We start from the raw sequence: 56,123 nt of genomic DNA, 5'->3' as shown, positions 1-56,123 counted from the left end.
GCACGGCATGACGCGCCGCCTTGCCGACGTCGCTTCCGCGCGCCTCGCGCCCGAACTCGTCATCACTGGCGCTCGGGTGCTTTCGACCTATTCGGAGCGCATCCACGTCAACCGCGAGGTCTGGGTCACCGGTGGCCGCATTGCAGCCGTGAAGCCGACCGGAGCAGCGAAGAAGACCTGGAGCAGCGTGCCGCTCTACGACGCCGCCGGCGGCATCGTCGCACCCGGCTTGGTCGATCCGCACATCCACATCGAATCCTCGATGGTGACCGCCTGCGCTTATGCGGAGGCAGCGCTGCTGAACGGCACCACCACGATCTTCTGCGACAGCCACGAGATCGGCAACGTCATGGATGTCGCCGGCGTCGAGGCGATGCTGGAGGACGCGCGCCAGGCGCCGCTCTCGATTTTCTTGACGGTGCCTTCGACAGTCCCTGCGACATCGGCTGAACTCGAGACGGCTGGCGGTGATCTCACGCCCGACAAGATCGCGGGTCTGTTCGATCGCTGGCCCGAAGCCGTGGCACTCGGCGAGAAGATGGACTTTGTGCCGGTGACGATGGGCGACGAGCGCAGCCATGCGATCCTCGCTGCCGCCCTGAAGCGGGGACGGCCGGTGTCCGGCCACGTCTACGGCCGCGAATTCGTCGCGGCCTATGCGGCGTCAGGCGTCACCGACACGCACGAAGCGATCGACCGCGACATCGCCGACGATCTGCTCGACGCCGGCGTCTGGGTGTTCCTGCGTGGCGGCCCGCCGACGACGCCCTGGCACTCGCTGCCGCAGGCAATCCGCACCATCACGGAGCTCGGGGCCTCGCACAAGCGCACGGCGGTGTGCACCGACGACCGCGATGCCGACGATTTGCTTCTGTTCGGTCTCGACTGGGTGGTGCGCGAAGCCGTCAAGGCGGGGATGTCGCCGGAGCAGGCCTGGTCGATGGGTTCTCTGCATGGCGCGGCGCGCTTCGGCATGGATGGCGACATCGGCGGGCTCGGCGGCGGCCGCCGCGCCGATCTGGTGCTGATGGACGATCAGCTCAAGCCGCAATGCACCTGGTATGGCGGCGAGCTCGTGGTCGAGCATGGCAAGATCACGCCACGTCTCGATCAGGCACTGTCGCAGCGCTATCAATATCCTGACGCGGCTTACGCGACCGTGAAGCTGCCGGGGAAGGTCAAGCTGACGCCGGAGCTTCCGGCAAAAGCGTGTACGGTCAACGCGATCAAGACCGCGCTGCCCGGCATCACGCTGATCCATGAGAAGGTGGCGATCGAACCCACAACGGACTGGCCGTCACTGTTTGAACGCTACGGCCTGTGCTTCGTCACCGTGGTCGAGCGGCATGGAAAATCCGCCGGCAATGTCGCCTACGGCCTCTTGAAGGATTTCGGCCTCAAGCGCGGCGCGGTCGCCTCCAGCGTCGGACACGACAGCCACAACATCATCGTCGCCGGTACCAACGAGCCCGACATGCAAGTTGCCATCGCCGCCATCAAGGCGCGGCAGGGCGGCGTTTGCGTCGTTGCCGACGGCGAGGTGAGGGCGCTGGTCCCGCTGCCGATTGCGGGCCTCCTGTCCGACAAGCGCGTTACGGAGGTGGCCGAAGAGGTCAAGGCGTTGAAGGAGGAATGGGCGGAGGCCGGCTGCACCATTCCCTACATGGGCTTCAATTTGATTCCCTTATCGGTCATTCCGGAAATTCGCATCACCGACAAGGGCCTCGTGCTGGTGCCGCAGATGGAGCTGGCGCCGCTGTTCGAGTGAGCCGCTTTCACGCGTTTCTGTATCTAACCGATTGAGGTTGCCGCAATTTCTCTGCGGCTGCCGCATCGTGGAAAATAAAACCGATCTCGTTGAGATCGGCTCCTGCACGCCTGATGATCTCGCTCGCTGACGCAACTCAAGCGAGGTCCGATATGGCGAAGATGCGAGCCGTCGATGCAGCCGTCCGAATTCTGGAGAAAGAGGGCATCTCGACCGCCTTCGGAGTTCCCGGGGCCGCGATCAATCCGCTTTACTCGGCGCTGAAGAAGCGCGGCTCGATCCGCCACATCCTGGCACGGCATGTCGAGGGCGCTTCGCACATGGCGGAGGGCTACACCCGCGCCAAGGCCGGCAACATCGGAGTCTGCATCGGAACCTCGGGGCCGGCGGGCACCGATATGATTACCGGGCTTTATTCGGCGATCGCCGATTCCGTTCCGATCCTCTGCATCACCGGGCAGGCGCCGCGCGCGCGGCTCTACAAGGAGGATTTCCAGGCGGTCGATATCGAGTCGATCGCAAAGCCCGTGACCAAATGGGCGGTCACCGTGCGCGAGCCGGCGCTGGTGCCGCGGGTGTTCAGCCAGGCTTTTCACGTCATGCGCTCGGGGCGGCCGGGGCCGGTGCTGATCGACATGCCGCTCGACGTGCAGCTCGCCGAGATCGAGTTCGACGACGAGACCTATGAGCCGCTGCCGGTCTACAAGCCCACCGCCACGCGCAAGCAGGTCGAGAAGGCGCTGGAGATGCTCAACGCCGCCGAGCGGCCGCTGATCGTCGCGGGCGGCGGCATCATCAACGCCGACGCTTCGGATCTGCTGGTGGAATTCGCCGAGATCGCCAACGTGCCGGTGGTGCCGACCCTGATGGGGTGGGGTGCGATCCCCGACGATCACGTGCTGATGGCCGGCATGGTCGGCCTTCAGACCAGCCATCGCTACGGCAACGCCACCATGCTCGAATCCGACTTCGTGCTCGGTATCGGCAACCGCTGGGCCAATCGTCACACCGGCTCGGTCGAGACCTACACCAAGGGCCGCACCTTCGTGCATGTCGACATCGAGCCGACGCAGATCGGGCGCGTGTTCAATCCCGATCTCGGCATCGTCTCGGACGCCAAGGCCGCGCTCGAGCTGTTCGTCACCGTCGCCAGGGAGTGGCGGCGGGCAGGCAGGCTCCGCGAGCGCCAGGCGTGGCCTGCGGCCTGCCGCGATCGCAAGAAGACGATGTTGCGCAAGAGTCATTTCGACAACGTTCCGATCAAGCCGCAGCGCGTCTATGAGGAGATGACCAAGGCCTTTGGTCGCGACACCTGCTACGTCACCGTGATCGGCCTGTCGCAGATCGCCGGCGCGCAGTTCCTCGGCGTCTATCGCCCGCGCAACTGGATCAATGCCGGGCAGGCGGGACCGCTCGGCTGGACCTTGCCCGCCGCCCTCGGCGTGCGCGCCGCGTGCCCGGATCGCGACATCGTCGCCCTGTCTGGCGATTACGACTTCCAGTTCCTGATCGAGGAGCTTGCGGTCGGGGCGCAGTTCAATCTGCCCTACATCCACGTCGTCGTGAACAATTCCTATCTCGGCCTGATCCGCCAGGCCCAGCGCGGCTTCGAGATGGACTATCACGTCCAGCTCTCCTTCGAGAACATCAACGCGCCCGAGATCGGCGTCTACGGCGTTGACCATGTCGCGGTCGCCGAAGGCCTCGGCTGCAAGGCGATCCGCGTCACCGATCCGAAGGACGCACAGGCTGCGTTCGCGAGCGCGCGCGAATTGATGGCCAAGCATCGCGTGCCCGTGGTGGTCGAGTTCATCCTCGAACGCGTGACCAACATCGCGATGGGCACGGAGATCGACAATATCGTCGAGTTCGAGGAGGTGCTGGACCTGCCGCTCGACGAGGTCGAGCGGGCGCGCCCGGGCGTGCTGCAGCCGGCGGAATAGGGGAGGACCGTATCATGCCGAAATTCGCCGCCAACCTCACCATGCTGTTCAACGAGATGCCGTTCCTCGACCGCTTCGCAGCGGCGAAGGCGGCGGGCTTTTCCGGGGTCGAGTATCTCTTTCCCTACGATTTCGATAAGGCGCAGCTGCGCGAGCAGCTCGAGGCCCACGGGCTGACCCAGGTGCTGCACAATCTGCCGGCCGGAAACTGGGCGGGGGGCGAGCGCGGCATCGCGATCCTGCCCGATCGCACCGCCGAATTCCGCGACGGTGTGTTCCGCGCCATCGACTATGCCAAGGCGCTCGATTGCGAGCAGCTGAACTGCCTCGTCGGTATTGCGGCTGTGGATGCCGATCCGCGCGAGCTTCAGGAGACGCTGGTTGGGAATCTGCGTTTTGCCGCCTCGACGCTGGCGCGCGAGAACATCAAGCTGCTGGTCGAGCCGATCAACACGCTCGATATTCCCGGCTTCTTCCTCAACGGCACCGAGCAGGCGGTGCAGCTGATCTCGGAGGTGCGGTCGAACAATCTGTTCGTGCAGTACGACATCTATCACATGCAGATCATGGAGGGCGATCTCGCCCGCACCATGCAGGAATATCTGCCTGAGATCGCCCACATCCAGCTCGCCGACAATCCCGGCCGGCACGAGCCGGGGACCGGCGAGATCAATTATCCCTTCCTGTTCCGCCACCTCGACGCGATCGGCTATCGCGGCTGGATCGGCTGCGAATACAAGCCGCGCACCACGACGCTGGAAGGACTTTCGTGGCACGCCGCGCAGACGTTCGAGACGTAGAAGATATCGAAGCCACAGTGACGGTGCGCTCCCTCTCCCGCGTGCGGGAGAGGGCTGAGGAGAGGGTGTGTCCGCAATGGGATTCGCGCGGTGCGGTGAAAATCCCCAAGCGGATAGAGCCCTCACCCGGCGCGCGGGACGATGCTTCGCATCGCCCGGACGCGCCGACCTCTCCCGCAAGCGGGAGAGGTGCACCGAGCCTGCGGATGAATCTTGCATATGCAACTGAGGAAAGCTTGACATGATCGACATCGGCTTCATCGGACTTGGCACCATGGGACGGCCGATGGCCGGCCACCTCCTTAGCGCGGGCCATCGCGTTCTCCTGCACGACGTCGCGCCCGTCGCGCCTGAGCTGATTGCGGCGGGCGGCGTTGCCTGCAAGTCGGCCAAGGAGGTCGCAGAGGAGGCCGATGCCGTGATCGTCATGGTGCCGGACACCCCGCATGTGGAGGCCGTGCTGTTCGGCAAGGACGGCGTTGCCAGCGGCATCTCCAAGGGCAAGATCGTCGTCGACATGAGCTCGATCTCGCCGCTCGCGACGAAGGAGTTCGCCAAGAAGATCGAGGCGCTGGGTGCCGACTATCTCGATGCGCCGGTCTCAGGCGGGGAGGTCGGCGCCAAGGCAGCGAGCCTCACCATCATGGTCGGCGGCCCGGAGCGGGCCTTCGGCACCATGAAGCCGGTCTTCGACAGGATGGGCAAGAACGTCACGCATGTCGGCGCCAATGGCGACGGCCAGACCACGAAGGTCGCCAACCAGATCATCGTCGCGCTGACGATCGAGGCCGTGAGCGAAGCGCTGCTGTTTGCGTCCAAGGCTGGTGCGAACCCTGCGCTGGTGCGCAAGGCGCTGATGGGCGGATTCGCCTCCTCGCGCATCCTCGAAGTGCACGGCGAGCGCATGGTGAAGCGCAATTTCGATCCCGGCTTCCGCATTGAGCTGCATCAGAAGGATCTCAATCTCGCGCTCGAAGGCGCGCGCTCGCTTGGCCTGTCGCTGCCGAGCACGGCGGTGGCGCAGCAATTGTTCTCGTCCTGCACCGCTCACGGCGGCAAGGGCTGGGATCATTCGGCCATGGTGCGAGCGCTGGAACTGATGGCGGGCCACGAGATAGCAGCCAGCTGAACTGTTACGCGGTAACACTCTCCAGCTTTGGAGCATCCTTGGGCATGCGGGAACCGGAACAATGATCCGGCCCCGCGGTTGAAGGCGCAGGACAACCACTGGAGATAAGCAACATGAAAACCCGTCTTGCGATTACGTTGGCTGCCGCGTCGCTGCTGGCGTCGAGCGCAGCCTTTGCCCAATCGACGACCGAACAAGGCGCCAGGGACGGCGCACGTGCCGGTGGCGACATCGGCGGACCGATCGGCGCAATGGTTGGCGGCACCGTCGGTGCAGCCGTCGGCGCCGGCCTCGAAATTCCGAATGCGGTGCTGGGCGGAATCCCGCGCGACGATTCGGTGGTGATCCACGAGCGCGTCGTGGTCGGCGAGCCGCTGCCGCCGACCGTGGTGCTCCGCCCCGTGCCGAATTACACCGAGTATCGCTATGCGGTCGTGAACAATCGCCGCGTGATCGTCGAACCGCGCACGCGCCGCGTCGTCAAGATCATCGACTGATCGGCGGTAATTGTTAAGCGTTGAGAAGAGAGGCCCTGCGGAGCGTCACTCCGCGGGGCTTTCGCTCGTCACGGCAGGGCTTGCGCGAAAGCGCGAGAGCAGCCAATCGGCCGAGGCCGCGAGCGCAAAGCCGATGCAGGCGGTGAGCGCGTCCACCAGAAAATCCTCCAGCCGGGCGTGGCGTCCGGGTGCCCAAAATTGCATCAGCTCAAGCACGCCAATCAGGATCACCGCGGCCGCGGTGCTCAGCAGGCGCCGGCGCGGATAGGCGAGGCCGAAGGCCAGCCCTACCAGGATGAATGCGAGTGCATGTTCGCCGTCCTGGCCGAAGTCGGAATGAGGCCGCAGGCCGGGGGGACCGAGGGTGGCGAAAGTCACGGCGGCCGCGAGCAGCCAGGCAATGGATCGAACCAAAATGGACATCCGGTTCGCTTAGCACAGATTGCCAGCGGGCCGGTACAGCCCCCCTATCAGATCGGCGTGTAGTTAATGACGAAACGTTAAAGTGGCTCGCGCACGCCGAGCCCGTGCATGAAGCGCTCCCGGATCTGCACGGGATCACGCCGTGTAGTGCCGACGCCGGGCTTGTCGTCGATGCGGACGGCGATCAGGTGTGGCTCGGCGGCGGACATCGCCGCTTCGACCAGACGTTCGAAATCCTCCTCGTCCGCAGCCCAGGCGCTGTTGGCAAGGCCGGAGCCGATGGCAATGGCGACGATGTCCGCGACGCTTGCCGCAGGTGTCGGCTGGGCGCCGGTAATCTGGTAGATGCCGTTGTCCATCACGACCATGATGAGGTTCTTCGGCTTCAACGTCGCAATGGTCGAGAGTGCGCCGAGTTGCATCAACAGCGAGCCGTCGCCTTCCAGCGCGAAGACGCGCCGATCCGGCTGCGCCAGCGCCACGCCAAGCGCGATCGGGAAGGCGAGCCCCATGCTGCCCAGCATGTAGAAGTTCTGCGGGCGGTGGCCGGCGGCCCAGAGGTCGAAATTGGTGTTGCCGATGCCGCCGATCACGGCTTCCTCGTGCTTCAGCTTTGCGATCAGGCGCGAGGTCACGTCGAAGCGGTTCATCACCTTGGTGTTGCGCGTGGTCATGGCGGCGCTCACTTGTCGAAAGTCTTGCCGCCGGTGAGCAGCGGGTTGAGAATCAGTGCGACCGGCGCCTGCGTGGTGACGGCCTGCTTGATCGAGCGGTCGGCGATGAATTCGAGCTCGTCGAGCCGGGTGATGGTGTGATGCTCGAGCGCCAGCGAATCCAGCACCGGGCGCATGGTGCGGCAGACCAGCGACTGCCCATAATTGAATTCGCCGAGCGTGCCGCGCTCGGAGACGAACATGATCAGCGGGATCTGGTAAGGCACCGCCAGCGAAGCCAGCACGTTGGCGAGCGTCGCAAAGCCGGAGGTCTGCATCAGCACCGCGCCGCGCCGACCGCCCATCCAGGCGCCAGAAACGATGCCGACCGCCTCCTCCTCGCGAGCGGTGGCGAAGGTGGTGAAGAACGGATCGGCGTGCAGATTCTTGATCAGCGGCGTCAGCACGCGGTCGGGCACGTAGGGGACGAGGCTGATCTCGTTTCGTTTCAGGGTTTGCAGGACGATGCCGTGCCAGCTCCCATCGCTGGACCCCTGTGCCGCCTGGGGCGAAGTCTGCTGTTCCGCAATCGCCATTGCGTTCTCCCTCGCGTCGCGATGCTTTTTGGTCTTTGCCATCGCCGTTGCGTTGGCCGTCGCGGCTATCGGCAGAACTTGACGGAGCGGGCGGGATTGTCAACATGTCCGGGCCGGCACCGTGATCTGCGCCAGACGGCCTGCCGTGGCCGGCACCGCCGTGTCATAAGCGGCGACAACGAGAAAACGGGAGGGAGGCACGGACGGGGGGCGCATCGCGCTGACCTTGCGGCGCCCTTCAAGAGAGCCGGAAGGGTCCTGATGTCCGTCAACAATAAGCGCGTCTTCTACGTCAAATACCTGGCCAATCCGATCTATGTCGACATCCTGAAGGCGCGGCCCGACGTTCGGCTCGATCGCATCGAGAACGAGAGTCCCGAAGATTACTACGCGCCGATTCTGAGCGCGGCGCATGCCTACCAGATCGGCGCGGCCCGCGACGAGCTCGCCCCGCATTTCCATGTCGATGCCGCGTTCCTGAAGCGCACCCCGAACCTGCTGCTTGTCTCCAGCAACGGCGCGGGCTTCGATCCCGTCGACGTTGAAGCCTGCACCGTCGCGGGCGTCCTGGTCGTCAACCAGTCCGGCGGCAATGCCCATTCGGTTGCCGAGCATGCGCTGGCGATGATGCTGACGCTGTCCAAGCGCATCATTCAGTCCGATCGCCGCCTGCGCCGGGAAGCCAACGTCAACCGCAACGAGCTGGTCGGCAACGAGGTCGAGCACAAGACCGTCGGCATCATTGGCCTCGGCAATGTCGGCCGCCGCATCGCCGCGCTGTGCAAGGGCCTGCTTGGCATGAAGGTGCTGGCCTATGATCCGTATCTCAGCGCCGAGGTGATGGCGGAGCGGGGCGGGGAGAAGGTGGAGCTGGATGAGCTGCTGCGGCGCGCCGATTTCGTCTCGATCTCCTGTCCGCTCGACAAGGGCAGCCGCAACATGATCAGCGTACGGGAATTCGCGCTGATGCAGCCGCATGCCTACTTCATCACCACGGCGCGCGGCTTCATCCACGACGAGGATGCGCTGCTCCAGGCCCTGCGCGACAAGCGCATCGCCGGTGCCGGCCTCGACGTCTGGTCCAAGGAGCCCCCGCCGCCGGAGCATCCGCTGCTCCAGTTCGACAACGTGCTGGCAAGCCCCCATACCGCGGGGGTGACCATCGAGGCGCGCCAGAACATGGGCCGGATCGCGGCCGAGCAGGTGCTGGATACGCTCGACGGCAAGCGCCCGCCGCGCATCATCAATCCCGAGGTCTGGCCGGTCTATGCCGAACGTTTCAAGCAGGCGTTCGGCGTGATGCCGGGGTAGGGGCGCGAAGGAGCAGCGCGCTCCGATTCATTGGTTACCATGACGGAAAGGCAAAGCGCCGCATCTTATCGATCGGGTAAGTGAACGCGTATCACTTGTCCTGTAATTGAAAGTCCATGAGCATATTCTCGATTGCGACATCCGGGCTTTCTGCGGCGAGTTTGCGTCTGAACGTTGCCGCGAGCAACATCGCCAACGTTCAAACGACCGGCCCGCTGCCAGCGTCGGGCGGATCGAGCCCGTCGGCCGGCGCTGCCAGTTCGAGCATTGCTCCGACGTTTCCCGCGGCTTACGTGCCATTGCGCGTCGATCAGGTCGATCAATCGAGCGGCTCGACGCCGGGCGGCACGGTCGCGACGGTGTCGACGGTATCGCCGAGCTATACCGCACAATCCGACCCAAGCGCTCCCTTCGCAAACCAGGATGGCCTGGTCGCAGCGCCGAATGTCGATATCGCCGGCGAATTCGTTCAACTGGCGGCCGCAAAGTACAGCTTCATTGCCAATGCAAAGGTCATTCAGGCCTACGCGGAAACGACAGAGTCGCTTCTCGACATCAAGGCGTGACGGCTGACGTCGGTTTTGCCTTCGCCTGCTCCGGGATAGGCCGTCTACCCCAGCTTTGCCCCGAGTTGCTGGAACACGGCCTCGCAAGTCATGAGGTCGAGATGGCCGCCGCCGGCATTCTTGAAGAAGGTGATGTCGGACGGTGAGGCGCGTCCTTGCACACGGCCGCCGGCGAGATCGTAGAGATCGCCGAGCACGTCCGCCTCGACCGCAAATTGCGGCCCTTGATGAGCAGCTGATGCGATCGCGTGCAGGTGGTGATGATGTCAGCCTCGCGCGTCGCGGCGTCGAGATCGGTGGTCGTTTCCGCTTTCACGCCGTCTTCAGCCAACCGCCTGGCAAGGTCGATGGCTCGCTCCGGGCTTCGATTCCAGATCAGGACGCGCTTGAGCGACGGCCTCACCGTCCGGTGCCCCCGGATCAGCCATTCGGACATCTCACCGGCACCGACGCAAAGCAGCGTCTCTGGGTTGGACGGGGCGAGCAATTTCGTGCCGAGTGCGGAATCGGCGGCCGTGCGCCAGTGCGTGATCTCGGTCCCGTCCATCGCGGCCAGCGGTCGTCCGTTGGTGCCGTCGAACAGCACGCACACGGCCTGCACCGCCGGCATCTTGCCGTCCGCCAGATTGGCGGGGAAGCTGGTGAACATCTTGCTCGCCATGTAGCGGCCGGGATCGACGGCGCTGCGGATGACGTATTGCCCTTTCTCGTCGCCGAGGGAGGCGTCCAGCACCTCCATCTTCGGCCGGCGATGCGCCGCTTCCAGGGCCGCAACGAGGATCGGAAACGTCAGAACTGTTGTGACTTCGGTGTCTGAGACAAAGTGCAAGGCAAAATCCTCATGGGCGACCGGCACTTGGCCCTAAACCCGCCCCGCGAGTTCCGCAACGAATCTTGCGCCGGGGCGCGACAAGCCTTGATGCGCGTCAAAATCTCCTTTCCCGGTCCGGCCTAAATGGGACTAGAGTGCCGCGGGGCAGCAGGGAGGTCCCATGTCAACCTATGTCGTCAAGTTCATGAAAAACGTGCTCGGCGAGTACGGCCGACAGAGCGAGATTTGCCAGGGTACGCTGGAAATCGACGCCTCCGACGAGGACGAAGCCAGGGAGCGGGCGAAGGCCAGGTTCTGCAAGGACCAGGCGCTGCACCACTGGTCGCTTCATGCCGACCGCATCCATGTGAAGCCGGCCGACTATCCGTCGTGAGGCCACTTGTTTGAGCATGATCTCCGCGCAAACGCGCTCCGCGTTTGTCGCGAGGGAAAACCGCTACGCATTTTGTTGCGCTAACGCGACCCTTCGGGTCCGGATCATGCTCTATCGGCCCGACGCCGTGACGGGCGGAGGCGCCGTCGTTCCGGCGCCGAGCGAGCGCTGCACCATGACGGTGTCGGACCAGCGGCCGTGGTGATAGGCGACGCCGCAGAGCAGTCCGGCGCGCGCGAAGCCGAACTTCTCGTGCAGCGCCAGCGAGGGCGCGTTGTCGGCATCGATATAGCCGATCATCTGGCGGAAGCCGGCCGCCGCACAAGCATCGATCAATTCCTGCAGCAGCCGCCGCCCGACCCCGCGGCCGAGCTGCTCGTGGTGAACGTAGATCGAATGCTTGGCCGTGTAGCGATAGGCCGGCCGCTTGCGAAACAGCACGGCGTAGGCATAGCCGACCACCTCGCCGCGAAAGGTTGCGACCAGATGCGGCAGGCGGGTCTGCTTCAGGTTCTTGCGCCGGTCGCGCAAATCGTCCGGCTCGGGTGCGCCGGTTCCCTCGACATCGCGCGGCACGCCATTGCGGACGTGATGGCGGTAGATCGCCAACATCGCCTCGACGTCGCTCTCACGTGACGTGCGGACCAGGACCGGCTCGTCGTCCGTGCGCGCAACTGCTGTTTCGTTCATTCGCAACTACTCGGCAACGACGTAAGTGTAGAGCCCGATCCTTCCCTGAGCATCGACCTCCTTGTAGACGCCCTGGATCTCGACGTCGAAACCCGGAAATGTGTTGAAGCAGGTCTCGAACATCTTGAGATAATCCACCATGGGCTTGGCCCGTTCGCTCAACCGCTCGCCGGGCACGATGGTGGCGATGCCGGGCGGATAGACCACGAAGGGCGTGGTGGCGATGCGGCCCGCGATCGCCTCGATCGGCAGATAATCGACATCATTGCGGAACAAGTACCGCGCGGCATCGCGGGGCGACATGGCGATCTCGGGCATATGCTCCGGCATGAACTGCCGCGCCTGGAGCGCGCTGACGTCGGCGGCGCGGAAGAAGCGGTGCATCTCACCGCAGAGGTCGCGTAAGCGGACGCCGGCGTAGCGCGCTTGCCGGCGTTGGTGAAACTCTGGAATGACGTCCGCGAGTAGCGCATTGTCGTCGTGGAGCTTCTTGAAGGCGACGAGGCCGGAGATCAGCGTGCCGGCCTTGCTCGCCTCGACGCCGGGGGTGAGCAGGAAGAGCAGGGAGTTGAGGTCGTTCTTTTCCGGGACGATGCGGTTCTCGCGCAGATATTGCGCGACGATCGGCGCGGGGATGCCGTGCTCGGCATAGGCGCCGGTGGTACGGTCGAAGCCGGGCGTCAGCAGCGTCAGCTTGTTCGGGTCGGTCATGGCAAAGCCCTCGGTGAGGCCGGGGAAGCCATGCCAGGTGCTGTCGGGCGAGAGTTGCCACAGCGCCGGATTGGTGGCGAGCTCGTCGGTGGAGAGGGTCTCCCAGGCGACGTTGTGCACGGCCCCGGGGCGGCTGACGTCGGGAATGGCGACACGGTCGGGAACGAAGGGTTCGAAGAACCAGCGTCGATCGGGGTTCTGCTCCTTCTCTTCGAACTCCCGGCGCATCGCGCGGATCTTCTTGCGCAGCTCGATGCCAAGCCGGATCGTGTCGTCCCACAGCACTTCGCCGGAGCGGCCCTTCATCATCTGCGCGCCGACGTCGAGCGAGGCGAACAGCGGATAGAACGGCGAGGTGGAGGCGTGCTGCATGAAGCTCTCGTTGAAGCGGCGATGCTCGACGCGTCGCTTCTGGCCGCGGATATGGCGGTCCTTGATGTGGATCTGCGAGGCTTGCGAGAAGCTGGCGAGCTGCTTGTGGGTCGACTGCGTCGCAATGATGCCGGGCGCCTCGGGGGGAAGATTGGACAGGCCCATGGCGAAGCGGCCGGTAAAGAGCGGGTGGAACTTCATGAAGCCGGCCCAGGCCTCGTCGAACAGGATATATTCGCAGAGATGGCCGATGCGCTTCAAGATCATCTCGGCGCTGTGGATCGAGCCGTCATAGGTGCATTGCTCGACGACGGCGACGCGGAACGGACGCTCCTTGCGCCAGGCGTCGCGATCCCCAACCAGCGGATGGTTGCGGATCGCCTCGCGCAAGTTTCTTTCGTCGAGCGCGTCCCAGCGCATCGGGCCGATCAGGCCCCAGGCGTTGCGGATGGTCGGGACGTAGACCGGGACGCCGCCGTTGATCATCAGAGCGCCGTGATGGGCGGCCTTGTGGTTGTTGCGATCGAACAGCACGAGATCGCCGTCGGTGACGAGCGCGCCGAGCGCGACCTTGTTCGAGGTGGAGGTGCCGTTGAGCACGAAATACGTCTTTTCCGCGCCGAAGATCTGGGCGGCCTCCTTCTGCGCCTTCAGCGCGGGACCTTCATGGGTGAGGAGATCGCCAAGATCGAGCACGGAATTGTCGAGGTCGTCGCGGAACACGGATTCGCCGAGATGCTCGACGAAGACGCGGCCGACCGGGCTGCGGTTGTAGAACACGCCGCCATTGTGACCCGGGCAGGTCCAGAGCTGGTTGCCTTCCTCGGCGTAGTCGACCAGCGCGCCGAAGAACGGCGTCTTCAATGTTTCGGCATATTGCTTCAGCCGGCTGATCAAATTCTTGGCGATAAAGGGCGGGGTCTCCTCGGACAGGAAGACATAGCCGTCGATGAAGTCGAGCACCTCGACCGGCAGGTCCTCGAAGCGCTTGCGCCGGATCAGCAGGATGATCGGGAAGTCGAGGCCGCGGCGCCGCATCAGATTGATCAGCGCCGAGGTCTTGCCCTCCAGGCCCTTCTTGCCCCAGTCCACCACCATGCAGCCGATCGCGGCATCGGTCTGCACAGCGATCTCGGCGTCTTCCAGCTTGCGGGCCCGGACCACCTCGAAACCGGAGCGCTGGATCTCCTCGATGATCTGGTTGAAACGAATGCCTTCGAGATCGTCGGCGTCGAACACAGGTGCGGCGAACAGGAAGTTGAAGCGCTTGAAATAGTCCATGGTCTGTCCCGAATGTGCAGGAGATACAGCTCTCGGCACATTCGATGACAGTCGGATGACAGCGAAGTCGGTCGATCCTTCCTGCCGTTTGCGGGGGCAGGGAGCCTCTAGCGCTTCGCCTCGCCGAACACCACGGTCGGCACCGCGCGGTTGACGATTTCGCGCAAAGCGAAGCTCGATTGCACGCGCGCGACGCGCGGCAGCCGGGACAGCTCGGTGCGGTGGATACGCTCGAAATCCTGGATGTCCCGGGCCAGCACGATGAGGATGTAGTCGTCGGTGCCCGACATCAGGAAGCAGCGCACGACGGAGGGGCACTTCACCACCTCCGCCTCGAAGGCCTTCAGCGCATCGTCGCTCTGGCTCTCCAGCGCGATGCGAACCAGCACAGTGGTGGTGAGGCCGAACTGGGCGAGGTCGAGCGCGGCCTGGTAGGCCTGGATGTAGCCGTCGTCTTCAAGCGTCTTCTGTCGCCGCGCCAGCGCCGTGCTCGACAGGCCGATCTTGTTGGCGAGCTCGGTATGGCTGGCGCGCGCATTGGTCGTGAGTTCCGCGAGGATGGCGAGGTCTTTCCGATCGAGGGCCAAGGTTTCGTTTCCAGCGTGAAAGGGCACTTCGGCGCCGGAAACCGGCGCGGGTCCATTGAAGCTAGCGGATATTTGCACGAAACCAAACCCGCCCGGTCGCTACGATGAGGAGCGGAATCAATGCGTTGGCGAAGGAGCTCAAGATGCGCGTCGGTGTTCCCAAGGAAATCAAGGTGCAGGAATATCGCGTCGGGCTCACCCCGGGCGCCGTCCGTGAATATGTCGCAGCCGGTCATCAGGTAGAGGTCGAGACCGGCGCCGGCGCCGGCATCGGCGCGTCCGACGAGGTGTATCGGCGGGCAGGGGCCACCATTGCCGGCAGCGCCCGCGACATCTTCGCCAAGTCCGACATGATCGTGAAGGTCAAGGAGCCGCAGAAAAGCGAGTGGGCCCAGCTTCGAGAAAACCAGATTCTATTTACTTATCTTCATCTTGCGCCGGATCCGGAGCAGGCCAAGGGCCTCGTTGCCTCCGGCTGCACCGCGATCGCCTATGAAACTGTCACGGACGCGAACGGTCACCTCCCGCTGCTCGCCCCGATGAGCGAAGTCGCCGGCCGCCTCGCCATCGAGGCCGCCGGCGCCGCGCTCAAGCGCTCGGCCGGCGGCCGCGGCCTGCTGCTGGGCGGCGTGCCCGGCGTGCAGCCGGCGCGCGTCGTCGTGCTCGGCGGCGGCGTGGTTGGAATGCAGGCGGCGCGCATGGCCGCAGGCCTCGGCGCCGAAGTCACCGTGATCGACCGCTCGATTCCGCGCTTGCGCGAATTGGACGATCTCTTTGCCGGACGCGTGCGCACTCGCTTCTCGACCATCGAGTCGGTCGAGGACGAGGTGTTCGCTGCCGACGTGGTGATCGGCGCGGTGCTGGTGCCGGGCGCCAGCGCACCCAAGCTGGTGACGCGCGCGATGCTGAAATCGATGCGGCCCGGTGCCGTGCTGGTCGACGTTGCGATCGACCAGGGCGGCTGCTTCGAGACCTCGCATCCGACCACGCATAGCGATCCGACCTACGAGGTCGACGGCGTCGTGCACTATTGCGTCGCCAACATGCCGGGCGCGGTGCCGGTGACGTCGAGCCAGGCCCTGAACAACGCGACGCTGCCGTTCGGCCTGATGCTGGCGAGCAAGGGCTTTGCCGCGGTGCTGGAGAACCCGCATCTGCGCAACGGGCTGAACGTGCATCGCGGGCGGATCACCAACAAGGCGGTGGCGGAGAGTCTCGGGTTGGAGTTTGCTCCTGTCGGAAGTGGGCTTGCCGCGTAGAGGCCGCAACCTCCGTCATTGCGAGCGTAGCGACGCAATCCAGAATCCCTCCGCGGAAAGACCCTGGATTGCTTCGCTACGCTCGCAATGACGACGTGGGACGAACGCAATTCAAGCGTCGGCCAAGTCAGCGCCGAGAGATTGCTCCTAAGCTTTCGTCAAGCTGTACTGCCGCAGATCCGGATCGTGCGTCATGCGCCAGTAATCGACGAACCGCCACGGCATTGCCGAAAACACGCGGCCGCTCGAATTGCGGTAGTAGGTGCTCATGCCTGGATGGGTCCAGATCATCGCCTCGTGCTCGGCATCGACCTTCCGGACATAATCGTCGAGCACGTCTTGGCGAACGTCGATCGCGGCGACGTCGTGCTCGATCATGCTGGCGAGACAGGCGGCAATGTAGCGGCTCTGACATTCCGACTGGAAGATGACGCTGCCGCCGTGGGCCGGGCCGGAGTTCGGCCCCAGCATGCAGAAGAAGTTCGGGAAACCGGGCACGGTGAGGCCGAGGAAGGCGGTTGGATCGTCGTTGGCCCAGGCCTGCCGCAAATCCTTGCCGCCGCGGCCGCTGATGTTGAGACGCGCCGCCATTTCCGTGACCTTGAAGCCGGTCGCGACCACGATGATGTCGGCGGGGCGCTGCTTGCCGTCCGCGGTGACGATGCCGCTCGCGTTGAAATGATCAATCGCGTCGGTGACGAGCTCGACGTTGTCGCGCCTCAGGGTCTTGAACCAGTTGTTGTCGAGCAGAATGCGCTTGCCGTAGGGTGGATAGGTCGGCACGCATTTTGCGATCAGGTCCGGCCGCCCCTGCAGCTCCGACAAGATGAAGTCCGTCAGCTCCTGGCGGTGCCGGTCGTTGCCCTTGTTGACGGCGCGCTCGGGATGCGGCCAGGCCGGGTCCTTGCGCAGGAAAGGCAATAGGCCGTCGCCATAGCGCCAGAACATGTTGAAGCGGTACCACTGCACGTAGAACGGCAGGTGTGCCAGCAGCCAGCGGGCGCCCTCGCTGATCGGATCGGCATAACCCTTCACCGGCCGCGCCCATTGCGCGCTGCGCTGATAGACCGCGATCGAGGCAACGCGGCCCGCGATCGACGGCACCAGCTGCATCGCGGTCGCACCGGTGCCGATCACCGCGACATGCTTGCCGTCGATGTTGATATCGTCGGACCATAGCGCCGAATGCAGGATCGTTCCCTTGAAGTGCTCCTCGCCCTTGAAGCGGGCACGGGAGGGGTCGTTGAGCTGGCCGATCGCGCTGACCAGCGCGGTGGCTTCAAACGTCTCTTCGCCGTTCTTGGTCTTCAGCGTCGAGATCCAGCGTTTCTTGCCCTCGTCCCAGCGCGACGAAGTCAGCTCGGTGTTGACGCGCAGATGCTTGCGAATGCCGTATTCGTCCGCGACCTTCTGGAGGTAGAAGAGCAACTCCTCGCGCTGGCAGAAATAGCGCGTCCATGCGTTCCCTGAGCCGAACGAATAGGAATAGGAATGGTTCGGCGTATCGACGCCGCAGCCGGGATAGCGGTTGATCCACCAGGTGCCGCCGAGCTCGGCATTCTTCTCGACGATGGTGTAGGGGATGCCGAGATGGCCGAGTGCCACACCGAGCGCAATGGCGCAGACGCCGGCGCCGACAATCAACACATGCTGCTCGGCGAGCTTGTCGTTCGACGGCTGCTTGATCCAGCGCGCCTCCCGTGAGACAAAGCCCATCTCTTCGCGCATCAAGGGCGCGTATTCCGGCGCGACGTTCTCGCCGAGGCAGGCGCGCATCATCCTCAATAGCAGCTCTTCGCCGGGATCGGTGATGACCGGCTTCGGCGTACCATTGGCGAACAGCTTGACCACCGCGGCGCGGATTTCGTCCTGGATCTCCCGGGGCACACCGGCCTCGGGATCCGGGATGAGGCGGATGTCGCGCTTGGGCAAGTACGGCGGCGCGAGCCATTTCTCGTCGCCGGTCATGTGCACCAGCACCATCAGCAGGCAGCGGATGTCGCCTTCGATGGTCGAGGCAAGGTCGAGCCTATGCGGAGATTCGACGTTCATGGCGTGTCCTGGTCTGCCGACGGATTGAAGAGGCCGCGCGTCATCAGCTTGCGATAGGCGGAGATGACATGATCGGGGACGGCGGTGACGACGCCTTGCGAATAGGAATAGCGGCGGCTGAGATAGCCGCGTGCGCCCATCAGCATGTGGACGATCGCTTCGAACTCCTCGTCGCTGTAATCCTCGATCGCGCCCGCAAGACGTGCCCGGCGCAAGATACGGACATAGGCGACCGAGATGTTGTCGAGATGCTTCTGGTAGCCGACGGGAGCGAAGAACTCCGCCTCGTTGAGGATGCGCAGGAATTCCGGGACCTCGCGGATGAAGTCGAAGAAGGCTGAAAAGCGCTCGATCTCCTGCCGCGCCGCATGGGCGGTGCCGGTGCGGGCTCGGATGAACTGAACCATGTCGAGGCCGATCTTCGGCAGCAGCTGGTCGAGCAACTCCTGGCGGTTCTCGAAATGATTGTAGAAGGTGCCTTGCGCCACGCCGGCCTGTTCCGTGATGCGGGCAACGGAGGCTTCGGCATAGCCATGCTTGCCGACGACCTTGGTGGCGGCCTCGAAGATCTTCTGCTTGGTCCAGGCGTTGCGCTCGACGCGGTTGAGTTTTGTGATCTTGGCGGTGGCTGGGCCTTGCGTCATGCCTCGGTCTCCAATTCAGCACGCAGCACGCGCTTGAGGATCTTGCCGCTGGGATTGCGCGGAAGGCCGTCGCGGATCACCAGCTGTCTCGGCACCTTGAAGCCTGCCAGCCGCGCGCGGCAGTGCTCGGTGAGAGCAGGGAGCTCCAGCGTGGCACCTTCCGCCAAAACGACCACGGCGACCGGACACTCGCCCCAGTGCGCATCGCGCAGGCCGATCACTGCGACTTCGCGCACCTCGGGCAATTCATAGATGACGCGCTCGACCTCGGAGGAGGCGATATTCTCTCCGCCGGAGATGATCATGTCCTTCTTGCGGTCGGTCAGGTACAGAAAGCCTTCTTCGTCGAGATAACCGACATCGCCGCTGCAGAACCAGTCGCCGAAGAAGGCGGATGCCGTCTTCTCCGGATCCTTCCAGTAGCCGCGCGTGATCTTGGGACCGCGGAGGCAGATTTCGCCGTTGACGTTGGGCGGAAGCGTCTTGCCGTGCTCGTCGCGGATCTCGATCTCGACATGGGCGATGGCGCGCCCGGTTGAGCCGATCTTCTCGATCTCGCGGCCGGCCTCCATGAAGGTGTCGCCGCCAACGGTTTCGGTGAGGCCGTAGGCGTCGATGTAGCGCGCGTTGCGGAAAAACTCGGAGAAGGCGCGGATCCGCCCTTCCGGCGTCTTCTCGCCGCCGCCGATGGCCCATTTCAGGCTGGAGACGTTATAGCGGTCGCGCGTCGGGCAGGTGAGCATCGCCGTGGTCATCACGGGGGCAAACCAGGCGGCGTTGAGCTTGTCCTCGGCAATGGCGGCAAGCGCCGTCTCAGGCTCGAAATTGCGTTCGATGCGAATGAAGCCGCCATGCCAGAGCACGGCGATGCCGGGTAAATCGAGCGCGCCGACGTGATAGAGCGGGCCGACGACGAGAAGGCGCGTACCGGCACTGAGGCCGAGCGCGATCGTCTGGTCCGCCGACTTCCAGTAGAAATTATCGTAAGAGAGCATCACGCCCTTGGGGCGGTCGGTGGTGCCCGATGTGTACATCAGCCGCATCAGGTCGGATGGCTGGCGAACGTGCATGGCGGCGGGCGGCGCATCGCTCGCCAGATGCGTGACGCTTTGCTGCGCGGCTTCGTCGAGTGCGGTGATCTTCGCGCCTGCTGCGTTGGCGGCGAGTTCTTCATCGACGATCAACAGCCGTGCGCCGGCATTGCCGGCGATGTAGCCGACCTCGTCGCGGGAGAGGCGGAAGTTGATCGGCAGGAAGATCGCGCCGAGATGGCTGGTCGCAAACACCAGCTCCAGGAAGGCCGCGCTGTTCTTCATCAGCACGGCGACGACATCGCCTGCGCCAATGCCCTGTGTCGCCAACCAGCCGGCGGCTTTGCGGACCCGGGCGTCGAAGACTGCATAGGAGATCTCCTCGCCGCGATATTTCAGCGCAGGCCGATCCGGCGTGCGGCGGGCATGAAAGGCGATGAAGCTCGACAGGTTGATCATTGCGCTTGTTTTGAGCCGGTTGGCGGCCTCATTCTCTCCCTTGATGAATTCTGACTCGTAATTCATCTTTGGCTTGACGTCACCCCCCACCCTCTGAAATCCTTGAGAACACGGAGACGCGACGATCTCCGACAGGGACAGGAAACGCCGACCCGCAAGAGGGAGGGGAAAATGAAGAGAACCCGCACGCCGGGCATCAGCCGCCGTTCAACACTGGCGCTGATGGGCGCCGGCGCGATGACTTTTGCCGCGCCATGGGTGGCGCGCGCCCAAGCCAAGACCATCAAGATCGGAATGCCGACCATCCTGTCGGGCCGCGTGGCGCAGCTCGGCACGTCCTCGCGCAATGCGGTGATGCTCGAGGTGGAGAAGGTCAACGCCGCCGGCGGCCTCGCCGGGCGTCAGATCGAGATGGTGATCCGCGACTCCAAGGGCCAGCCGCAGGAAGCGGCGCGCGTCGCGCGCGAGCTCGTCAACACCGACGGCTGCGAGCTGCTGCTCGACGGCGAGGCGTCGTCCGGATCGTTCGCGGTGCACGAGGTCGCGCGCGATCTCGGCGTGCTCTGCATCCACACCTGCTCGGAAGCATCGTCGCTCACGGCCGATCCGAAGCAGCACATCCCCAACGCGTTCCGCTGCGTGCGTCAGGGCATCCACGATTCCATCGTCGGCGGCAGCTACGCCGCCGGAATCGCCAAGGCCAAGGGCTTGAAGAAATGGGCGACCTGCTCGCCCGATTACGCCTATGGCCGCGACACCACGGGCGAGTTCACGCTGTACCTGAAGCGCTTTGCGCCCGACGTAGAAATCATCAGCGAGTCCTGGCCAAAGCTGTTCCAGCCCGACTACACCGAGGTGGTGACGAAGATCCTGCAGGCCAAGCCGCAGGCGCTCTACTCCTGCCTGTGGGGTGGCGATCTCACCTCCTACATCGACCAGGCCAACATCTACGCGATGTTCAATCAGATGGAGGTGTTCGCGGTCAACATGGCCGACTACACCGCGCTCACGGTGGTGAAGAACCTGCCGAAGGGTATCCACTCCGGCAATCGCTACATCAAGACGTTCCCGACCACACCGGAGAACGCCGCCTGGGGTGATGCCTACAAGGCCAAGTACAATGAATATCCGACCAATTGGTCGTGGCAGAACGCGACCGCGGTGATGTTCCTGGCCGAAGCCGCCAAGAAGGCGAACTCGGCCGACGGCAAGAAGATCGCGGAGGTGCTGAAGGGCCTCACCATCAAGTGCCCGTTCGGCGCCGACGGCACCGTGACGATGCGCGGCGACGACCACACCTTGGTCGGCTACGCCATCGGCTGGGGCACCACGATCCCGCAGGAGCCCTATGTGCCCGAGGTCAAGGCCGGCAACTGGAAGACCATCTTCGAGCTCGAGGCCGAGTGGAAGAAGAGCAAGGGCTACACCTGATGTGATGCGCGGCGGAGGCGGGCGACCGCCTCCGCCGTTTTCGTTTGGTCCTCCGCGCCGTCTCGGGCTCGCGACAATGAAAGTGCTTCCGTGGATCTCGATGCCCTTGCCGGCTGCCTTTCCAGCTCCCCCTGCCTGGTGACGCAGACCACCAGCGGCCTCATCATCGGCATGCTGCTGTTCCTGGTCGCGGTCGGACTGACCCTGATCTTCGGTGTACTGAAGGTGGTCAATTTCAGCCACGGCGCCTTCTACATGTTCGGCGCCTATTTTGCGATGACCGCCTATCAGCTCACCGGCAGTTTTGCACTTGCGATGCTGGTCGGGGCGGCAGGCACGGCAATACTCGGATTGATCTTCGAGCGCGTCTTCATGAGCCGCGTCTATGGCGCGGACGTCTTGATGCAGCTGCTCGTCTGCTATGCCTTCGTGCTGATCTTTGACGACGTCGTGCGCATCATCTGGGGACCTGAATTCAGGTCGATGGGCATGCCCTCCGCGTTCCAGGTGATGCCGCTTTTCATCGCCGGCGGCGTGGTGCCACCTTATTATCTGCTGCTGATTGGCGTGGCGCTCGTCGCGGCGATCGTGCTCGGCATCGGGCTCTCGCGCAGCCGCATCGGCAAGGTGATCCGCGCCGCCGCGCATAATCCCGGCATGGTCTCCGCGCTCGGCATCAACACCGGCCTGATCTATGGCGGCGTGTTCGCGCTCGGCGGCATGCTGGCGGGCCTTGCCGGCGCACTGGCCGCGCCGGTGCGCTCGCTGACGCCGGGGATGGGATTCTCGGTGCTGATCGAATCCTTCATCGTCACCGTGATCGGCGGCATGGGCTCGATCCTGGGCGCGCTGATCGGCGCGCTGCTGCTCGGCTTGATCCGCTCGTTCGGTTCGCTTGGCTTTCCCCTGTTCACGGAAGGCCTGATGTATCTGTTCATGGTGATCGTCTTGGTCTCAAAACCCACCGGCCTGTTTGGCAGGGAGGCGGCATGACCGATCTGGAGGCCGGGCGCACCGAGAGGCTGCTGCCGGTGCGCGGCGGCGTCGCGCTGCAACGCTATCGCGACGTTCTGATTGCGCTGGTCGCCTTCGTCGTGCTGGCGAGCCTTCCGTTGTTCACCGGCAGCAAGGCGCTGCTCGATTTCGTCATCCGATGCTCGGCTTACGGCCTGTTCGCGACTTCGCTCAATCTGCTGGTCGGCTATACCGGCCTGACCTCGTTCGGCCATGGCATGTTCTTCGGCCTTGGCGCCTACGGCTTCGGCCTGATCATGCAGAAGCTCGCCGTGCCCATTCCGGTCGCTTTCATCGCGACGCTCACAATCACGGCGGTGGTCGCCGCCGTGATTGGCGCGATCTGCGTGCGGCTGAAGGAAATCTATTTCGCCTTCGTCACGCTCGCCTTCCAGATGCTGATCCACTCGACCATCCTGTCCTGGGCCTCCTTCACGGGCGGCGACCAGGGCCTGCGCGGCGGTATTCCCAGGCCTGCGTTTCTCGGCATCGACCTTTCCAACCACGTCCATCTCTATGTCACGAGCTGCGCGCTTCTGGTCCTCGGTCTGCTGGCGATGCGTCAGATCGCGCAATCGCCGTTTGGATACACCTTGCGCATGATCCGCGACAATGCCGCGCGCGCGAGCTTCCTCGGCATCGACGTTTGGCGCGCAAAACTCACCGTCTTCGTGCTGGCGGCGCTGTTCGCGGCGATGGGCGGCATGGTGATGGCGCTGTTCGTTTCGGGCGCTTATCCGGAATTCGCCTACTGGACCATCTCGGGCGAGGGCATCTTCATCAACATGCTCGGGGGCGTCTCGACCTTTCTGGGGCCGATGGTCGGAACGGTGCTATTTCTGCTGCTCAACGACACCGTGACACGGTTCACCGAGTATCACGGCATCGTGCTCGGCGTGGTCATCCTGTTCTTCGCGCTGGGTCTGCGCAAAGGTCTGCTCGATTTCGTCGCCGAGTGGGCGGCGCGGCGGCGCGAGACAGGCGAGGGGCGCTAGCGATGCTCGAGATCCGCAACCTCGCAAAGTCCTTTGGCGGCGTGAAGGCGACCAATGACGTCACGCTCGACTTCCCTGATGGCTCACTCACCGCGGTGATCGGCCCGAACGGCGCGGGCAAGAGCACGTTCTTCAACCTGATCACTGGTGCGCTCAAACCGGACACCGGACAGGTCCTGCTCGACGGCGTCGATCTCGCCGGCCGCTCGCCGCCGGAGATTGTCCGCCACGGCATCGGCCGCGCCTTCCAGGTTGCCAGCATCTTCAAATCGTTGACGGTGCAGGAGACCATGCTGGCTGCCGTGAGCGCGGATCAGCACTCGTCCTCGGTGCTGCATAAGCGGTTTCCACTACCGGAGGCGCGCGACCGCGCCGAGCATGTGATGGAGCTGCTAGGCTTGGCAAGCAAGCGTCAGCGTACGGCGGCAACGCTGTCGCATGGCGACCAGAAGCTGCTGGACATCGCGCTGGCGCTAGTGCTCGAGCCAAAGGTGCTGTTGCTGGACGAGCCGACGGCCGGCATGGGTCCGGAAGAGCGCTGGCGCATGATCGACAAGGTGCGTGAGCTCTGGGAGACCCAGAGGATCACGGTCGTCTTCATCGAGCACGACATGGACATCGTGTTCAAGATCGCCCCAAAAATTGTCGTGCTCTGCTACGGCCGCATCCTCGCGACCGGAACGCCCGACGAGATCCGCAACAACAGCGCCGTGATCGACGCCTATCTCGGCACCGAGCATGCGGGAGCCGCCGCATGAGTTCTGTCGTCATCGAAGTCGCCGATCTCGACGTCTATTACGGCACCAGCCAGATCCTGTTCGGCGTCAGCCTGTCGGTGCGGCAGGGCGAGACTATGGCGCTGCTCGGCCGCAATGGCGCCGGCAAATCGACGACTATGAAGGCGATCATGGGCCTCGCGCCGCCGCGGCGGGGCAAAGTGAGCCTGCGCGGTACGGTGATCTCCGGCCAGAAGCCGCATCATATCGCCCGCGCAGGCCTCGGCTTCGTGCCGGAGGACCGCCAGATCTTTCCGGAGCACAGTGTCGAGGACAATCTCGTCATCGGTCGCAAGAAGGGACCGGAGGGCCAGGACGAATGGCCGATCAGGCGCATCTACGACGTCTTCCCGCTGCTGGAGCCGCTGCGCCATCGCATCGCCGGGCGCCTCTCCGGCGGTGAGCAGCAGATGCTGGCAATCGCGCGCACGTTGATGGGCAACCCGGCGCTGCTGCTGCTGGATGAGCCGAGCGAGGGGCTGGCGCCGATCATCGTGCAGCGGATTGGCGAGCTGTTGCGCCAGCTGCGAAGCATCGGATCGACCGTGCTGATCGCCGAGCAGAACATGCATTTCTGCCTCGGCCTTGCGAGCCACGCCACGATCATCGACAAGGGGCAGATCGTCTATGCCGCCGGAATCGACGAGCTGAAGGCCAACGATGCCATCCGGCGGCGTTATCTGGCCCTGTAGGCCGGGCCCCGGTGTCCAAGTAGGCTGGAAGAAGAAAACTATTGTCCCGAGCTCGGCTGACGGAAGGAGATTTCCCTCCATGGGGCAAAAACGCCAATCGCTTCCATTGCCGTTTGGGCGGGAAACGACGACATTCCCATCACGATTTGATGGATTGACGGTCATGGAACGCACCGGATTTGAGCCCTTCGGCGAGCAGCTGGTGTCCGCAACGGACGCGCAGCCGAAATCGCGCGCCTCGAAGCTCCTGCTGCGGGCCGGCACCGCTCTGTTCTGGTCGCTTGTCGCCGGCATTGTGCTGGCGCGTGCAGCCTTCTTCGAGCCGGGTATTTATGACGGCTTCAGCCGGGTCGCCTCGCTCGCCAAGAATCTGATCTTCTAAGGCCGCCTGATCTTCTGACCCCCGAATATTCCGGACTGAGGACAGAACTTCCCTCGGCCCTGATATGCCGAAAACTTATTCCCCATCGCGCTGGCGCTGCGTATAAATATTTCTCCTCTGGGAGAGATTTGTGTCGCAGAATCAAGCATCCAGCCCGGCCGATACCAAGCCAGCCTCCGCCACGAGCCGGATTGCGGCACTGATTCCGGGCATCCTCCTCTGCATTGCGGTCGCCGGTGTTTCGGCCCTGCTCGAACGCGCGGAACTGGGGGTTTTCGAGCATCCCTATGTCGAGGCGCTGGTGATGGCGATCCTGCTCGGCATGGCGCTGCGCAGCTTCTGGAAGCCCGCGCCGCGCTGGCAGGCCGGCATCGCCTTCAGCGCCAAACAGCTCCTTGAAGTGGCGGTGATGCTGCTCGGCGCCTCGATCAGCTTCGCGGCCATCGCCGCCTCCGGCATCGCGCTGCTGGCTTCGATCGCCGCGGTCGTCGTGGTCGCGCTCTGCGTCTCCTTCGGCCTCAGCCGGCTCCTCGGCCTGTCGACGCGACTGTCGATCCTGATCGCCTGCGGCAACTCGATCTGCGGCAATTCCGCGATCGCCGCGGTGGCGCCGATCATCGGCGCCACCAACGACGAGATCGCATCCTCGATCTCCTTCACGGCGATCCTCGGCGTGATGATGGTGCTGGGCCTGCCGCTGCTGATTCCGCTGCTGCAATTGTCGGCCACGCAATACGGCATCCTCGCAGGTCTCACGGTTTATGCGGTCCCGCAAGTGCTCGCGGCGACGGTGCCGGCGGGGCTCGTCTCGACGCAGATCGGCACGCTCGTGAAGCTGATGCGCGTCCTGATGCTCGGACCGGTGGTCGTTGGCCTGTCGCTGGTCGCCTCGCGCTGGCAGAGCGACGCCAAGAAGACCAATGTCGGCTTCTTCCGCCTAGTCCCCTGGTTCATCCTCGGCTTCCTCGCGCTCGCGACCCTGCGCTCCCTCGAGATCGTGCCGAGTACGGTGGTGGCGCCGATAACGAAGATCACCAGCTTTCTCACGGTGGTGTCGATGGCTGCACTGGGATTGGGCGTCGACGTCCGCGTACTTGCCAATGTCGGAGGCAGGGTGACCGCCGCCGTGACGCTGTCGCTGATGCTGCTGCTGGGGATCAGCATCGCGCTGGTGCATTGGTTCAAGTGAGGGACGCGAGACTGCCGTAGGGTGGGCAAAGGCGCGAACGCGCCGTGCCCACCAGTTCTACATGAGACGAAGAATGGTGGGCATGCTTTCGCTTTGCCCACCCTACGAGACCGTCATCGCCGCGAGCGGATCGGCTAAATCAGATCACGTCCGCCAGCGAGTGCCCGTGCAGCTCGATGCTCAGCCCTTGCATGCCCATGTCGGTGATCTCACCGCCCATTGCCTTCAGGCTTTCCTCGCGGATCAACGACATCAGCCCGCGACGTAGCGCCAAAAACTCCGACGACATCATCATCGATTGCTGGCGCGGCCGCTCCAGCGGGATCGGGATCTCCGCCTTGATCGAGCCGGGGCGCGCGGTCATGCAGTAAACGCGATCGGACAGGAAGATCGCCTCGTCGATATCGTGTGTGACGAATAGCACCGAAATCTTCAGCCGCTGCCACATGTTGGTGAGGATCTGCTGCATGATGACACGGGTCTGCGCGTCGAGCGCACCGAACGGCTCGTCAAGCAGCAGCACTTTCGGGCCGGTGGCGAGCGCCCGGACGATGCCGACACGCTGCTTCATGCCGCCGGAGAGTTTTTCCGGATAATGTTTCTCGAAGGCCTCCAGCCCTGCGAGCCCCAGGAGCGTGCGCGCGGCGCGCTCGCGTTGCGAGCGCGGCATGCCGCGCATCTTCAGGCCGAACTCGACGTTCTCCCGCACCGTCTTCCAGGGGAACAGTGAATATTGCTGGAAGACCATGCCTCGTTCGGCGCTGGGGCCGTTCACGCGTTCGCCGTCGACGGTGACAATGCCGGTGGTGGGTTTAAGGAAGCCGGCGACCGCGTTGAGCAGCGTCGACTTTCCGCAGCCGGAGGGGCCGACGATCGAGACGAACTCACCAGGTTTCACATGGATCTGCGTGTCGGTCACGGCCTGCACCGCTCCCTCGATGGTCTCGTAGGCGAGGGAGAAGTCCCTGACCTCGATATGGCCCTTCGGCGCGTTCACCGAGACCTCGCTCATTTTGCTCTCCACGGCATCACCAATCGTCCCGCGCCCCTGATCAGGACGCTCGATCCGAGTCCGAGCACGCCGATCGCGATCATGCCGAGCGCGATGTCCGCGTATTGGACCAGCGAATAAGCCTCCCAGGTGAAGTAGCCGATGCCGTACTGCCCGGAGATCATCTCAGCGGCGATCAGGGACACCCAGGCAACGCCCATGCCGACGGTGAGGCCGGTGAAGATGTGCGGCAGCGAGGCCGGAAAATACACCTCGCGGAAGATCGAGCGTTCCCGCGCGCCAAGACATTGCGCGGCGCGCACCAGCACGGGGTCGACCAGCGACATGCCGTGCAGCGTGTTGACCAGGATCGGGAAGAACGAGCCGAGGAAGGTGATGAAGACGATGCTCTGCTCGTTGGTCGGCCACAGCATGATCGCCATCGGCACCCAGGCGATCGCCGGAATCGGCCGCAGCACTTCGGCGACCGGGAAAATGATCTCGTGCACCAGCTTGAAGCGTCCCATGATCAGGCCGAGCGGCACGCCCACGATGGCGGCGAGCGAGAAGCCGATGAAGATGCGCCGGCAGCTCAAGAGGATATGCATCAGGAATTTGGGATCGTGGATCGCCTTGGTGAAGCTTGCATAGACTGCAAGCGGTGAGGGTACGTTGGTGAAGCGCACAAAGAACACGACGCGATAGGTCGTGAGCAGGTGCCAGACCAGCAGGAAGGCGAGCAGTGAAATCACGCCGATCGCGGCCGCGCGCAGGCCTGCGCGATTGAGCCGGTACCAGCGCAGTGCGAGTGTGCCGAAAGAGGGGGGCATCGCGGACGGAGTGACGACGGCGGGCGCGGAGTCCGCCTCTGCAAGCGCTGTTGCCGGCATGCTGTCCTCGGAATGTCTGACGAGGGCGGGACTGCTCACGTCTTGCCTCCACCGACGGCCGCCTTCACCGCGTCTTCGAAGCCGAGCACCTTACCGCTGATCTTGGCGGCATAGGCTTCGGCATCCTTCTTCAGCAGGAAGGGGGCGACGTCGCCATTGCCGACCGCGAAGAAGGCTTGGTCGGCGAACAGCTTGATGCCGCGTGTGGTATCGAAGACGTAGGCGACGTCGATCTTCTTGCCCTTGGCCTTGAAGTCGGCATAGGCGCCAAGGGTGCAGGCGGGCGACGAGAAGGGCAGGATGCCAAGGTCATCGACCCAGACCTCACCGGCCTTGCGCGGATCGGCGATCGGCTTCTTGCAGAAGGAATCTTCGCCGGAAATCTCGTAATTCTTGGTGCTCGCAAGCTGTGCGTCGTAGTCGAGCTTCATCTCGGCATAGGCCTTGCGGATGTAGCTGTCGTCGACCCATTTCTTCGGATCGAACTCCTTCATGCGGCCGAGGTTTTGGAGAACCTTGACGTCGGCGTTGGCTGCATCTATCAGCGCCGGCTTCACCGTCGGATCAGTGGTCATGTTGCCGCTCGGCCCCAGGAAGATGTAGACGACTTCCTTGTTGATGCCGGTCCATTCCTGGATTTTTTCGGCAGCCAGCTTTGGATCGTCGCGCAGCCACTGGTTGGCGGCGATCAGCGCCTTGAAATACGCGACGACGACCTCCGGATATTTCTCGGCGAAATCGGTGCGGACCACGATGCCGTGAAAGGTCGGCAGGTTCGTTTCGACGCCGTCAAAGATCTTTCGCGCGAAGCCGCGGAACGGCAGCAGCTCGGCGAAGGGGACGAAGTCGGCGTGTGCGTCGATCTTCTTCTCCTGGAGATTGGTCGAGCCGACCTCCGGGCTCTGGCTGACGAGCTGGAAGAAGTCGGGGGCATAGCCGCGATCCTGCATCGCTTTCAGCACCATGCCGTGCGCGGCGGAGCCGAAAGGCACGCTGACGAGCTTGCCCTTGAGATCGGCGAGGTCGTAATAGGGCGAGTCCTTGTGGACGACGAGGCCGTTGCCCGAGCCGGACAGGCTGTAGGCGGCGATGCCCATCAGGCGGCTCTTGCTCTCCGGGTTACTCTCGAAGGTGAAGCCGTTCACGATCAGCGGATAGTCGCCCATCATGCCGATCTGCAGCTTGTTCGCCATCATCGCATTGGTGACGGGCGGACCTGAGGTGAAGTTCTGCCACTCCAGCTCGAACTTGATGTTGGCGTACTTGCCGTCCTTCGGCAGGTATTTCTCGAGGAGATGCAGCTGCCGGATGACGACGCCCGCGGTCACGGTGTTGGTCGTGGTGTCCTGCGTTCCGATGCCGAGCGTGACGGTTTCCGCCGAGGCCGGCTGCGCGGTTAGAAGCGCCAGCGACGTCACCGACATCGCGATCGAGAGCGTGGGAAGATGGCGGACCATTCTCATCCTCATTCGGTTGGATGTGCTGTGGTTGCCATGATTGGGTGAGGACGGGGGCAGGGCAAATCCGGAATGGCGACTGCAGTCGATTAGTTGCCGGGAAAAGGTGATTGCATACTCCTTGAGCAGTCCTGCACTATAAAGCCGCTTGCCTGTGCACCGGCCTTGGCCGCAAATTCCCCTAGTCAGATGCGTGACCGCGCATCTCCTCCAGCACGTCGGTCCGGCAGACCACGATCTGCGACCGCTTGGTCTGCACGATTCCCTTCTCCTGCATGCGCTTCAGGCTGATCGTGACCCATTGCCTGGTGGCGCCGACCATGTGGGCTATGTCGGCGTGGGTGAAAGCTGCGGCGATCACGGTGCCGTCGGCGTCGCCGACGCCGTAGAGCTCGACGAGATGCAGCAAGAGATGCGCAAGGCGCTGGGTGATCGAGCGCGTTCCCAGCATCTGCGCCAGCGCCGAATAGCATTTGCCCTTGAAGGTGAGGCCTTCGATCAGGCCGATCGCAAGGTTCGGGATTTCGGCGGCAAGGGACCGCAACTCCTTGCCGGGCAGGTGCACCACGCTGCAATTGCTGGAGGCGACGCCGGACCATTGGTGCACCGTGCCTTCGAACACTTCAGGGCCGCCGACGAAATTGCCGACATGCCAATAAGCGAGCGTGATCTCGCGGCCGAGCGGCGAGGTGTAGAACACGCGGACGCGGCCGCTCTCGATCAGCCAGATACCGTCATGCTTGCCGCCCTGGCTGAAGAGCGTCTGGCCACGGTTCAGGACCTTTCGGCGGCCCTGCTTCAGCACCAACTCCCGCTCGCGCGGTGAGAGCTTGTCCATCAACGGTGGTGGACCGCCGATCCATTGCTGGTTCTCGGTGAGCAGCAGCGAGGAGCTGCCCGCAGGCCGGACTGTCGGGGGAGCGGACCCGCGAACCGCATTCGCCGCCTGCAACATCGTCTGCCTCCGGAACGTTCAAACCGTTCTAAAGAGGAGCAATGTCCGTGCCAGATTTACTCCGCTGTCATCGCCCGCGAAGGCGGGCGTTCCAGTATTCCAGAGGCCGGCGTTGGAGCGCTCGCTCTCACCACATCCGCCGCGGCGTACTGGATGCCCCGGTCAAGCCGGGGCATGACGGCGGAGGTCGTGGAACGGCTTGAGGGTCAGCGCCCCGCCAGGCTCAGCAGATACGTCTTCGGGTAAATCCCCCGGTTGTGCCCGTCCGAAAACGAGATGTTCAGGCCATAGCCGAGATCGCCGATCTCGGTGATTGCAATTCCCGGAAAGGTTTCCGGGAAGCGACCGTCGAAGCGGGCGCGGGTGCAGTGGGCGCATTTGCATGAGAGGCGGAGTGTTTCGGCGGGGACGCTCAGCGCCTCGTCCTGCGCGGTGCGGACGAGGAGCGATGCGAGATCGGGGCTGGTTTCGTAGTCAGACACGATCGGCGCCACCAAAGCAGTCATAGTCATGACGAACCTCCGACTTTCATCTATGTCGGCTCAGGCGTGCACGAATAGCAACTAATTGCCGGCGCGGGCGTGACCGCGTGCCTTCTGCTGGATCACCGCCCGCGAAATGTGAAACTAATCGACCGGGAAATTCACTTCCGAATTGCCGGACTCTCCTCTCTTCGTGACCTTGGCGTCATCGACAAGGAGAGACCATGAGTGCATTTCAGAAGGAAACGGTTCTGTCGGTCAGGCACTGGACCGATTCCCTGTTCAGCTTCACCGCGACGCGCGATCCCGGCTTTCGTTTCCAGAACGGCCAGTTCGCCATGATCGGGCTGGAGGTCGAGGGCAAGCCGTTGATGCGGGCCTACAGCATGGCCAGCGCCAACCACGAGGAGGCGCTCGAATTCTTCTCGATCAAGGTGCAAGACGGCCCGCTAACCTCGCGCCTGCAGAAGATCAGGGAGGGCGACATCATCCTGGTCGGCCGCAAGGCGACGGGCACGCTGATCACTGGCAACCTCATTCCGGGAAAGCGCCTGTTGCTGCTCTCGACAGGCACGGGCCTTGCGCCGTTCGCCAGCCTGATCAAGGACCCTGATGTTTACGAGAACTACGAGACCATCGTGCTCGCTCATGGCTGCCGACAGGTCTCCGAGCTCGCTTACGGCGAACACCTCGTCGAAGGCCTGCGCAATCACGAATTCTTCGGACCCCTGATCCGCGACAAGCTCGTCTACTACCCGACCGTGACCCGCGAGCCGTTCCGGAACCGAGGCCGCATCACCGACCTGATCGCGTCCAACCAAATGTTCGACGACATTGGGCTATCCGGCCTCGATATCGAGACCGATCGCATCATGCTGTGCGGCAGTCCCGCGATGCTCGAGGAACTGCACGCGATGTTCTCCGCCCGCGGTTTTGTCGAGGGCAACCACAGCAAGCCCGGCCATTTCGTCATCGAAAAGGCTTTCGTCGAGCGCTGAGGCGCAAATCGCGTCCCGGCGACAACTAATTGCTATCCCCGGGAGGCCCACTGGACAAATCTGATGCAAAGGCGCCGGGGATCGGCGAGCCAGGAGCAAGTGATGTCACTAGATCAGATCGTCGACGGACTTTCGGAAGTTTCCTGCGATGTGCTGGTGATCGGCGGCGGCACGGCCGGCCCGATGGCAGCGCTGAAGGCGAAGCTGAAGAACCCGAAGGCCAACGTCGTCCTGCTCGAAAAGGCCAACGTCAAGCGCTCCGGCGCAATCTCGATGGGCATGGACGGCCTGAACAACGCCGTCATCCCCGGCTACGCGACGCCGGAGCAGTACACCAAGGAAATCACCATCGCCAATGACGGCATCGTCGATCAGAAGGCGGTCTATAAATACGCCCAGAACTGCTACAAAATCATCGAGGAGCTCGACAGCTTCGGCATCCGTTTCCTGAAGAACGAGAACGGAGATTACGCCGTCAAGAAGGTGCATCACATCGGCACCTACGTGCTGCCGATGCCGAACGGCGAGACCGTGAAGAAGGCGCTGTACCGCCAGCTCCGCCGCGCCCGCATCCTGATCTCCAACCGCTACATGGCGACGCGGCTGCTGAAGTCCGCCGATGGTCGTATCGCCGGCGCCGTGAGCGTCAATACCCGCACCGCCGAGATGCTGGTGATCAAGGCCAAGGCCGTGGTCCTCTGTATGGGCGCCGCCGGCCGCCTCGGTCTTCCGACCTCCGGCTACATGTTCGGCACCTATGAGAACGCCGCCAATTCCGGCGACGGCTACGCCATGGCCTATCACGCCGGCGCCGCGCTCGCGAACCTCGAATGCTTCCAGATCAACCCGCTGATCAAGGACTATAACGGCCCGGCCTGCGCTTATGTCGCCGGCCCCTTCGGCGCCTACACGGCGAACAACGAAGGATCGCGCTTCATCGAATGCGACTACTGGTCCGGCCAGATGATGCTGGAGTTCTACAATGAGCTCCTGTCGGGCAAGGGCCCGGTGTTTCTCCAGCTCAAGCATCTGCATCCCGACACCATCTCCGAGATCGAATCCACGCTGCACAAGGTCGAGCGTCCGACGCGCGGCTTGTTCCAGCAGGGGCGCGGCGTCGACTACCGCAGCGAGTCGATCGAGATGCACATCTCCGAGATCGGTTTCTGCTCCGGCCACAGCGCTTCCGGCGTGTTCGTCGACGACAATGCGCGCACCACCGTGCCCGGTCTCTACGCCGCCGGCGACATGGCGAGCGTGCCGCACAATTACATGCTCGGCGCCTTCACCAACGGCTCGGTCGCGGGTATCGACGCCATGGAATTCGCCGCCAATTACGATTTTGCGGAGTTCGACGCTGCCGACGTCGCGATGGAGCGCGACCGCGTGATGGCGCCGACCAAGCGCGAGGACGGCATTCCGCCCAACCAGGTCGAATACAAGACCCGCCGCCTCGTCAACGACTATCTCCAGCCGCCAAAAGTCACGCGCAAATACGAGCTCGGCATGCGCCGCCTCGCCGAGGCGCGGGAGGACATGCAGGAGCGCATGATCGCGCGTAACGCGCACGAATTGCTCCGCGCGCTCGAAGTGCAGTCGATCATGGACTGCGCCGACATGGCCGCGCACGCCTCCCTCTACCGCGAGGAGAGCCGCTGGGGTCTCTATCACTGGCGCACGGATTTTCCGGAGAAGGACAACGAGAACTGGTTCTGCCACACGCTGCTGTCCAAGCAGGACGGCAAGATGAGCAGCGAGAAGCGCGCCGTCGAGCCCTATGTCGTTCCGATCGCGGACGACGAGAAAGACCTCTACGACAAGCAGCGCATCCGCGCCTCCGCCTGATCCACCGCGCAAAAGCAACAGGAGACATCAAATGCCTCTCGCGTCCTATCAGACATCGGTTCCGGTGGTCGTCGACGACGCCAAATGCATCGCGGACAAGGGCTGCACGGTGTGCGTCGACGTCTGCCCGCTCGACGTGCTTCGCATCAGCGACATGACCAACAAGGCCTACATGGCCTATGACGAGTGCTGGTACTGCATGCCTTGCGAGGCCGATTGCCCGACCGGCGCCGTCACCGTCAACATTCCGTATCTGTTGAGGTGAACATGTCGAGCCCGTTCGAGTCCTACGACGACTTGGAGGACGCCGACGAGCGGCTTCAGGCCGCCGATCCCGCCGAGCGCCGCGTTGCCATCATCGCGCTCGGCCATTCCGGCGATCCCGCAGCTGTCGCGCATCTCGCCAACATGGTGGCCGATCCTGACGCAGGCGTGCGCCAGCAGGTCGCGATGGCGCTGGGGGAGTTCGATGGGCCGGAGGCGGCAAGTGCGCTGGTGAAGCTGCTGGTCGATCCCGAGAGGATCGTCGCGGCCGCTGCGGCCGACAGCATGGCCGAGTTCAAGGATCCTGCCTGCGCCGATGTGATCCTGCCGCTGGTCAGGCATACCCATGCTTTCGTCCGCATGGGTGCACTGCGCGCGCTCAAGGAGCTGCGCTGCAAGGACACGCTGAAACCCGCGCTGGAAGCGCTCCAGGATGCAGATGCCGCCGTGCGTGTGCAGGCGATTGGCGTGATCGGCTTCCTCAAGCTGGAGGAATCGATCCCCGCGCTGACCGCGCTGATCAACGATCCCGATGCCCATGTGCGCCGCGCCGCTGTGAGCGCGCTTGCGTTCTCGCAGATGAAGCCCGCGGCCGAAACCATCACGCGGGCGCTGAAGGATTCGGATTGGATGGTGCGCGAGATGGCCGCGGAAACGCTGGGCTTGAACGCCAATGGCGGGATCGCGGCTGATCAACTCGTCGCTTGCCTTGCAGACGAGTTCTGGCAGGTGCGGCTGAAGGCGATCCGCAGCCTCGGGAAGATGAAGATCGAGCGCGCAGTGCGGCCGATTGGCCATTGCGTCAATCATGACCAGGCCAACCTGCGCAAAGAAGCGGCCGCCGCGCTCGGCGAGATCGCCCATCCCGACGGCGAGGCGTTCCTCGCCGTGATCGCCGACGATCCCGATCCCGATGTCCGCAAGAATGCACGTTGGGCGCTGCAGCAGATCGCGGCGCGAAAGGCGCGGGCAGGGGCATAGTCCGCACGGCGCGCAGCCGCTCTGGACTTCCCCCGCCAGACGTTTATTGGTCTTCGCCAATGGGATCGGCGGCTGCAAATGCAGCTGGTCCTTAGAAACAGCGAGGGCTCGGCCATGACGACATTGACAGTGAAAGACCTTCTCCCCGCGGATGGAACGAAGGGGACGCTGGTCGGCCGTGTCTGGCTGCCGCAGGTGAGCGGTCCGGCCGTGGTTGCCGTACGCAGTGATGGCGTGTTCGACGTCACCTCGAGGTTTCCGACTGTCAGCGCGCTCTGCGAGGAAGACAATCCGGCCAAGGCGCTTGGCGCGACCAAGGGCGAGCGCATCGGCGATCTCGACGCCATCGTGGCCAACACCGCCCCCGACGGCCGCGACCCCAACAAGCCCTGGCTGCTTGCGCCGGTCGATCTGCAGACCCTGAAGGCCGCCGGCGTCACCTTCGCCATCTCGATGCTGGAACGTGTGATCGAGGAGCGCGCCAAGGGCAATCCGGCCTCCGCCGAAGCGATCCGCAAAGAAGTGACGCGCCTGATCGGCGACGATCTGTCAAAACTCAAGCCGGGCTCGGATCAGGCCATGCACCTGAAGCAGGTGCTGATCGACCAAAACGCCTGGAGCCAGTATCTCGAAGTCGGCATCGGCCCCGATGCCGAGGTGTTCACCAAGGCCCCGACCATGTCGTCTGTCGGCACCGGCATGGATGCAGGCCTGCATCCGAAGTCGACCTGGAACAATCCCGAGCCGGAGCTGGTGCTGTTCGTGTCGAGCCGCGGCAAGATCGTCGGCGGCGCACTCGGCAACGACGTGAATCTGCGCGACTTCGAGGGCCGCTCGGCGCTGCTGCTGTCGAAGGCCAAGGACAACAATGCGTCCTGTTCGATCGGCCCGCTGCTGCGCCTGTTCGACGACACCTTCACGCTCGACGATGCGCGCAAGCTCGACATCAGCCTGAACGTGACCGGCACGGACGGGTTCGTTCTCGACGGCCATTCCTCGATCAGCAAGATCAGCCGCGATCCGACCGACCTCGTCGCGCAGACCATCGGCAAGATCCATCAATACCCCGACGGCTTCGTGCTGTTCCTCGGCACGATGTTCGCGCCCGTGAAGGATCGCGATGCGCCGGGGCAGGGCTTCACCCACAAGCGCGACGACATCGTCACCATCGCTGCGCCGGAGCTCGGCAAGCTCATCAACCGCATGCGCACCAGCGAAGAGTGCGAGCCCTGGACCTTCGGCATCGGCGCGCTGATGAAGAACCTGGCGCAGCGGAAGCTGATCTAGCTTCGCCTCTCCCCGCGCGTGGGGAGAGGCCGGCAGGCAAAGCGTGGCGGGCGAGGGGCCCCACCACGAGTTGGTCAGGTTGATAGACGCAGAGCTCTATCCACACCGTCATTGCGAGCGCAGCGAAGCAATCCAGGGTCTTTCCGCGGAGGAATTCTGGATTGCTTCGCTACGCTCGCAATGACGGGAGAGAGCTCGCGCGACTGGTTATCACCGTCGCTGCGGATCGAGCGCCTGCACCCCAACGCGTAAATTCCTTTCATCTCCCCGTTGCATCAATGGAACAAAATCGCGCTGAGCGTGTCATAGAACCGCGTGCCATCCTCCGTCGCGCTTTCCACCAAATAGTCAAATAATATGACTAGTCGGAACCCATCTTCCGTGAAATAGTGCCTCCCGCCGCCTCAAAGGGTCGGCCTGCGGGTGCCATGCTACCAATCAGCGCCCGAGATAACACAAGATGACTTCTTGGGAGACACGCCTGATGACCCTCAAAGCCCTTTTTGCGGCCAGCGCCATGGCCGCGTTGCTTCTGCCGCTGCCGGCCAAGGCCGGCCAGCTCACCATCGGCTTCTCGCAGATCGGATCGGAGTCCGGCTGGCGCGCGGCCGAGACTTCGGTGTCCAAGCAGGAGGCCGCCAAGCGGAAGGTCAATCTCAAGATCGCCGACGCGCAGCAGAAGCAGGAAAACCAGATCAAGGCGATCCGCTCCTTCATTGCCCAGAACGTCGATGCGATCTTCCTCGCGCCCGTCGTCTCGACCGGCTGGGACTCGGTGCTAAAGGAGGCCAAGGAAGCCAAGATCCCGGTCGTGTTGCTCGACCGCGACATCGATCCCTCCGGCAAGGAGCTCTATCTCACCGCCGTCACCTCCGACAGCGTGCATGAAGGCGAGGTGGCCGGCGATTGGCTCGCCAAGACCGTCGGCAGCAAGCCCTGCAACATCGTCGAATTGCAAGGCACGGTCGGCGCCAGCGTTGCCACCAACCGCAAGAAGGGGTTTGACACCGCCATCGCCAAGCACGCCAACCTGAAGGTGGTGCGCAGCCAGACCGGCGACTTCACCCGCGCCAAGGGCAAGGAGGTGATGGAGAGCTTCATCAAGGCCGAAGGCGGCGGCAAGAACATCTGTGCGGTCTATGCGCACAACGACGACATGATGGTCGGCGCGATCCAGGCGATGAAGGAGGCCGGCCTCAAGCCCGGCAAAGACATCCTCACCGTTTCGATCGACGCGGTGCCCGACATCTTCAAGGCAATGGTCGCCGGCGAAGCCAACGCCACGGTCGAGCTGACGCCGAACATGGCGGGCCCGGCGCTCGATGCCGTCGCGGCCTTCAAGGACAAGGGCACGGTTCCGCCGAAATGGATCCAGACCGAGTCCAAGCTCTATACCGCCACAGACGATCCGCAGAAGATCTACGACAGCAAGAAGGGCCTCGGTTACTGAGGCGGGCTTGGCCGGACCGCGGCTTGCGGTCCGGCCACCCTCTTCGAAACGGCCGCGCAAACGCATAGGCTGGATGTCCGCATCGCCGGCGGGCACCCCTGGGAGTGACTTTGCCATGCAGAACAGCCTTGATCCTGCTGCCTCCCTGTTGGAGGTGCGCGGGATCAGCAAGAGCTTCGGCGCCGTGCACGCGCTGCAGCAGGTCGATTTCACGCTTCGTGCCGGCGAGATCCATGCGCTGCTCGGCGAGAATGGCGCCGGCAAGTCGACGCTGATCAAGGTCGTCACCGGCGTGTTCCCGCGCGATGCCGGCATCGTCAGGATCAGTGGCGAAGAAATTGCGCCGCGTTCGGCCAAGGCGGCGCTTGGGGCCGGCATCGCCACCGTCTACCAGGAAGTCAATTTGCTGCCGAACCTCTCCGTGGCGCAGAACCTGTTCCTCGACCGCCAGCCGATGCGCTTCGGCATCGTGCGCGAGCGCGAGATGCGGCGTCGCGCCAAGGCGCTGCTTGCGGATTTCGGTCTCGACATCGACGTCGCCGCACCGCTCGGCAACTATTCGGTGGCCGTGCAGCACGTCACCGCGATCGCCCGCGCCGTCGATCTCTCCGCGCGTGTGCTGATCCTGGATGAGCCGACCGCGAGTCTCGATCGTCACGAGGTCGAGATCCTGTTTGGTATCATGCGGCAACTCGCCGGGCGCGGCATCGGCATCGTCTTCGTCAGCCATTTCCTTGATCAGGTCTACGAGATATCCGACCGCATCACCGTCTTGCGCAATGGCCGCCTGGTCGGCGAGCGCGAGACCGCCTCGCTGCCGCGGCTCGAATTGATCCGGATGATGCTCGGCCGCGAGTTGGCCGAGACCACCAGCGAGCGGGCATCAGTAGGCGAGCACACGGTGCGCGATGTCTGTGCGAGCTACGAGGGTTACGGCAAGGCCGGTTATGTCGCGCCGTTCAATCTCGAGCTGCGCCATGGCGAGGTCGTCGGCCTTGCCGGCCTGCTCGGCTCGGGCCGCACCGAGACGGCGCGGCTGGTGTTCGGCGCCGAGCGCGCCGATTGCGGGCAGGCGAGGGTAGAGGGCGCGCCCGTCCGGCTGCAGTCGCCGCGCGACGGCGTCCGCCATGGCTTCGGCTATTGCCCGGAGGAGCGCAAGACCGACGGCATCGTCGCCGAGCTCACCGTGCGCGAGAACATCGTGCTCGCGCTCCAGGCCAAGCGCGGCCTGCATCGTCCGCTGTCGCGCCGCGAGCAGGACGAGATCGCGCGGCGCTACGTCAAGATGCTCGACATCCGCCCGGCCGATCCCGAACGTCCCGTCGGCCTGTTGTCGGGGGGCAATCAGCAGAAAGTGCTGCTGGCGCGCTGGCTCGCGACCTCGCCGCGGCTCCTCGTGCTGGACGAGCCGACCCGCGGCATCGACGTCGGCGCACATGCCGAGATCATCCGCCTGATCCGCGAGCTCTGCGACGACGGCTTGTCGCTGCTCGTGATCTCCTCCGAGCTGGATGAGATCGTGACCTATTCCGACCGCGTCGTGGTGCTGCGCGACCGCGCCCATGTCGAGGAGCTCGCGGGCGAGGCGGTCGACGTCGGCAACATTCTCGCAGTCATTGCCGCCGACGGTGCTGTGACAGCGCACGAGGGGCGGGCATGACAGCGCTATTGCCGCGCCGCGGCCTCGCCCAGATTCTTGCGCTAATCGTGATCCTCGCGGTCGACCGCGTAGTGTCGCCGCAATTTTTCGACCTGCGCCTCCAGGACGGTCGTCTCTTCGGTAGCCTGATCGACGTGCTCAACCGCGGCACGCCGGTGGCGCTGCTGTCGCTTGGCATGGTGCTGGTGATCGCAACGCGCGGCATCGATCTGTCGGTCGGCGCCGTGATGGCGATCTGCGGCGCGATCGCGGCGAGCCTTGCTGACAGTCACGGCCTGCCAGTGGTGCTGGCTGCCGCACTCGGGGCCGGCCTTGTCTGCGGATTGTGGAACGGATTTCTCGTCGCGGTCCTCGGCATGCAGCCGATCGTGGCGACGCTGATCCTGATGGTGGCAGGGCGCGGCATCGCCCAACTCATCACCGAAGGACGCATCGTCACTTTCTCCTCGCCGGATCTGGTCTGGCTCGGCAATGGCTCGGTGCTCGGCCTGCCGGTGCCGGTCGTGATTGCCCTCGGCATGCTCATCCTCACCGGCGCCGTGGTGCGCGGCTCTGCGCTCGGGCTTTTGATCGAAGCGACCGGCGGCAACGCGCGCGCGAGCGAGCTTGCCGGTGTCGGCACCCGTGCGATGATCCTGTCGGTCTACGTCTGGTGCGGCGTCTGTGCCGCGCTCGCCGGCGTGATCGCGGCGGCCGACATCATGGGGGCGGACGCCAACAATGCCGGCCTTTGGCTCGAGCTCGATGCAATCCTCGCCGTAGTGATCGGCGGCACCTCGCTGTTCGGCGGCCGATTCAGCCTCGTGCTCGCCGTGTTCGGCGCGCTGATCATCCAGACCATGAACACCGGCATTTTGCTGTCCGGCTATCCGCCGGAGTTCAACCTGCTGGTCAAGGCGGTGGTGGTGCTTGCGGTGTTGCTGCTGCAGTCGCCGAAGCTGTCTGGCGTTGCCGGTGTGGTGACGCGGCTGCGGAGGACGAAAGCATGAAAGGTCTGTCGCCCGCCCTCATCACGGCGATCGTGCTGGTCGCGGGCTTTGCGGCCTGCGCGGTGCAGTTTCCCAACATCGCTTCCACCCGTGTGGTGGGCAATCTCCTCACCGACAATGCCTTCCTCGGCATCGTCGCGGTCGGCATGACCTTCGTCATCATCTCCGGTGGCATCGATCTCTCGGTCGGCTCGGTGATCGGCTTCACCACCGTCTTCGTTGCGCTCGCGATCGAGCGCTGGGGCGTGCCGCCGCTGGTCGCCTTCGTCGCCATCCTCGTACTCTCGGCAGCCTTTGGCGCGGCGATGGGTGCGGTGATCCATGTCTTCGATTTGCCACCGTTCATCGTGACCCTGGCCGGCATGTTCCTGGCGCGCGGCGCGAGCTTCCTGCTCTCCACCGAATCGGTCCCGATCACGGCACCGATCTATTCTACGGTGTCGGACTTCGCGCTGCGGATGCCAGGTGGCGGGCGGCTGACAGCAATTGCCATCATCATGCTCGTGATCGTGACCGGCGGTGTCCTGCTGCTGCATCTCACCCGGTTTGGCGCCAACGTCTACGCGCTCGGCGGCAGCCGGACGACCGCGAGCCTGATGGGCGTTGCGGTCGGCAAGATGACGGTGAAGATCTACATGCTGTCGAGCCTGCTCGCAGGAATCGCCGGCATCGTCTTCTCTTTCTACACCAGCGCCGGCTATTCGCTCTCTGCCGTCGGTGTCGAACTCGATACCATCGCCGCCGTCGTGATCGGCGGCACGCTGCTCACGGGCGGGCAGGGCTCGGTGATCGGGACCTTCCTCGGCGTCCTGATTCAGGGCCTGATTCAGACCTACATTAATTTCGACGGCACGCTGTCGAGCTGGTGGACAAAGATCGCGACCGGTGTCTTGCTGTTTGCATTCATCGCTTTGCAGCAGGGATTGGTCGCGCTTGCGCGCCGGCCCGCGACGAAGAGGCTGGGAGCCGCGACATGACCTCGCGCATCGTTGTCATCCCGACACGGCGGGCTCACTCCAACCATGCGGAGGTCGCCCGCTCGATCGGCGTCGACATCATCGCCGGACGTTACGCGGAGGGGACGCGCCTGCCGGGCGACGCCGAGATGATCGCGATGTTCGGCGTGTCGCGGCCGGTGCTGCGCGAGAGCGTGAAGACTCTGGTGGCCAAGGGGCTGCTCACCACCAAGGCGCGCGTCGGCACCGTCGTGCGCGAGCGCGGCGCCTGGAACATGTTCGATGCCGACGTGCTGGCCTGGCATCTGGACGCCGGCATCGACAAGCGTTTCCTGAACGACCTCGCCGAGATCCGTCTTGCGGTCGAGCCGCGCGCGGCGATGCTGGCCGCCACACGGCGATCGGACGAGGATCTCGCCGAGCTTCGGCGCAGCATGGAGCGCATGCGGCTCGAAGCGTCGGACTCGGTCGGCTTTGCCGATGCCGACCTCGCGCTTCACGTCGGCGTGGCCCGCGCCTCCGGCAATCTGTTCATGCGCTCGATCGGTCACGTCATCGAGGCGGCTCTGCGCGCCTCGTTCCTGCTAAGCGCCCCCGTGGAATCGGAGGACCGCGACACCGTGCTGCTCTGGCACCAGAAGATCGTCGATGCGATCGCGGCGGGCGATGCCGAGGCCGCTTCGGAGGCGATGGTCTTCGTCATTCACAACGGCATGCATCGCCATGAGGACACGGTCATCGAGACCGCACCGGCCGAGGCGCTGCCATCCCCGGAATCTGGAGAGAGATCGTGACCGAGCTTCGGATCGCCATCGTCGGCTTCGGCAAGATCGCGCGTGATCAGCATGTCGGTGCGATCGCCGCGGTGCCGGGTGCAACGCTGGCGGCGATCGCGAGCCGCAACGCTTCGCTGCCGGGTCTGCCGCACTTCGCCACCATTGAGGAATTGCTGGAGAGGGGGCCGCCGATCGATGCCGTCTCGCTCTGTACGCCGCCGCAGGTGAGGCGGGCGCAGGCCGCCGCGGCGCTCGCCGCCGGCAAGCACGTCATGCTGGAGAAGCCGCCGGGCACCGGCGTGGCCGAGCTCGATCCGCTGATCGCGATGGCGACGGAGGCAAAGCGAACGCTGTTCGCGACCTGGCATTCGCGCCATGCGCCGGCGGTCGAACCCGCGCGACAATGGCTCGCCGATCGACGCATTGCCTCTGTGCATATCAGCTGGAAAGAGGATGTCCGCGTCTGGCATCCCGGTCAGAGCTGGATCTGGGAACCAGGCGGTCTTGGCGTGTTCGACCCCGGCATCAACGCGCTGTCGATCCTGACCAGGATCCTGCCGAAGCCGGTGTTCGTCACCGCGGCCGAGCTGGCCTTTCCCGCAAACTGCCAGGCGCCGATCGCCGCGAACCTGACACTGACCGACATTGACGGCCTGCCTGTGACCGCCGAATTCGACTTTCGCCAGACCGGCCCGCAAAGCTGGGATATCGTCGTCGACACCGACCGCGGTCGGATGACCTTGTCCAGCGGTGGCGCGCGCATGGCAATTGACGGCAAGGTGCTTGCCGAAGCGCCCGATGAGGAATATCGCCGACTCTACCGGCGCTTCGTCGAGCTCGCGGTGACCGGCGCAAGCGACGTCGATCTGGCACCGCTTCGCCTCGTTGCCGACGCCTTCCTGCTCGGCAGGCGTACAATTGTCGAACCGTTCGTGGATTAGACATGGCAGGCTCAAAAATCGAAAAAGATGTCTTCGGAAGACTGCCTGATGGCCGCAATGTCGGGCGCATCGTGCTGCGCGGTGCAGGCGGGTTCGAAGCGCGCATCATCACCCATGGTGCGGTGCTTCAGGCGCTGATCGCGCCGGATGCAAAGGGTGGCCATGACGACGTCGTGCTCGGCCATGACGCGTTCACCGGCTATCTCGCGGAACGAAAGTTCTTCGGCGCCACCGTCGGCCGCTACGCCAACCGCATCGCCAAGGGACAGTTTTCGCTGGATGGTGAGATGGTGCAGCTTGCCGTCAACAACGGCCCGAATGCGCTGCATGGTGGCCTCGTTGGGTTCGACCGTAAGCTCTGGGCGGTCGCGGAGATCGACGAGGGCGCCGAGCCCGCGGTGACGCTGACCTATGTCAGCCCGCATGGTGAGGAGAATTATCCCGGCCGGCTCGACGTCCGCCTGACCTATCGCGTCACCGGGCCGACCGAGCTGTCGCTTTCCATGGAAGCGCGGACCGACCGACCGACCATCGTCAACCTGACCAACCACAGCTTCTTCAATCTCGAAGGCGCGACGTCGGGCACGTCCATTCTCGACCACCGCTTGACGGTCGCCGCCGAGCATTTCCTCGCCATCGATCCCACCGCCATTCCGTTGCCGGAGCCGCCGCGGCGCGTTGCCGGCACGCCGTTCGACTTCCGCGAACCTCGGCTGGTCGGCGAGCGCATCCGGCAGGGCGACCAGCAATTGCAGAACGGCAGGGGCTACGACCACACCTATTGCCTCGGGCGTGATGGCAAGCTCGCGCTCGCCGCGCGGCTGGAGGCGCCGCGCTCGGGGCGGATCATGGAGCTGTTTACCGACCAGCCTGGCCTTCAGGTCTATTCCGGCAATTATCTCGACGGCACAATCTCGGGGAAGGGCGGCAAGCTCATCCGGCAGTCGGACGCCATGTGCCTGGAGCCGCACATCTGGCCTGATGCGCCGAACCGGCCGGATTTTCCGAGCCCGCGCCTTGATCCGGGCGAGGTCTATCGGCATCACACGGTCTATCGCTTCGCAGTGAGGACGCCATGATCGAGCAAGTCCCCACCTCCGTTCTCTCGGACGATCCCTGCCATCTCGGCGAGGGCCCGACTTATGACATGACCACCGATACCGCCTGGTGGTTCGATATCCGCGAGGGACGGCTGTTCGAGGCGCAACTTGGCAGCGGTAGCATCCGCGTTCATGCGCTCGGCCGGATGGCGAGCGCGCTTGGGCGCATCGATGCCGAACGGCAGCTGATTGTCGCCGAGGACGGGCTTTACATCCGTAAGCTTGCTGACGGCGCGATGACGCTGTTCCTTCCGCTCGAGGCGGACAATCCCGCCACGCGCTCCAATGATTGCCGCGTGCACCAGTCCGGCACGTTCTGGATCGGCACCATGGGCAAGAAAGCCGAGCCGAAGGCAGGGGCGATCTACGCGCTCCATCGCGGCAAGATCTCGACGCTGTTTCCCGGCGTCAGCATCCCCAATTCGATCTGCTTCTCTCCGGATGGCGCCACCGGCTACTTCACCGACACCCCGCGCGCCGTGCTCTACGCCGTGCCGCTCAATCCCGCGACCGGCCTGCCGCGCGGTGAGCCGGAGGTGCTGCTGCGCCATACCGGCATTGGCGGTCTCGACGGCTCGGTGTGCGACGCCGACGGGCAGATCTGGAACGCCTGCTGGGGCGCGAGCCGGATTGATGTCTACTCTCCGCAAGGTGAACGCCTGCGCTCGCTCAGCGTGCCGGCGAGGCAGGCGAGTTGCCCGGCCTTCGTCGGCCCCGACCTGTCGCGTCTCCTCGTCACGTCCGCCTGGCAGGACATGGACGCGGCCGCACGCGCCGCCGATCCGCAAGCCGGTTGCACGTTTCTACTGGAGGCATCCGCGCGCGGTCGCGCGGAGCCCGACGTCAAGCTCGCATAGGAGGCCCGAAGCAGCCCACGACCACGTTCTCCACGACACGAAGAAACAATCTGACACCCAAGGGAGTAAAACATGCTGAAACTGAAGACCACATTCCTCGCGCTGGCGCTGGCGGGCGCTGCGACGATGGCGACGAGCCTCACCGCTTCCGCCCAGGACAAGGCGACCGTCGGCATCGCCATGCCGACGAAGTCGTCGGCGCGCTGGATCGACGACGGCAACAACATGGTCAAGGTGCTGAAGGAACGTGGCTACAACACCGACCTGCAATATGCCGAGGACGACATTCCGAATCAGCTCTCGCAGGTCGAGAACATGGTGACGAAGGGCGCGAAAGCGCTGGTGATCGCCGCAATCGACGGCACCACGCTGTCCGACGTGCTCAAGCAGGCGAAAGCAAAAGGCATCACCGTGATCGCCTATGACCGCCTGATCCGCGGCACGCCGAACGTGGATTACTACGCGACCTTCGACAACTTCCAGGTCGGTGTGCTTCAGGCGCAATCGATCGAGAAAGGTCTCGGTCTGAAGGAAGGCAAGGGTCCGTTCAACATCGAGCTGTTCGGCGGCTCGCCCGACGACAACAATGCCTACTTCTTCTACAACGGCGCGATGAGCGTGCTGAAGCCCTACATCGACAGCGGCAAGCTCGTCGTCGCCTCGGGCCAGATGGGCATGGACAAGGTCGCGACGTTGCGTTGGGATGGCGCCACCGCCCAGGCCCGCATGGACAATTTGCTCAGCGCTTACTACGGCAACAAGAAGATCAATGCCGTGCTGTCGCCCTATGACGGCATCTCGATCGGCATCATCTCCTCATTGAAGGGCGTCGGCTATGGCAGCGCCGACCAGCCGATGCCGATCATCTCGGGGCAGGACGCCGAGGTGCCTTCGATCAAGGCGATGCTGCGTGGCGATCAGTACTCGACCATCTTCAAGGACACCCGCGACCTCGCCAAGGTGACCGCCGACATGGTCGACGCCGCGCTCGCCGGCAAGCAGGTCACGGTCAACGACACCAAGACCTATGAGAACGGCGTCAAGACCGTACCGTCCTACCTGCTCAAGCCGGTCGTGGTCTACAAAGACAATTGGGAGAAGGTCCTGGTTGACAGCGGCTACTACAAGAAGTCGCAGTTCCAGTGAGGTTTCCTTTTCCCTCTCCCCGCGCGCGGGGAGAGGGGGACTCTCGATGAGGGACGAAAAGCACGTCCACAAACTCGTCATGCCCGGGCTTGTCCCGGGCATCCACGCCCTTCGTCGCAGGCGGCTGCACGTGGATGGCCGGGACAGGCCCGGCCATGACGACGCGGAGACGTTCAGGAGTATGATCACATGACCGCCATGCTGGAGATGCGCAACGTCAGCAAGAGCTTTGCCGGCGTCCAGGCGCTGCGCGACGTCAACTTCTCGGTTCAGGCCGGGCAGATCCACGCGCTCGTCGGCGAGAACGGCGCCGGCAAGTCGACGCTGATGAAGGTGCTGAGCGGGGTCTACCCGCATGGCAGCTACGAGGGCACTATCGTCTTCGAGGGTGAGGAGCGGCGCTTCCGCGACATCAACGATTCCGAGGCGCTCGGCATCATCATCATTCATCAGGAGCTGGCGCTGATTCCGCTGATGTCGATCGCGGAAAACATCTTCCTGTCGCATCCGCCCTCGAAGCTCGGCGTGATCGATCGCGATGAGGTGTACCGGCGCACGCGCGAGCTGCTGGCGCAAGTCGGTTTGAAGGAATCTCCGGACACGCTGATCACCGATCTCGGCGTCGGCAAGCAGCAGCTTGTCGAGATCGCCAAGGCGCTGTCAAAGCGGGTGCGGATGCTGATCCTGGACGAGCCGACCGCCAGCCTGAACGAGGCGGACAGCGCTGCGCTGCTCGAACGCCTGATGGCATTCCGCGAGCAGGGCATCGGCTCGATCCTGATCTCGCACAAGCTTAACGAGGTCGCCAAAGTCGCCGACCACATCACGGTGCTGCGCGACGGCCGCACCGTCGACAGCATCGACTGCCATGCCGAACCGATCCAGGAAGACCGCATCATTCGCAGCATGGTCAATCGCGATATGGCTCACCGTTTCCCGGAGCGTAGCGCCAAGATCGGCGAGCCGGTGCTCGACGTCGCGAACTGGTCGGTCTATCACCCGATCCATCCCGAGCGGCAGGTGATCAAGAACGTCAATTTCGGCGTCAGGCGCTGCGAGGTCGTCGGCATTGCCGGATTGATGGGCGCGGGCCGCACCGAATTCGCCATGAGCCTGTTCGGTCGCTCCTGGGGCACTGCGATCAGCGGCACCCTGCGGCTCGAAGGCCGGGACATGGTGTTGCCGAGCGTCGCGGCGGCAATCGACGCCGGGCTTGCGTATGTCACCGAGGACCGCAAGCAGCTCGGCCTGATCCTGGCCGACGACGTCCGCAAGAACATCACGCTCGCCAGCCTCGACCAGGTCGCACCCGGGAGGGTGATCGACGACATCGCCGAGCTGAAGATCGCCAGCGATTATCGCGCCCGCATGCGCATCCCCTGCTCCGACGTCTACCAGGAGACCGGCCAGCTCTCCGGCGGCAACCAGCAGAAGGTGGTGCTGTCGAAGTGGCTGATGACCGACCCAAAAGTCTTGATCCTGGACGAGCCGACGCGGGGCATCGACGTCGGTGCCAAATACGAGATTTACTGTATCATCAACGAGCTGGCGGAAGCCGGCCGCGGCGTCGTGGTGATCTCCTCGGAGATGCCCGAGCTGCTCGGGATCTGCGACCGCATTTGCGTCATGAATGACGGCGCCTTCGTCGGGGAGTTCACAGGGGCCGAGGCAACGCAGGAAAAGATCATGCGCGCCATCATGCGCAACGAACGAAACATTGGGAACGCCGCGCCAGCGGCCGCGGAGATGGGAGGATCGCAGCTATGACCGACAAGACGGTATCGCTGCCCGAGGAGCGCCGGCACGGCAGCTTCATCAAGAACAATTTGCGCAATTACGGCATGCTGATGTCGTTGATCGCGATCATGCTGTTCTTCCAGGTCATGACAGGCGGCACGCTGCTGCAGCCGCTCAACCTGACCAACCTGGTGCTCCAGAACAGCTACATCGTCATCATGGCGCTGGGCATGCTGCTGGTGATCGTCACCGGCCATATCGACCTTTCGGTCGGCTCGGTCGCGGGCTTCGTTGGCGCGGTCGCCGCCGTGCTGATGGTGACTTACAAGGTCGATTACACGCTCGCCTTCATCGCCTGCCTGCTGCTAGGGGCCGCCATCGGCGCGGCGCAGGGCTATTGGGTGGCATTCTTCGGGATTCCGTCCTTCATCGTGACGCTGGCGGGCATGCTGGTGTTCAAGGGCCTCGCGCTCGCGGTGCTGCAGGGCCAGTCACTCGGCCCGTTCCCCGCGACCTTCCAGAAGCTGTCCTCCGGCTTCATTCCGGAGCTTCTGCCCGAGGCTGGCACGCTGCATCCGACCTCGATGCTGATCGGCGCCGTGCTCGCGCTCGGCCTCGTCTATGCCAGTGCCAAGGGCCGCTCGCGCGAGCAGTCGCACGGCATCGAGGTCGAGCCTTACGCGTTCTTCCTGGGCAAGAGCATCCTGCTCGCGTGCGCCGTGCTGTACTTCACCTACCTGATCGCCTCACATCGCGGCCTGCCGAACGTGCTGGTGATCATGACCGCCCTGATCGCGCTGTATGGCTTCGTCACCCGGCGTACCGTGATTGGCCGCCAGGTCTATGCGGTCGGCGGCAATGCGAAGGCGGCAAAATTGTCGGGCATCAAGACCGAGCGGCTGACTTTCCTCACCTTCGTCAACATGGGCGTGCTCGCAGCACTCGCGGGCCTCGTCTTCGCCGCGCGCCTCAACACCGCGACCCCGAAGGCCGGCCTCGGTTTCGAGCTCGACGTCATCGCCGCCTGCTTCATCGGCGGCGCTTCAGCTTATGGCGGCGTGGGTCGCGTCGGTGGCGCCGTGGTCGGCGCCATGATCATGGGCGTGATGAACAACGGCATGTCCATCCTCGGCATCGGCATCGACTATCAGCAGGTCATCAAGGGTCTCGTGCTGCTCGGGGCGGTGTGTATCGACGTGTACAATCAGCGGCGGTAGCTGCAACGGCAGTGCCGCAGGGTGGGTTAGCGAAGCAGATGTGCGAAGCGCATCTGCTTCGCGTAACCCACCAATTCGTTGCGGGTCCGCGGAAGCATGGCGGGTTACGCCTTCGGCTAACCCACCCTACGGCACTACGGCAGCGGTGATTGCGTCGTGAACAGCACCGCCGCGATCGCGACCGACAAGCCCACCGCCGATACGGTTGCCGCGGTCGACAGCACCCCCATTCGCCGAAGTGCGATGGCGAACGCGACGATGATGGGGGTCGCGGTCATCAGCCCGATTTGTGCCTCGCTCATCGCATTGCTCGCCGTTTTGGGGAACCGCCGGATGCATTCAACTTATGTCGGCGCGACGGGCGGAACGTTGCGTTAGCGCAAACGCGCCTCTGGCCGGTTGCATTATTTGTCCGGCGACAAAGTTGGAATCGCGCCGGTTGGATATCTGTCCGGCGGCTTGAGGCGGAAGGCAGATGTCGGCGACGGATTGCGAGCAACAGGGCACCGGCTGGGGAATCCTGGAAGATCTTCCCGGCGATCCCATGATCTGGGTGCTGATCTTCAGCGAACTCGCCGCTTTCGGCCTGTTCCTCGGTGCCTTCGTCATCGCTCGTGCGCTTCACCCAGCGCTTTTCGCGGCCGGTCAGGCCACGCTCGATGCACATCTGGCGGGAATCAACACCATCGTGCTCGTGACCAGTGGCTGGGCTGCCGCGCGCGGGGCGGCTGCGGCACGGGCGGGCGAAAGGGTGCGTGCGCGCGGCTGGCTGTTCGGCGCCATGGCGCTCGGCGCGCTCTTCATCGCGGTCAAGCTGTTCGAATATGCCGGCGAGATCGCGTTAGGAAACGGCCTGGAGACCAGTCCGTTCTTCACGCTGTACTTCCTTCTCACCGGCTTCCATCTGCTGCATGTCGGCCTCGGCATCGTGATCCTGGCCGTCGTTTCCTGGGGGGCCCGGCCGGAGGGCGTCGAAACCGGAACCGCTTTCTGGCACATGGTCGATCTGCTCTGGATCGTCATGTTCCCCATCATCTATCTGGTGCACCCGTGATTCCAGATCGTCTCGACATTGCCTGGATCATGTTGATCGGCCTCGCGCTCGCGACCATTTTGGTGCCCCCGCTGGTGGTGTCCCGCCCCTTGTTCGCCAATGCTTTGCTGCTGACCTTCGCCGCCCTCAAGGGCCGCCGTATCGTGCTCGATTTCCTCGATCTTCGCTCAGCGCCGGCGCTTTGGCGCGGCCTCGTCAGCGCCTGGGTCATCATCGTGGTGCTGTTCGCCTGGCTCGCATCCGCCATCGTTGCCCTGATCTGACGAGCGGTTGCGCATCGTCGCAATCCTTGCGCTTCCTCAAAGAGCGACCCGAGCCAATCGGCAATAAATCGCATCACCGATTTTCTCGACTCAAACCGGAAAGGATTGGCAATGGCTGAACGCCTGACCAAGTCGGCCGCTCGAAATGTCTTCTACGGCGGTTCGGCCTTCTTCTTCGCCATCTTCATAGGGCTGACGGCGCACAGCCATTACTACATGGCTACGACATCGACGGACGCGGCCATGCTGACGTCGTCGGTCGCCCGCGGCAAGCATGTGTGGGAGAAGAACTCCTGCATCAACTGCCACACTCTGCTCGGCGAGGGCGCCTATTTCGCGCCTGAAGTCGGCAATGTCTGGGATCGCTGGGGCGGCAACGAGGATCCGGCCGCAGCGCGCGAAACGCTGAAGGCCTGGATGCAGTCGCAGCCCTCGGGTGCGCCGGGCCGACGGCAGATGCCGCAGTTCAATCTCACCAACCAGGAGCTCGACGATCTCGCCGACTTCCTGCAGTGGACCAGCAAGATCAAGCGGCAGGATTGGCCGCCGAACAAAGCCGGCTAAGCGCTTTCCTCTTTCAAGACAGAGAGACCTCCGAGATGAAATATCAAACTCAGAAAGTCGCGATGCTGTATTTCTACGGCGCGCTGACCCTGTTCCTGGCCCAGATCCTGTTTGGCCTTCTCGCCGGAACGATCTACGTCCTGCCCAATACGCTGTCGACCGTCCTGCCGTTCAACATCGTCAGGATGATCCACACCAACGCACTGATCGTATGGTCGCTGATCGGCTTCATGGGCGCGACCTACTTCCTGCTCCCGGAAGAGACCGAGACCGAGCTCTATAGCCCGCTGCTGGCGAAGATCCAGTTCTGGATGTTCTTCGGCGCAGCCGGCGTCGCCGTGGTCGGCTATCTCTTCCATTATCACGAGGGCCGCGAGTTCCTCGAACAGCCCTTCATCATCAAGGTCGGCATCGTCGTCGTCTGCCTGATGTTCCTGTTCAACGTCACGATGACGGCGCTGAAGGGCCGCAAGACCACGATCACCAACATCCTGTTGTTCGGCCTGTGGGGCGTCGCGATCTTCTTCCTGTTCGCCTTCTACAACCCGGCGAACCTCGCCGTCGACAAGATGTACTGGTGGTACGTCGTCCATCTCTGGGTCGAAGGCGTCTGGGAGCTGATCATGGCCTCCGTGCTCGCTTATCTCATGATCAAGCTCAACGGCATCGATCGTGAAGTCGTCGAGAAGTGGCTCTACGTCATCATCGGCCTTGCCCTGTTCTCGGGCATCCTCGGCACCGGCCACCACTTCTACTGGATCGGCGCGCCCGGCTACTGGCAGTGGATCGGCTCGCTGTTCTCCACGCTCGAGGTTGCGCCGTTCTTCACCATGGTGATCTTCACGGTGCAGATGACCTGGAAGGCCGGCCGCAAGCATCCGAACCGCGCCGCGCTGTTGTGGTCGGTCGGCTGCTCGGTGATGGCGTTCCTCGGCGCCGGCGTGTGGGGATTCCTGCACACGCTGTCCTCGGTGAACTACTACACCCACGGCACGCAGGTCACCGCCGCGCACGGCCATCTCGCCTTCTTCGGCGCCTATGTGATGCTGAACCTGTCGGTGATGGCTTATGCGGTCCCGCAGCTCAAGGGACGTGCGCCCTATAACCAGTGGCTCTCGATGGCGAGCTTCTGGATCATGTGCACGGCCATGATGGTGATGACCTTCGCGCTGACCTTCGCCGGCGTGGTTCAGGTCCATCTCCAGCGCGTGCTCGGCCAGGGCTATATGGACGTGCAGGACCAGCTCGCGATGTTCTACTGGGTCCGGCTCGGCTCCGGTGTGTTCGTCGCGATCTCCGCGCTGATGTTCGTCTGGGCCGTGCTGGTGCCGAGCCGCGCGAAGCAGGCGGTCATCCCCGGCGCATTGCAGCCGGCTGAGTAGACGCAAATGGCGGCCGCGGTTCGCCGCGGCCGCCTGCTTCCTGGAAAGTCCGGAGAGACATCATGAAAGCTGCCCTTCACACGGTGACCTCGACGCCCGAGCTGCCGGACTATGTTCCATCCGGAAACGAATGCGAGCTTTTCGAGCATGCCTGGCGACGGCGTCTGCCGGTTCTGCTCAAGGGGCCGACCGGCTGTGGCAAGACCCGCTTCGTCGCGCACATGGCGGCGCGGCTGGGACTGCCGCTTCACACCGTCGCCTGCCATGACGATCTGACCGCCGCCGATCTCACCGGCCGCTATTTGCTCAGGGGCGGCGACACCGTGTGGACCGATGGTCCGCTGACGCGCGCGGTGCGCGAGGGCGGCATCTGCTATCTCGACGAGGTCGTGGAGGCGCGCAAGGACGTCACCGTCGTGCTGCATCCTCTGACCGACGATCGCCGCATCCTGCCGCTGGAGCGTACCGGCGAGGAGCTGGTGGCGCCGAGCAGCTTCATGCTGGTCGTCTCCTATAATCCCGGCTACCAGACGCTGCTGAAGGCGCTGAAACCCTCGACGCGGCAGCGCTTCGTCGCCATCGAATTCGATTTCCTGCCGCCAGAGCAGGAGATCGGCGTCGTGTCCGCCGAAAGCGGGCTGTCGCCGGAGCGCGTGCGGCCGCTGGTGGGGCTGGCTGGGCGGCTGCGCGCGCTCAAGGGCCACGATTTGGAGGAGGGCGTCTCGACCCGGCTCGTGGTCTATTGCGCGACGCTGATCGCCGCGGGCACGCCGGTCGCCGATGCCGTGCTGGCGGGCATGATCGAGCCGCTCACCGACGACGCCGACGTGAAGGCGGCGCTTCTGGACGTCGCGCGCGCCGTCATCGGGTGAGGCCGCGTCATGCTCGACTTCCTCGAACTGGAGGAGACGGTCGGCCGCGCCTGGCACAGGATGGTCGGCGGCACCGCGAGCTATCCGGTTCACGACGATCACGCCGTCGCACTGACCGAGGTGAGGGGGCGGCTCGCGGTGATGTTCCGCGCGCTCGGCGGCGAGACCGGGGTGCAGATTGCGAGCGCAGGCGCGCGAAAATCGGGGCATCGTCTCGGCTGGCGGCAGCGCATCGGCCTCGGAGACGAGCGGCTCGAGCAGCCGGGCCGTGACGCCGCGACCATCTTCCTTCCCGATCGCATCTCGATCTTTCCCGACCGCGGGTTGAACGCAGCGCTCTATCGCTGGCTGGCGGCATGGTTCGCCGCCGCGCCGATCGATACGATCACGGAAGTCGATGCGCTGCGGCGGGATCTTCTGGTGTTGCGCCGGGCGAGCGAGACGGCGGTCTTCGTGCTCATGCAATTTCCCGGTCTTGTCGGCGATTATGCGAAGCTCGCCGCAGCGACGGCCGAGGCCAGGCCTCGCCGCTCCCTGCCGCGCATCGAGCAGGAGGTCGAGCAGATCGTGCTGGCCCTGCTCGGAGCCGGCAAGGCGCCTGCGGGTAGGCTGTGGCCGGCGATGATGGGGACGGGCCCGCTGCCCGACAAGGCGCCGCCGGGCTATCATTCGATCCTGCCGTGCCCGCTCTGGGGGGATTGCTGGACGCGCGAGCTCTCCCCCGCCCATGCCGGCGAGGACGAATGCGCGCCGGGCGCGGAAGCCGCGCCCGAGAACGATCGCAAGCGCTTTGCCGTCCGCGAGCGCGAGGACAACGCCAACCGCCGCGATCCGTTCGTGCTCAACCGCTTCGAGAAGATCCTCGCGATGGCCGAAATGGTCAACGTCGACCGTCCGGCCGACGACAGCGAGGACGAGGATGCGCAGAAGACCGCCGACGATCTCGAGGAGATCACGCTGAGCCGCCGCACCGGCAAGCCGGCGAGCCGGTTCAAGTTCGATCTCGACCTGCCGCCGGAAGCTCTCGATGCCTCGAAGCTGAATGCAGATCTTACCTATCCCGAATGGGACTATCGCAGCGGCTCCTATCTGCCGGACCATTGCCGCGTGCTCGCAGGCGCAGCCTCCGAGCAAGGTGAGAGCTGGACGCCTGACGATGCCACGCGTCGGCACATTCGCCAGGTGCGCCGCCGCTTCGAGGTGCTGCGGCCGCGCCACGAGCTGATGCGCGCCCAGGCCGACGGACATGATCTCGATCTCGACGCGCTCGTGCGTGCGCGGTGCGACCTCCGCGCCGGCAGCGGCGGCAGCGGTCTCGATCGCATCCACGTCGCCATGCGGCCGCAGGGGCACGATCTCGCCGTCACGCTGCTCGTCGACGTCTCGTTGTCCACGGACGCCTGGGTCGATGGCTATCGCGTGCTCGACGTCGAGAAGGAGGCGCTGCTGGTGCTTGCGCATGGGCTGTCGGCCTGCGGCGATCACCACAGCATCCTAACCTTCACCTCGCGCAGGCGCTCCTGGGTGCGGCTCGAGACGGTGAAGGCCTTCGGCGAGCCGATGAGCGGGACGGTGGAGCGCCGGATCGGCGCGCTGAAGCCGGGCTATTACACGCGGATCGGCACGGCGGTGCGCCATGCCGCGGCCGAGCTCGCCCGCCAGCCGCAGCGCAAGAAGCTGCTGATCGTGCTCACCGACGGCAAGCCGAACGATGTCGATCATTACGAGGGACGCTTCGCGGTCGAGGACACCCGCAAGTCGGTGCAAGAGGCGCGCCGGCTCGGCATCGCCGCCTTCGGCGTCACGGTGGACGCGACAGCCCAATCCTACTTCCCGACCCTGTTCGGCCGCGGCGGCTACGCCATCGTCGGCAACATCAAGCGGCTGCCAGCGGCGCTGCCGGCGATCTACCGGCAGGTCGCGCATTGATGTCGGAACCTGCGGGCATGCGCTCTTGGTGAGCTATTGCTCACTTAATGGGTATATGATCGAATGGCCGGATGGAGCAGGGCCGGCCAAGACCAGATCTGATCATCTTCGATTGCGACGGCGTGCTCGTCGACAGCGAGCTACTGAGCTGCCGGTGTCTGTCCAAGGTACTGGCCGGGTTCGGCATCGCGCTCAGCCAGCAGCAGGCGCTCGAGCTCTTTCTCGGGCGCAGTACCAAGGCGATCGAGCAGCATTATCGTGATCTCGGGCAGATCGTGCCGGAGAGCTTTCTGCCGTGCCTGAAGTCGCAAGTGCTGTCGACGTTCGCAGCTTCGCTTCAGCCGATCGCCGGCGTTGCCGGGGTGGTGTCCGACCTGTCCGTGCCGTTTTGCGTGGCCTCGTCCAGCGACCTCGACCGCGTCGCGCTCTCCCTCGACGTCACCGGCCTGCGGGCGCATTTCGGCGACCGGATCTACACGGCGCAAATGGTCCGGCATGGCAAGCCGGCGCCGGATCTCTTCCTGTACGCGGCCGAGAAGATGCGCGTCTCGCCCGAGCGCACCCTGGTGATCGAGGACAGCGTCAGCGGCGTGAAGGCGGGCAAGGCGGCCGGCATGACCGTCT

The 56,123-nt window shown here is 64.3% G+C and carries 55 protein-coding genes (2 of these 55 running past the window's edge); 39 read left to right on the top strand and 16 right to left on the bottom strand.

Annotated elements, in window-relative coordinates; genetic code table 11:
• From UNPA324_RS18800 to UNPA324_RS18780, 5 genes are all read left to right on the top strand, one after another.
• Nucleotides 1–1,768, top strand: the 3' portion of a protein-coding gene (locus UNPA324_RS18800; RefSeq protein WP_141935322.1) for an adenine deaminase C-terminal domain-containing protein. 35 nt of this gene lie to the left of the window's left edge; the window shows 1,768 of its 1,803 coding nt (coding positions 36–1,803); its start codon lies off the left edge, out of view; its stop codon occupies nt 1,766–1,768.
• Nucleotides 1,769–1,920: 152 nt separating this feature from the next.
• Nucleotides 1,921–3,711: a glyoxylate carboligase gene (gcl, locus tag UNPA324_RS18795; protein WP_128919013.1), complete on the top strand. Its 1,791-nt coding sequence runs from the start codon at nt 1,921–1,923 to the stop codon at nt 3,709–3,711.
• A gap of 14 nt (nt 3,712–3,725) precedes the next feature.
• Nucleotides 3,726–4,511, top strand: coding sequence for a hydroxypyruvate isomerase (gene hyi, locus UNPA324_RS18790; RefSeq protein WP_128919014.1), 786 nt, complete (start codon nt 3,726–3,728; stop codon nt 4,509–4,511).
• A gap of 241 nt (nt 4,512–4,752) precedes the next feature.
• On the top strand, nt 4,753–5,640 hold the full coding sequence (locus UNPA324_RS18785) for a 2-hydroxy-3-oxopropionate reductase (protein ID WP_128919015.1): 888 nt from the start codon (nt 4,753–4,755) through the stop codon (nt 5,638–5,640).
• 113 nt (nt 5,641–5,753) lie between these two features.
• On the top strand, nt 5,754–6,137 hold the full coding sequence (locus tag UNPA324_RS18780) for a DUF1236 domain-containing protein (protein ID WP_128919016.1): 384 nt from the start codon (nt 5,754–5,756) through the stop codon (nt 6,135–6,137).
• Between the two features lie 45 nt (nt 6,138–6,182).
• On the opposite strand, the gene UNPA324_RS18775 is transcribed toward UNPA324_RS18780, so the two are convergent.
• From UNPA324_RS18775 to UNPA324_RS18765, 3 genes are all read right to left on the bottom strand, one after another.
• A complete protein-coding gene (locus tag UNPA324_RS18775; RefSeq protein WP_141935321.1) occupies nt 6,183–6,560 on the bottom strand; it encodes a VanZ family protein in 378 nt (125 codons plus the stop codon).
• Between the two features lie 77 nt (nt 6,561–6,637).
• Entirely contained in the window at nt 6,638–7,234 is a 597-nt protein-coding gene (locus UNPA324_RS18770) for a thiamine pyrophosphate-dependent enzyme (protein WP_164936199.1), read from the bottom strand.
• A gap of 8 nt (nt 7,235–7,242) precedes the next feature.
• On the bottom strand, nt 7,243–7,809 hold the full coding sequence (locus UNPA324_RS18765) for a thiamine pyrophosphate-binding protein (RefSeq protein WP_128919019.1): 567 nt from the start codon (nt 7,807–7,809) through the stop codon (nt 7,243–7,245).
• 261 nt (nt 7,810–8,070) lie between these two features.
• On the opposite strand from UNPA324_RS18765, the gene UNPA324_RS18760 reads away from it, so the two are divergent.
• Together UNPA324_RS18760 and UNPA324_RS18755 are read left to right on the top strand one after the other, a co-directional pair.
• Nucleotides 8,071–9,120, top strand: coding sequence for a hydroxyacid dehydrogenase (locus tag UNPA324_RS18760; RefSeq protein ID WP_128919020.1), 1,050 nt, complete (start codon nt 8,071–8,073; stop codon nt 9,118–9,120).
• A 116-nt stretch (nt 9,121–9,236) separates the two neighbouring features.
• Entirely contained in the window at nt 9,237–9,686 is a 450-nt protein-coding gene (locus UNPA324_RS18755; protein ID WP_128919021.1) for a flagellar basal body rod protein FlgC, read from the top strand.
• A gap of 88 nt (nt 9,687–9,774) precedes the next feature.
• On the opposite strand, the gene UNPA324_RS18750 is transcribed toward UNPA324_RS18755, so the two are convergent.
• The gene (locus tag UNPA324_RS18750; RefSeq protein ID WP_246667188.1) at nt 9,775–10,515 is read right to left on the bottom strand and encodes an ornithine cyclodeaminase family protein; all 741 of its coding nucleotides are present in this window, start codon (nt 10,513–10,515) and stop codon (nt 9,775–9,777) included.
• Nucleotides 10,516–10,678: 163 nt separating this feature from the next.
• Here UNPA324_RS18750 and UNPA324_RS18745 point away from each other — a divergent pair, with 163 nt between their 5' ends.
• Entirely contained in the window at nt 10,679–10,891 is a 213-nt protein-coding gene (locus UNPA324_RS18745) for a hypothetical protein (protein ID WP_128919022.1), read from the top strand.
• A gap of 111 nt (nt 10,892–11,002) precedes the next feature.
• Here the strand turns inward: UNPA324_RS18745 and UNPA324_RS18740 are convergent, their stop codons facing one another.
• From UNPA324_RS18740 to UNPA324_RS18730, 3 genes are all read right to left on the bottom strand, one after another.
• Nucleotides 11,003–11,581, bottom strand: a complete 579-nt coding sequence (locus tag UNPA324_RS18740) for a GNAT family N-acetyltransferase (RefSeq protein WP_181769440.1) — start codon at nt 11,579–11,581, stop codon at nt 11,003–11,005.
• Nucleotides 11,582–11,587: 6 nt separating this feature from the next.
• Complete coding sequence (locus tag UNPA324_RS18735; RefSeq protein ID WP_128919023.1) at nt 11,588–13,945, bottom strand: Orn/Lys/Arg family decarboxylase; 2,358 nt, start codon at nt 13,943–13,945, stop codon at nt 11,588–11,590.
• Nucleotides 13,946–14,052: 107 nt separating this feature from the next.
• Nucleotides 14,053–14,532, bottom strand: coding sequence for an Lrp/AsnC family transcriptional regulator (locus tag UNPA324_RS18730; RefSeq protein WP_164936200.1), 480 nt, complete (start codon nt 14,530–14,532; stop codon nt 14,053–14,055).
• A 143-nt stretch (nt 14,533–14,675) separates the two neighbouring features.
• Between UNPA324_RS18730 and ald the strand changes: the two genes are divergently transcribed.
• Nucleotides 14,676–15,791 carry an alanine dehydrogenase gene (gene ald / locus UNPA324_RS18725; RefSeq protein ID WP_141935319.1) on the top strand — a complete coding sequence of 372 codons (1,116 nt, stop codon included), beginning with the start codon at nt 14,676–14,678 and terminating at the stop codon, nt 15,789–15,791.
• A gap of 147 nt (nt 15,792–15,938) precedes the next feature.
• On the opposite strand, the gene UNPA324_RS18720 is transcribed toward ald, so the two are convergent.
• From UNPA324_RS18720 to UNPA324_RS18710, 3 genes are read right to left on the bottom strand one after another with little or no spacing between them, the layout of a single operon-like run.
• Nucleotides 15,939–17,843, bottom strand: coding sequence for a flavin-containing monooxygenase (locus UNPA324_RS18720; RefSeq protein WP_141935318.1), 1,905 nt, complete (start codon nt 17,841–17,843; stop codon nt 15,939–15,941).
• The gene (locus UNPA324_RS18715; protein ID WP_128922666.1) at nt 17,840–18,487 is read right to left on the bottom strand and encodes a TetR/AcrR family transcriptional regulator; all 648 of its coding nucleotides are present in this window, start codon (nt 18,485–18,487) and stop codon (nt 17,840–17,842) included. The genes UNPA324_RS18720 and UNPA324_RS18715 overlap by 4 nt, the downstream gene beginning before the upstream one ends.
• Nucleotides 18,484–19,977 (bottom strand): AMP-binding protein, encoded by a 1,494-nt coding sequence (locus UNPA324_RS18710; protein WP_128922689.1) that lies wholly within the window; start codon nt 19,975–19,977, stop codon nt 18,484–18,486. Before UNPA324_RS18710 ends, UNPA324_RS18715 begins: the two co-directional genes overlap by 4 nt.
• Nucleotides 19,978–20,148: 171 nt before the next feature.
• Between UNPA324_RS18710 and UNPA324_RS18705 the strand changes: the two genes are divergently transcribed.
• The 7 genes from UNPA324_RS18705 (at nt 20,149) to UNPA324_RS18675 (ending at nt 26,456) form a co-directional block, all read left to right on the top strand.
• Complete coding sequence (locus UNPA324_RS18705) at nt 20,149–21,408, top strand: ABC transporter substrate-binding protein (RefSeq protein ID WP_141935317.1); 1,260 nt, start codon at nt 20,149–20,151, stop codon at nt 21,406–21,408.
• Nucleotides 21,409–21,498: 90 nt separating this feature from the next.
• Entirely contained in the window at nt 21,499–22,401 is a 903-nt protein-coding gene (locus tag UNPA324_RS18700) for a branched-chain amino acid ABC transporter permease (RefSeq protein ID WP_141935316.1), read from the top strand.
• The gene (locus UNPA324_RS18695) at nt 22,398–23,417 is read left to right on the top strand and encodes a branched-chain amino acid ABC transporter permease (protein ID WP_128922663.1); all 1,020 of its coding nucleotides are present in this window, start codon (nt 22,398–22,400) and stop codon (nt 23,415–23,417) included. The genes UNPA324_RS18700 and UNPA324_RS18695 overlap by 4 nt, the downstream gene beginning before the upstream one ends.
• A 2-nt stretch (nt 23,418–23,419) precedes the next feature.
• Nucleotides 23,420–24,175, top strand: a complete 756-nt coding sequence (locus UNPA324_RS18690) for an ABC transporter ATP-binding protein (protein ID WP_128922662.1) — start codon at nt 23,420–23,422, stop codon at nt 24,173–24,175.
• Complete coding sequence (locus tag UNPA324_RS18685) at nt 24,172–24,885, top strand: ABC transporter ATP-binding protein (RefSeq protein ID WP_141935315.1); 714 nt, start codon at nt 24,172–24,174, stop codon at nt 24,883–24,885. Before UNPA324_RS18690 ends, UNPA324_RS18685 begins: the two co-directional genes overlap by 4 nt.
• Before the next feature lie 163 nt (nt 24,886–25,048).
• Nucleotides 25,049–25,267: a hypothetical protein gene (locus UNPA324_RS18680; protein ID WP_122404048.1), complete on the top strand. Its 219-nt coding sequence runs from the start codon at nt 25,049–25,051 to the stop codon at nt 25,265–25,267.
• 130 nt (nt 25,268–25,397) lie between these two features.
• Nucleotides 25,398–26,456: a YeiH family protein gene (locus tag UNPA324_RS18675; protein ID WP_141935314.1), complete on the top strand. Its 1,059-nt coding sequence runs from the start codon at nt 25,398–25,400 to the stop codon at nt 26,454–26,456.
• 139 nt (nt 26,457–26,595) lie between these two features.
• Here the strand turns inward: UNPA324_RS18675 and UNPA324_RS18670 are convergent, their stop codons facing one another.
• From UNPA324_RS18670 to UNPA324_RS18650, 5 genes are all read right to left on the bottom strand, one after another.
• A complete protein-coding gene (locus UNPA324_RS18670) occupies nt 26,596–27,468 on the bottom strand; it encodes an ABC transporter ATP-binding protein (protein WP_128922659.1) in 873 nt (290 codons plus the stop codon).
• Complete coding sequence (locus tag UNPA324_RS18665) at nt 27,465–28,376, bottom strand: ABC transporter permease (protein ID WP_128922658.1); 912 nt, start codon at nt 28,374–28,376, stop codon at nt 27,465–27,467. The genes UNPA324_RS18670 and UNPA324_RS18665 overlap by 4 nt, the downstream gene beginning before the upstream one ends.
• A complete protein-coding gene (locus UNPA324_RS18660) occupies nt 28,373–29,794 on the bottom strand; it encodes an ABC transporter substrate-binding protein (RefSeq protein ID WP_181769439.1) in 1,422 nt (473 codons plus the stop codon). Before UNPA324_RS18660 ends, UNPA324_RS18665 begins: the two co-directional genes overlap by 4 nt.
• Before the next feature lie 181 nt (nt 29,795–29,975).
• Entirely contained in the window at nt 29,976–30,749 is a 774-nt protein-coding gene (locus tag UNPA324_RS18655) for a Crp/Fnr family transcriptional regulator (protein ID WP_141935312.1), read from the bottom strand.
• Nucleotides 30,750–30,955: 206 nt separating this feature from the next.
• Entirely contained in the window at nt 30,956–31,261 is a 306-nt protein-coding gene (locus tag UNPA324_RS18650; RefSeq protein WP_141935311.1) for a gamma-butyrobetaine hydroxylase-like domain-containing protein, read from the bottom strand.
• A 194-nt stretch (nt 31,262–31,455) separates the two neighbouring features.
• Here UNPA324_RS18650 and UNPA324_RS18645 point away from each other — a divergent pair, with 194 nt between their 5' ends.
• The 16 genes from UNPA324_RS18645 to mmsB all read left to right on the top strand — a co-directional run bounded on the left by UNPA324_RS18645 (nt 31,456) and on the right by mmsB (nt 49,435).
• A complete protein-coding gene (locus UNPA324_RS18645; RefSeq protein WP_141935310.1) occupies nt 31,456–32,229 on the top strand; it encodes a ferredoxin--NADP reductase in 774 nt (257 codons plus the stop codon).
• A 102-nt stretch (nt 32,230–32,331) separates the two neighbouring features.
• Complete coding sequence (locus UNPA324_RS18640; RefSeq protein ID WP_181769438.1) at nt 32,332–34,074, top strand: fumarate reductase/succinate dehydrogenase flavoprotein subunit; 1,743 nt, start codon at nt 32,332–32,334, stop codon at nt 34,072–34,074.
• Between the two features lie 31 nt (nt 34,075–34,105).
• Nucleotides 34,106–34,339 (top strand): 4Fe-4S dicluster domain-containing protein, encoded by a 234-nt coding sequence (locus tag UNPA324_RS18635; protein WP_007593252.1) that lies wholly within the window; start codon nt 34,106–34,108, stop codon nt 34,337–34,339.
• A gap of 2 nt (nt 34,340–34,341) precedes the next feature.
• Nucleotides 34,342–35,319 (top strand): HEAT repeat domain-containing protein, encoded by a 978-nt coding sequence (locus UNPA324_RS18630; RefSeq protein ID WP_164936653.1) that lies wholly within the window; start codon nt 34,342–34,344, stop codon nt 35,317–35,319.
• Between the two features lie 114 nt (nt 35,320–35,433).
• On the top strand, nt 35,434–36,606 hold the full coding sequence (locus tag UNPA324_RS18625; RefSeq protein WP_141935308.1) for a fumarylacetoacetate hydrolase family protein: 1,173 nt from the start codon (nt 35,434–35,436) through the stop codon (nt 36,604–36,606).
• Nucleotides 36,607–37,090: 484 nt separating this feature from the next.
• Nucleotides 37,091–38,056: a galactofuranose ABC transporter, galactofuranose-binding protein YtfQ gene (gene ytfQ / locus UNPA324_RS18620; RefSeq protein WP_128922650.1), complete on the top strand. Its 966-nt coding sequence runs from the start codon at nt 37,091–37,093 to the stop codon at nt 38,054–38,056.
• A gap of 115 nt (nt 38,057–38,171) precedes the next feature.
• Nucleotides 38,172–39,716, top strand: a complete 1,545-nt coding sequence (locus tag UNPA324_RS18615; RefSeq protein ID WP_164936652.1) for a sugar ABC transporter ATP-binding protein — start codon at nt 38,172–38,174, stop codon at nt 39,714–39,716.
• Nucleotides 39,713–40,705, top strand: coding sequence for an ABC transporter permease (locus UNPA324_RS18610; RefSeq protein WP_141935307.1), 993 nt, complete (start codon nt 39,713–39,715; stop codon nt 40,703–40,705). The genes UNPA324_RS18615 and UNPA324_RS18610 overlap by 4 nt, the downstream gene beginning before the upstream one ends.
• Entirely contained in the window at nt 40,702–41,682 is a 981-nt protein-coding gene (yjfF, locus tag UNPA324_RS18605) for a galactofuranose ABC transporter, permease protein YjfF (RefSeq protein ID WP_141935306.1), read from the top strand. Before UNPA324_RS18610 ends, yjfF begins: the two co-directional genes overlap by 4 nt.
• A complete protein-coding gene (locus UNPA324_RS18600; protein ID WP_128922646.1) occupies nt 41,679–42,455 on the top strand; it encodes a FadR/GntR family transcriptional regulator in 777 nt (258 codons plus the stop codon). Before yjfF ends, UNPA324_RS18600 begins: the two co-directional genes overlap by 4 nt.
• Nucleotides 42,452–43,378 carry a Gfo/Idh/MocA family protein gene (locus UNPA324_RS18595; RefSeq protein ID WP_141935305.1) on the top strand — a complete coding sequence of 309 codons (927 nt, stop codon included), beginning with the start codon at nt 42,452–42,454 and terminating at the stop codon, nt 43,376–43,378. Before UNPA324_RS18600 ends, UNPA324_RS18595 begins: the two co-directional genes overlap by 4 nt.
• Before the next feature lie 2 nt (nt 43,379–43,380).
• Nucleotides 43,381–44,457 (top strand): aldose epimerase family protein, encoded by a 1,077-nt coding sequence (locus tag UNPA324_RS18590; RefSeq protein WP_141935304.1) that lies wholly within the window; start codon nt 43,381–43,383, stop codon nt 44,455–44,457.
• Nucleotides 44,454–45,335, top strand: a complete 882-nt coding sequence (locus tag UNPA324_RS18585) for an SMP-30/gluconolactonase/LRE family protein (protein WP_128922643.1) — start codon at nt 44,454–44,456, stop codon at nt 45,333–45,335. The genes UNPA324_RS18590 and UNPA324_RS18585 overlap by 4 nt, the downstream gene beginning before the upstream one ends.
• 72 nt (nt 45,336–45,407) lie before the next feature.
• The gene (gene chvE, locus UNPA324_RS18580) at nt 45,408–46,481 is read left to right on the top strand and encodes a multiple monosaccharide ABC transporter substrate-binding protein (RefSeq protein ID WP_128922642.1); all 1,074 of its coding nucleotides are present in this window, start codon (nt 45,408–45,410) and stop codon (nt 46,479–46,481) included.
• A gap of 189 nt (nt 46,482–46,670) precedes the next feature.
• On the top strand, nt 46,671–48,248 hold the full coding sequence (mmsA, locus tag UNPA324_RS18575) for a multiple monosaccharide ABC transporter ATP-binding protein (protein WP_141935303.1): 1,578 nt from the start codon (nt 46,671–46,673) through the stop codon (nt 48,246–48,248).
• Nucleotides 48,245–49,435, top strand: coding sequence for a multiple monosaccharide ABC transporter permease (gene mmsB / locus UNPA324_RS18570; protein WP_128922639.1), 1,191 nt, complete (start codon nt 48,245–48,247; stop codon nt 49,433–49,435). The genes mmsA and mmsB overlap by 4 nt, the downstream gene beginning before the upstream one ends.
• 134 nt (nt 49,436–49,569) lie before the next feature.
• On the opposite strand, the gene UNPA324_RS35200 is transcribed toward mmsB, so the two are convergent.
• The gene (locus UNPA324_RS35200; RefSeq protein ID WP_164936651.1) at nt 49,570–49,737 is read right to left on the bottom strand and encodes a hypothetical protein; all 168 of its coding nucleotides are present in this window, start codon (nt 49,735–49,737) and stop codon (nt 49,570–49,572) included.
• Between the two features lie 173 nt (nt 49,738–49,910).
• Here UNPA324_RS35200 and UNPA324_RS18565 point away from each other — a divergent pair, with 173 nt between their 5' ends.
• The 7 genes from UNPA324_RS18565 to UNPA324_RS18535 form a co-directional block, all read left to right on the top strand.
• Entirely contained in the window at nt 49,911–50,489 is a 579-nt protein-coding gene (locus tag UNPA324_RS18565; protein WP_128922638.1) for a cytochrome c oxidase subunit 3 family protein, read from the top strand.
• Nucleotides 50,489–50,752: a cytochrome C oxidase subunit IV family protein gene (locus tag UNPA324_RS18560; protein ID WP_164936658.1), complete on the top strand. Its 264-nt coding sequence runs from the start codon at nt 50,489–50,491 to the stop codon at nt 50,750–50,752. The genes UNPA324_RS18565 and UNPA324_RS18560 overlap by 1 nt, the downstream gene beginning before the upstream one ends.
• A 111-nt stretch (nt 50,753–50,863) precedes the next feature.
• Nucleotides 50,864–51,316, top strand: a complete 453-nt coding sequence (locus tag UNPA324_RS18555; protein ID WP_128922636.1) for a c-type cytochrome — start codon at nt 50,864–50,866, stop codon at nt 51,314–51,316.
• A gap of 35 nt (nt 51,317–51,351) precedes the next feature.
• On the top strand, nt 51,352–52,698 hold the full coding sequence (locus UNPA324_RS18550) for a cbb3-type cytochrome c oxidase subunit I (protein ID WP_141935302.1): 1,347 nt from the start codon (nt 51,352–51,354) through the stop codon (nt 52,696–52,698).
• 62 nt (nt 52,699–52,760) lie between these two features.
• Nucleotides 52,761–53,570 carry a CbbQ/NirQ/NorQ/GpvN family protein gene (locus tag UNPA324_RS18545; protein WP_128922634.1) on the top strand — a complete coding sequence of 270 codons (810 nt, stop codon included), beginning with the start codon at nt 52,761–52,763 and terminating at the stop codon, nt 53,568–53,570.
• Between the two features lie 9 nt (nt 53,571–53,579).
• Entirely contained in the window at nt 53,580–55,499 is a 1,920-nt protein-coding gene (locus tag UNPA324_RS18540) for a nitric oxide reductase activation protein NorD (protein WP_141935301.1), read from the top strand.
• A gap of 71 nt (nt 55,500–55,570) precedes the next feature.
• A protein-coding gene (locus UNPA324_RS18535; protein ID WP_141935300.1) for an HAD family hydrolase crosses the window boundary here: on the top strand, nt 55,571–56,123 show its 5' portion. 110 nt of this gene lie beyond the right edge of the window; only the first 553 of its 663 coding nucleotides appear in the window; it begins with the start codon at nt 55,571–55,573; the stop codon falls past the right edge of the window.

Source organism: Bradyrhizobium sp. UNPA324 (genome assembly GCF_006658635.1).
Lineage (GTDB): Bacteria > Pseudomonadota > Alphaproteobacteria > Rhizobiales > Xanthobacteraceae > Bradyrhizobium > Bradyrhizobium nanningense.
This window is presented reverse-complemented; position numbering and strand designations above follow the sequence as displayed.

What these genes read in the sequence shown, in the direction of transcription:
- UNPA324_RS35200 (WP_164936651.1), bottom strand. Translation starts at nt 49,737, where the DNA reads ATGAGCGAGGCACAAATCGGGCTGATGACCGCGACCCCCATCATCGTC.
- UNPA324_RS18785 (WP_128919015.1), top strand. Translation starts at nt 4,753, where the DNA reads ATGATCGACATCGGCTTCATCGGACTTGGCACCATGGGACGGCCGATG.
- UNPA324_RS18565 (WP_128922638.1), top strand. Translation starts at nt 49,911, where the DNA reads ATGTCGGCGACGGATTGCGAGCAACAGGGCACCGGCTGGGGAATCCTG.
- UNPA324_RS18655 (WP_141935312.1), bottom strand. Translation starts at nt 30,749, where the DNA reads ATGTTGCAGGCGGCGAATGCGGTTCGCGGGTCCGCTCCCCCGACAGTC.
- UNPA324_RS18645 (WP_141935310.1), top strand. Translation starts at nt 31,456, where the DNA reads ATGAGTGCATTTCAGAAGGAAACGGTTCTGTCGGTCAGGCACTGGACC.
- UNPA324_RS18685 (WP_141935315.1), top strand. Translation starts at nt 24,172, where the DNA reads ATGAGTTCTGTCGTCATCGAAGTCGCCGATCTCGACGTCTATTACGGC.
- UNPA324_RS18695 (WP_128922663.1), top strand. Translation starts at nt 22,398, where the DNA reads ATGACCGATCTGGAGGCCGGGCGCACCGAGAGGCTGCTGCCGGTGCGC.
- UNPA324_RS18585 (WP_128922643.1), top strand. Translation starts at nt 44,454, where the DNA reads ATGATCGAGCAAGTCCCCACCTCCGTTCTCTCGGACGATCCCTGCCAT.
- UNPA324_RS18660 (WP_181769439.1), bottom strand. Translation starts at nt 29,794, where the DNA reads ATGGTCCGCCATCTTCCCACGCTCTCGATCGCGATGTCGGTGACGTCG.
- UNPA324_RS18640 (WP_181769438.1), top strand. Translation starts at nt 32,332, where the DNA reads ATGTCACTAGATCAGATCGTCGACGGACTTTCGGAAGTTTCCTGCGAT.
- UNPA324_RS18775 (WP_141935321.1), bottom strand. Translation starts at nt 6,560, where the DNA reads ATGTCCATTTTGGTTCGATCCATTGCCTGGCTGCTCGCGGCCGCCGTG.
- UNPA324_RS18635 (WP_007593252.1), top strand. Translation starts at nt 34,106, where the DNA reads ATGCCTCTCGCGTCCTATCAGACATCGGTTCCGGTGGTCGTCGACGAC.
- mmsB (WP_128922639.1), top strand. Translation starts at nt 48,245, where the DNA reads ATGACCGACAAGACGGTATCGCTGCCCGAGGAGCGCCGGCACGGCAGC.
- UNPA324_RS18550 (WP_141935302.1), top strand. Translation starts at nt 51,352, where the DNA reads ATGAAATATCAAACTCAGAAAGTCGCGATGCTGTATTTCTACGGCGCG.
- gcl (WP_128919013.1), top strand. Translation starts at nt 1,921, where the DNA reads ATGGCGAAGATGCGAGCCGTCGATGCAGCCGTCCGAATTCTGGAGAAA.
- UNPA324_RS18780 (WP_128919016.1), top strand. Translation starts at nt 5,754, where the DNA reads ATGAAAACCCGTCTTGCGATTACGTTGGCTGCCGCGTCGCTGCTGGCG.
- UNPA324_RS18770 (WP_164936199.1), bottom strand. Translation starts at nt 7,234, where the DNA reads ATGACCACGCGCAACACCAAGGTGATGAACCGCTTCGACGTGACCTCG.
- UNPA324_RS18545 (WP_128922634.1), top strand. Translation starts at nt 52,761, where the DNA reads ATGAAAGCTGCCCTTCACACGGTGACCTCGACGCCCGAGCTGCCGGAC.
- UNPA324_RS18630 (WP_164936653.1), top strand. Translation starts at nt 34,342, where the DNA reads ATGTCGAGCCCGTTCGAGTCCTACGACGACTTGGAGGACGCCGACGAG.
- UNPA324_RS18745 (WP_128919022.1), top strand. Translation starts at nt 10,679, where the DNA reads ATGTCAACCTATGTCGTCAAGTTCATGAAAAACGTGCTCGGCGAGTAC.
- UNPA324_RS18540 (WP_141935301.1), top strand. Translation starts at nt 53,580, where the DNA reads ATGCTCGACTTCCTCGAACTGGAGGAGACGGTCGGCCGCGCCTGGCAC.
- chvE (WP_128922642.1), top strand. Translation starts at nt 45,408, where the DNA reads ATGCTGAAACTGAAGACCACATTCCTCGCGCTGGCGCTGGCGGGCGCT.
- mmsA (WP_141935303.1), top strand. Translation starts at nt 46,671, where the DNA reads ATGACCGCCATGCTGGAGATGCGCAACGTCAGCAAGAGCTTTGCCGGC.
- UNPA324_RS18710 (WP_128922689.1), bottom strand. Translation starts at nt 19,977, where the DNA reads ATGATCAACCTGTCGAGCTTCATCGCCTTTCATGCCCGCCGCACGCCG.
- UNPA324_RS18610 (WP_141935307.1), top strand. Translation starts at nt 39,713, where the DNA reads ATGACAGCGCTATTGCCGCGCCGCGGCCTCGCCCAGATTCTTGCGCTA.
- UNPA324_RS18735 (WP_128919023.1), bottom strand. Translation starts at nt 13,945, where the DNA reads ATGGACTATTTCAAGCGCTTCAACTTCCTGTTCGCCGCACCTGTGTTC.
- UNPA324_RS18715 (WP_128922666.1), bottom strand. Translation starts at nt 18,487, where the DNA reads ATGACGCAAGGCCCAGCCACCGCCAAGATCACAAAACTCAACCGCGTC.
- UNPA324_RS18765 (WP_128919019.1), bottom strand. Translation starts at nt 7,809, where the DNA reads ATGGCGATTGCGGAACAGCAGACTTCGCCCCAGGCGGCACAGGGGTCC.
- UNPA324_RS18555 (WP_128922636.1), top strand. Translation starts at nt 50,864, where the DNA reads ATGGCTGAACGCCTGACCAAGTCGGCCGCTCGAAATGTCTTCTACGGC.
- UNPA324_RS18680 (WP_122404048.1), top strand. Translation starts at nt 25,049, where the DNA reads ATGGAACGCACCGGATTTGAGCCCTTCGGCGAGCAGCTGGTGTCCGCA.
- UNPA324_RS18600 (WP_128922646.1), top strand. Translation starts at nt 41,679, where the DNA reads ATGACCTCGCGCATCGTTGTCATCCCGACACGGCGGGCTCACTCCAAC.
- hyi (WP_128919014.1), top strand. Translation starts at nt 3,726, where the DNA reads ATGCCGAAATTCGCCGCCAACCTCACCATGCTGTTCAACGAGATGCCG.
- UNPA324_RS18690 (WP_128922662.1), top strand. Translation starts at nt 23,420, where the DNA reads ATGCTCGAGATCCGCAACCTCGCAAAGTCCTTTGGCGGCGTGAAGGCG.
- UNPA324_RS18625 (WP_141935308.1), top strand. Translation starts at nt 35,434, where the DNA reads ATGACGACATTGACAGTGAAAGACCTTCTCCCCGCGGATGGAACGAAG.
- UNPA324_RS18670 (WP_128922659.1), bottom strand. Translation starts at nt 27,468, where the DNA reads ATGAGCGAGGTCTCGGTGAACGCGCCGAAGGGCCATATCGAGGTCAGG.
- UNPA324_RS18705 (WP_141935317.1), top strand. Translation starts at nt 20,149, where the DNA reads ATGAAGAGAACCCGCACGCCGGGCATCAGCCGCCGTTCAACACTGGCG.
- UNPA324_RS18590 (WP_141935304.1), top strand. Translation starts at nt 43,381, where the DNA reads ATGGCAGGCTCAAAAATCGAAAAAGATGTCTTCGGAAGACTGCCTGAT.
- UNPA324_RS18760 (WP_128919020.1), top strand. Translation starts at nt 8,071, where the DNA reads ATGTCCGTCAACAATAAGCGCGTCTTCTACGTCAAATACCTGGCCAAT.
- ald (WP_141935319.1), top strand. Translation starts at nt 14,676, where the DNA reads ATGCGCGTCGGTGTTCCCAAGGAAATCAAGGTGCAGGAATATCGCGTC.
- UNPA324_RS18755 (WP_128919021.1), top strand. Translation starts at nt 9,237, where the DNA reads ATGAGCATATTCTCGATTGCGACATCCGGGCTTTCTGCGGCGAGTTTG.
- yjfF (WP_141935306.1), top strand. Translation starts at nt 40,702, where the DNA reads ATGAAAGGTCTGTCGCCCGCCCTCATCACGGCGATCGTGCTGGTCGCG.
- UNPA324_RS18650 (WP_141935311.1), bottom strand. Translation starts at nt 31,261, where the DNA reads ATGACTATGACTGCTTTGGTGGCGCCGATCGTGTCTGACTACGAAACC.
- UNPA324_RS18615 (WP_164936652.1), top strand. Translation starts at nt 38,172, where the DNA reads ATGCAGAACAGCCTTGATCCTGCTGCCTCCCTGTTGGAGGTGCGCGGG.
- ytfQ (WP_128922650.1), top strand. Translation starts at nt 37,091, where the DNA reads ATGACCCTCAAAGCCCTTTTTGCGGCCAGCGCCATGGCCGCGTTGCTT.
- UNPA324_RS18740 (WP_181769440.1), bottom strand. Translation starts at nt 11,581, where the DNA reads ATGAACGAAACAGCAGTTGCGCGCACGGACGACGAGCCGGTCCTGGTC.
- UNPA324_RS18720 (WP_141935318.1), bottom strand. Translation starts at nt 17,843, where the DNA reads ATGAACGTCGAATCTCCGCATAGGCTCGACCTTGCCTCGACCATCGAA.